The organism is Streptomyces arenae (genome assembly GCF_022343545.1).
Classification (GTDB): Bacteria; Actinomycetota; Actinomycetes; order Streptomycetales; family Streptomycetaceae; genus Streptomyces; species Streptomyces humi.
The window spans coordinates 1-57,671 of record NZ_JAKQYH010000036.1 but is presented as its reverse complement, the minus strand read 5'-3'; the positions used below and the strand labels follow the sequence as shown (position 1 = coordinate 57,671).

Below are 57,671 nucleotides of genomic sequence, written 5' to 3'. Positions count from 1 at the left end.
TGATCTTCATTGACTGCGTGCACGTGAGGGGGGCGACGGACAGGTGGCGAACCGGCCCGCCGTCTACGTCGCGCTCGCCATCACCGCGGACGTCACACGCGACATCCCCGGTCTGTGGGCCGGCGACGGCGGCGAGGGTGCCAAATTCTGGCTTCAGGCCCTGACCGAGATCAAGGAACCCAGGAGCCGAGGACGCGTGCATGGTCGTCCGCGACAAGACCGGTTCCCGGAGTTCCAGGAGGGGTGGCGCGCCAAGTATCCGGCGATGGTGCGGCTTTGGGAGAACGCCTGGGCCGTGCGGCGGGTCTCTGCGTCGGACTGCACCACCAACGCCATCGAGTCGGTCAACAGGGATCGGCAGCCCTCCGCGGCACTGGCGCAGTAGGAATCGCGTGGTCGCGCGCTCAGGGGGTAACGGATCTACCAGGAGATCCCGGAAGGGCCGTCGGCTGGAAGGGCTGCCACGTGGAACGCGCCGACTGGCTGCTCACCCCCGCTCAGCGGGGGAATCCCGCGTCGCGGGTGGACCGCCGTCATGCTGACGGTGCGGCGTGGTCCACGGGCAACGACGTCCGCCCCCTGGTACATGGGGCGGTGTACTTCGCCGAGCTGCTCGCGGCCGTGCGGGCGCAGCGGGCCGGCGACATATTGATGTTCACGGACTGGAGGGGTGACCCTGACGAGCTGCTGGATGGTGCGAACAGCGCTATCGGCGGCGTGTTGTGCGACGCCGCACGCCGGGGCGTCGTCGTGAAGGGGCTGGTGTGGCGCTCGCACCTGGACCGGTTCCAGTTCAGCGAACAGGAGAACTATCACCTGGGGGAGGAGATCGAGGAGGCGGGAGGGGAGTGCCTGCTCGACATGCGGGTGCGGCCGGGTGGCTCGCACCATCAAAAGTTCGTGGTGCTGCGCCACCCGGGTCGGCCCGAGCGGGACGTCGCCTTCGTCGGCGGGATCGATCTGTGCCACAGCCGTCGGGACGACGCCGTCCATCAAGGTGACCCGCAGGCGCAACGCCTCGCCGCTGCCTACGGTTCCCGTCCGCCCTGGCATGACGTCCAGCTGGCGGTGCGCGGGCCCGCCGTGGGCGATGTCGAGGCCACGTTCCGTGAGCGGTGGACGGACCCGGCTCCGCTCAGTCGAAGCCCGCGCAGCCGGCTGCGGGCGGCACTCCGAGACGAGGACACCCAGGCGGATCCGCTCCCGGTACAGCAACCCGACCCGGGCCCCCGCGGTTCCCATACGGTCCAGATCCTGCGCACCTACCCGAACCGCCTCAGGGGCTATCCCTTCGCCCCCGACGGTGAACGCAGCATCGCCCGCGCCTACATGAAGTCCCTGCGGCGGGCACGCCGGCTGATCTACCTAGAGGACCAGTACCTGTGGTCAGAGAGTGCCATCCAGCCGTTCGCTCAGGCTCTCGCAGATCATCCGGGCCTGCGGATGATCGCCGTCCTGCCGCCACTGCCGGACCAAGAAGGGCGGATCAGCACACCGATGAATCTGCTGGGCCGGATCCGCGCCCTGGAAGTCCTGCGACGGGGCGGCGGTGACCGGGTGGCCGTCTACAGCCTGGAGAATCACGCCGGGACGCCTGTGTACGTCCATGCCAAGGTCTGTGTCATCGACGATGTCTGGGCCTCGGTCGGTTCCGACAACGTCAACCGGCGCTCCTGGACCCACGATTCGGAGCTCAGCTGCGCTGTGCTCGACGAGACCCGTGACCCCCGTGAACCGATGGACCCCGGCGGCCTGGGTGACGGCGCCCGAGTCTTCGCGCGCGAGCTGCGGTTGTCGTTGAATCTCGAACACCTTGACCGTGACGGGGACGGGGAAGCGGCTGCACTCTGCGACCCGGGCTGCGCCTTCGCAGCCTACGCCGACTCGGCCGCCGCTCTGGATGCGTGGCACGACGGCGGCCGTCACGGTCCACGACCGTCGGGACGGCTGCGCACCTATCACCCGCCGCATCTGTCCCGCATCACACGGGCCCTGACCGACCCGCTCTACCGGGTCGTCGCCGATCCCGACGGTCGACCGCGCTCCCTGCGTCGGCAGGATGCCTACTGACAGCCACCCGGAGGTGGACCAGGCAAGACACGTCGCGCATACCCCGGTCCAGAACCCCTGGCGGAGGAACGGCGACTGTCCAACTGGCAGCCGTGGCAGAGGATGGTCTGCCGCAGCTAGAGCTGAAGCCGCATCCCAGGATCCGCCGCCGACTGGAAATGGTGCAGCGGCCTGCTGGCATCCCGCCGGCAACGGCGTTCCGGCTGCCCAGGCCTTCGAGGGCGTCTTCGGGCGTCGCCCGTGCAGCGGGACTCAGGACCGGGCAGCGTCTGGTCCGTACAGGCCTCCGTGTGGGACGCCGGCCTCGCCGTCGCCCGCGCCTACGCCGAGGCCCACGGCCACCTCCTCCCGCCCACCACCACCGTCTACGGCGGGGACGACTTTGCCCTCGGGGTATGGGTGAAGAACCAGGTGCAGCGGCCCGGAAGGCGGCGGCGAACGCTGAACGGCGCGCGGCCGGGGAAACGGGTATCTGCTCTGCACCGGAGAGCTGTGAGAGGCCCGTAGGGCCCCTCTCGCGGACCTGGATCCGGGCTGGTGCCCGGTATGGGAGATCAGCTGGCAGCGCGCCTACCGGCTCATCCTGGCCCACCTCAGGGCCGGAGGCAGCCTCCCGGCCGGACCGGGCGGACTCATCGTCCAGGGCGAGGACCTGGGCGGGTGGGCCGCCGCCCGCGCACCGCGTGGGACAATCTCACCCCCGCGCAGCAGTGGCTCCTGGAGTCGGCAGGAATCGAACCCGCAGACGACACCGCGCCGTCCCCGGGCGCGCCCCGCTCGCAGGACGCCCGACGGACCGCGAACCTCGCCGCCGCCCGCCAGTTCCACGCCCCGGGAAGGCCACCGCCACGTCCCCCGCCACCACGTCGAGACCACCCCAGGCAGCAACGGCCCCGGGGACCAGGCCGTGAAGCTCGGCGCCTGGCTCGACAACACCCGCCGCCGGGCCGCCGGACTGGGCGGCGGCCGGCGCAGCGCACTCGACGCCGTCGGCATGCGCTGGTAGGGGGCTCGAAGTGCCTGTTGCTCGGCTAGGCATCGGCGTGGCCGTGATGCGGGGCGCTGGTATTGCTCCGGCCATCGCGGGAAGGTGGAGATTCTGGATCTTTCGAGGAGGCTGACGTGGCGCGGGAGCGGGCGGTTCTGGGGGAAGTGCTGGCGGCGGCCGAGGCGGCGGCCCCGGTGGACTCCCTGGACGTGGTGGCGCACGACCTGCGCGAGCGGTTCGGCGCGCGGTACGTGTCCTTCCTTTTCCTGGACCTGATCGGCCAGCGCGTGGTGCGGGTGGCGGAGGACGCCACCACCCTGCACGGACACGGCACCGAGCGGATCGAGCTCACCGGCAGCCTCTACGACCAGGTCCTGCGCACCCAGAAACTGGTCCTCGCCCCGGACGACGCCGGCGGGCACGGGCACCGCGTGATCGCTCCCGTCACCAACCGGGGCGATGCCATCGGCTTTCTCGAACTCACCCTGCCCGAAGTCGTGGATGTCAGCGACGACACCCTGAGGGAGGTGGAGCAGGCAGCTCACGCTCTCGCCTACATCGTGGTCACCGACCGCCGCTTCACCGACCTCTACCACTGGGCCCAGCGCACCGCCCCCGTCAGCCTGGCCGCCGAGATCCAACGCCAGCTCCTGCCCACCGCCTCCTGCTGCGAGGCCGCCCAGTTCACCCTGGCCTGCGCCCTGGTGCCCGCCGAGAGCGTCGCCGGCGACACCTACGACTACGCTCTGGACCGCGAGACCCTGCACCTGTCCCTGACCGACGCCATGGGTCACGACCTCAACGCCGCGCTCATCGCCACCCTTCTCGTCAACGCCTCCCGGGGCGCCCGCCGCGGCGCACTGCCCTTGGCCGAGCAGGCCGACCGCGCCCACCGCTCCCTTCTCGGGCACAAGCCCGGGATCCTGGCCACCGGCCAGCTCCTGCGGATCGCCCTGGACGGAAGCCGGGCCCAGCTCGTCAACGCCGGCCACCCGCGCCCGCTGCGGCTGCGCGAGGGCACCGTCGAAGAAGTGCTCCTGCGCGCCGATCTGCCCTTCGGCGTCGCAGGGCAGAGCCGGTACCGGGTGCAGGACATCGACCTGCGCCCCGGTGACCGCCTCGTGTTCTACACCGACGGGATGCAGGAACGCCGCGCGCGGTCCGTCGACTTGCCCGCCCTCATGGCCGCCACCGCCGCCGAGCATCCGCGCGAGGTGGTGCGGGCCCTGGTCGCGGCCGTCACCGACGCCTGCGACAGCAAGCTCCAGGACGACGCCACCGTGATGTGCCTGGACTGGCACGGCCCCACCACCGAGGGACGCCAGGCCCACGCCGGAGCCAACATCTGAGACAGCCACGGATGAGCACCGGCCGACTGGCGGGCCCCGAGTTCGTCGGCCCCTGCACCCAGGCGCTTCAGCAGGTGTTCGAGGCGAGGCGTGAGGATCGCGAGCTGTCCGAGGCGCCGGAGCCGGAGCAGCCGGCGGGCCGGGTGTTCGGTCTGCTGGCCGCCCTGCAGGAGTGCGGAGGCACGGCGATGGCCTGGCGCGCCGAGGACACCGGCGCCCATGCGCAGGTCCACGAGATGCTCGCGAAGAAGAGGACGGCCAGGACCCCGGTGAAGAAGACGGCCGCCAAGAAGACCACCGCGAAGAAGACCGCGGTCGTGAAGAAGACGGCGGCCAAGGAGGCAACCGCCCGCAGGCCCCGGTGCGGCGCGTAGCCGCGGGCGGACGGCAGGGGCCGCAGAGATCGTGTGGTTCGCGAGGACGGGTTCTGGCTCAACTTCTGTGACCTGGCTGCTCTGAGTGACAGCTGGATTCCTTCGAGCTGTATGCGTGGGCACGGCAGTCGGGTCGATGGTTCGGTGCCGTGGAAGGAGTCGTGCTCCGTCTGAGGAATGACGGCATGGGGCAGGACCGCTGGGGCGGCGCCGGCCGCCCGTCTGCGCGGGCCACCGCCAGGGTGCGCCACGCTGCCCCGGGCGGAAGCATCGTGCAGAGGAAGGGTGCTCTGCGCTTGTGTGCGGGGATCACCCGTCACCGGTTGCTCGGAATCCGTTCGAGCTGGGGGAAACGCCCGTTCTGGCGTTCATCCGGAGCATTGTCATGTCGATCAAACGCATCCTGAACCACCCCGCTCTTACCCGGCCGGTCGCACATCCCACCGGCACCGGCACCGGCGCCGGCCCTGCCACCGGGAACACGGTGGCGACGGCCTCCACGACCGCCGCCGACTGCGGCTTGCTGCTGCTGAGGCTGACCTTCGGCCTGCTGATGGCCGCCCATGGTGCCCAGAAACTCTTCGGACTCTTCGGCGGTACCGGCCTGACCGAGACAGGCAAGGGGTTCGCGGCCTTGGGCTATCACCCGGGCAAGCTCTTCGCCGCCATCGGAGGGCTGTCCGAGTTCTTCGGCGGCCTCGGCCTGGCCGTGGGCCTGCTGACCCCGCTGGCGGCCGCCGCCCTGATCGGCGTCATGATCAACGCGATGGCCACGGTGTCCGGTGCCCACGGCCTGTGGGACACCGACGGCGGGGTGGAGTACAGCGTCTGCATCACCGTCGTCGCCCTCTGCGTAGCCGCCATCGGTCCTGGCCGGCTGGCCGTCGACCGCTTCTTCCGCTGGGGCACGGGCGGCTGGCCGCAGGCGGCCTTCGCCCTCGGTCTCGGCGGCGTTGGCGCCGCGATCACGCTGAGTCTTTGAACGGGGACTCCACCCGCGCGCCCTCGATGTCCTGGACGGGTACTCGTACGGCCTTGGGGGACGCCGGGGAGAAACGCGTGATCTCAGCGGCTGCGAAGGGGAGTGGCCCCGCAATACCGGTCGTCGACCTACGGGAGCCCAGTGCCGGGTTCCCGGTGGCCGGGCCCGCATCGTGATGCGGGTGGGCGAGACCCTTGGCCCTTTGCCGACGACGTATAGGTGTCGGCGGGGTCGAAGCCGCCGCCATCCTCTCCTCGCGCGGTTGTCCTCGAAGCCCCCGCCGACGCGGGAAGGCTGACCGAGACGTGATCCATTTCCTGTTGCTGATCGTGTGCGCGGTGGCGGTCTACCTCGGTGACGAGGAGGAACTGGAGCCGCTGAAGTTCCAGCCCGGGGCCGCCTCGCCCGCCATCTGGACGGTGGCCGCCCAGACCCTGGCCACCCTCGCGGTGATCTTCTTCGCCTCGCAGCTGTTCGTGAAGCAGCTGGACGCCATCGGCCCGGTGATCGGCCTGTCCGCGTCGGTCACCGCGCTGCTGCTGTCCCCGATCGCGACCGAGCTGCCGGAGATCATGAACGCGGTGATCTGGGTCCGTCAGGGCAAGACCAAACTGGCCCTGGCGAACATCTCCGGCTCCATGATGATCCAGGCCACCGTCCCCTCCGGCCTGGGCCTTCTGTTCACCAGCTGGCACTTCAACGCCGCCCTGCTGTGGTCCGGGCTGGTCACCATCGCCGCGGTCGTCTACCTGCTGCTGACCATGCGCGCCCACAAGCTGACTCCCGCGCGCCTGGCCCTCGCGGCCGGCTTCTACGTGTTCTTCGGCCTCGGACTGATTCCCGTCCTCGCCTGACCGAGTTCCACCGCTGCTGTCGCCGGGGCCCGGGCGGCAGTACCACCACCACGCCGCCGTGCCCTTCGCGGCGCGGCGGCCGGGCCACACCCCGGGGAGCGACACAGGCACACTCGGCCAGCGAAGGAAGCCCTCAACCATGACAGGACACGCAACGCGGACCCGGACAGCGAAACTCCCCGGACGAACCGTTCGGGCGCCGACGACGCCCCCGGCGTCGTATCGGCCGGTGGATCGCGCTCGGCGTCTCGGTCCTGGTGCTCGGCACGGCCGCCGTCGGCAACTCTCGACCGACGGAGCCACGGCTGCCGTCACCTTGACCGTCGGCCCCGGCCTGCCGGCCATCACCGGCTGAGCCGCAGCACACCACGGCCCAGGAGCAGCGCACATGACCACCAAGGACACCCGACAGCCCCTAGTTCTAGGCCAGTGCTCGGCGGAGAGATCATCATGGGGAAATGACTGAGAACCGATCCTTTGTGGCACCGACTGTGGTGCGGCTCGCTCAGTACACGAAGGCGGACCAGGAGGAGATCCTTGGCAACAGCGATGATCCCTTCGGTGTCGCCTGGACCGGTCTGACCTGGCTGCCGAAACGAGAGCACTTCGGCATCCGGCACGACGGCCGCCTGGTGGCACACGCCGGCCTGCTGCGAACGCCTGTTGCGATCGGCGACGCCGAGACAGAGGTGGTGGGCGTCGGCGGGGTGGCCGTCTCACCCGGCATGCAAGGTCAGGGCCTCGCTCGCCTGGTGGTCGCAGCTGCCCTGGCGCATGCCAGGACGATGGGTCCTCAACACGCACTCCTCTTCTGCCGGCCTCCCCTCGTGTCGCTCTACCAGCGCCTCGGATGGCACCCGCTCGACAAGGACGTACTCGTCGAACAACCCGAAGGTCGCCTCGTGACCATGCCGCTGCGGACCATGGTGACGCCCCTGCGCGACGATGCCCGGTGGCCCTCAGGGCCAGTACGGCTGTCCTCACTCCCTATGTGACGGGCCCCCTTAGCAAAAGCCGCGCAGCACGGCGACACAGGGTTCACCCATCTCGCACCGGTGTCAGTTCGCACCAACATTTTCCGGCTCTGTGATGGCCAAGCGCTGCCCAAACGCGGTGACAAACGGTGTCAGCTCTCGGTTGCGAAGCCAGGCGCTTTGCCACCGGAACTGCCCAGTGTGCTGCCCATTCCCTTTTCTGCAACGACGCAAGGACAAGCAGCGCATCACGGAACGCCGTCAGGCCTGGCGACGCGGGCAGAACCGCCTCGCCGGAACTTCAATAGCAGTGCCGCCTGACGGCCTCATCCTTCTTCCTCGCAGCCTCCTCCACGGTGCCTCCCCAGCATGCCGATTCGGTGCGCTCGCGGTGCGCGCTGACGGCGAGTGAAATAAGATCACTGTAACATAGAGTAATCAGGTCGATACTTTGTGTCCATCTGTGCTGTCATTCCACTCATCTCTGTCTGGAGGATTCATGGGATCCACCGAGGAACTCGGCACGAAGGGGGGCAAGGGGGTCAAGGGGGTCGACGTGTCGACGCTGACGTCCGAGGCCAGCTTCCGCAAAATGGCTTCACAGGGCGTCAAGTTCGCGATCGTGCGCGGATACAAGTCGACCGGTGAGGTCGATCCCCATGTGGAGGCCACCGTCGCCAACGCGTGGGCCGCAGGCATGAAACACGTCGACGTATACGCTTTCCCCCGCTTCTCCAAGGGCGACGGCGCAGGGCAGGTGAAAGCGCTCGTCCAGGCTCTGAAGAAGACCCGGTACGGCATGGTGTGGCTCGATGTCGAGGGCCCCGGCGCCCACTGGGGCAGCAGCCAGTCGGCCAACGCCGCGTTCTTTGCCGACTGGGTCCATGGAGCGAAGGGCCTGGGCGTGAACCTCGGCATCTACACCTCCAAGAGCCAGTGGCACCCGATCATGGGGAGCTACACGGGCGGAAGCTCCTTCCCCCTGTGGTACACGCACTATGACGGCAAGCAGAGCTTCAGTGACTTCTCGCCCTTTGGCGGCTGGACCAAGCCGAACATCAAGCAGTACGCCGGAGACGTCGAACTCGGCGGTGCGAGCGTTGACTTGAACTGGTACCCCTCCTGACCCCCGCGCGGGGCCGGCGGCCGCGGCACGCACACTCTCGGCCGCTCTCGGGACCACCACCCGCGCTCCGGCGGGCCGTACGCCGCCGCGGACGCGGCCCTCGTCGACGCCTCGTCCGTCTCGTCATCGTCCACCACGCCCGGTCGCGCCGGGCCGTCGGCCTCTCCTCCACTTCCCGGCCCCCGAGGTGGTCGTCATGGACTTGGAGACGGGCGGTTCCACCCCCGTCCTGAGGTAGGGGGCCTTCGGTCAGGGCCCCGGGACGCACACGCGCCCCTGGGCCCAGGGCCCAGGGCCTCAGGCTAGTCGAGGGGTGTCGGTCTGCCCGGTGGTGGTGTCGCGGGCGGTGCTGCCCCCGTACGCGGCGGCGACCTTCGCGAGGAGGGCCGGGTCGTCGGTGCGCAGCAGGACGGCTCCGCTGCTCGCGGTCAGCTCCAGGGCCCCGGTGCCGGCTGCGATGACCTCGCCCGTGCCGCCGTTCTTCACGATGCGGCCGGGTGGCACTGGCCGACGGTCTCGCCGGTCGAGCGGACCGAGGAGTGGAACACCGTCTTCCCGAGACCGTCCTCAGTGCCTGTTTCACATTTCTGCGGGTCAAGCAATGGTTGGTGCTGGCGGTGGCATCAGCACTCTGCTGAGCGGTCAGGGGCCGCCAGGGGTGACGGCTCGCTTGGGCCGGGGCCGTCGGCTGTGGTGGGGCGCGGGGCCAGCAGCGCAGTGCCCGCCGAAATGGCGACGCAGAGGGCAGCGAGGTCTGCGGTGATACCGATGCCCGCCTGCTGGCGGAGGGCTGCGCCCCCGAGCATTCCTGTCGGGCTGGCGGGTGTGGGAGGTCGGGGCGGGGGACGTGACGGGTGGCTGGTGCCGTTGCGGCGGGAGCGGCATCTGGCGCGGTCGCCGGTGTATCCCGCCGTCGCCGCGGCGGTCGCCGCCGCCGAGGCCGCCGCGCCGGCTGACCATGTGCTGCAACGGGGGCGAGGCCGCTCGGCCCCTCACGCAGTCCCCTCCCCGCGACCGTCGATTCGATACAGATCGAATAGTTCGACGCTCGCTCGCAGGGCTGACTGGCTGCACAGCGGCCCGAACTATCGGGTCGACGACCTGAGTCCGGCCGCCTGACGGACCCTCTTCCACGTGGGAAATCACCGCATGACCCGTACATTGCGTCGCGCAGGCCTCGTGGCCGCGCTCTGCCTGATCGCCAGCACGACTGCCGCCGCCTCAGCGTCCCCTCAAGCGGATCCGTCCGAACCTTCCGCGATCTGCGCACAGGCGGGTGTCTCGACTACAACACCGTCGACGGAGTGCGGGCCTACTACTCCAGCAGCACTGTGACGTTTTCCCTGTTCAGGGGCGGTTTGGATGAGTGTAGTGGGCTGATTGCCGGCCCGTGTTCTCTTTCCCCGGCCGCCCCTCGATCGTGTGCAGCCGCCGCTGACAGTTGCAGCGGCCCGGACAGCCTCCCGGCGTGATCGACGAGCCGGATGCGTGACTACATCCGCGGACTACTGGGCCGGGTCGGCCGCAAGAACGGCTGGCAGCTGGCCGCATACGCCGGACACCGCACACCCGACCGCCTCCAGCGGCTCCTCAACGGCGCCCGCTGGGACGCCGACGAGCTCCGGGACGACCTCCAGCACTACGTAGCCGAACGGCTCGCCGAGCCCGACGGGATCCTCATCCTCGACGACACCGGATTCCTCAAGAAGGGCACCACCTCGGCCGGCGTGCAGCGCCAGTACTCCGGCACCACCGGCCGCACCGAGAATTGCCAGATCGGCGTGTTCGCCGCCTACGCCACCACACGCGGACGCGCCCTGGTGGACCGCGAGTTGTATCTGCCCAGGTCCTGGACCGACGACCGCGAACGCTGCCGCGCCGCCCACATCCCCGAGCAGCGGACCTTCGCTACCAAACCCGACCTGGCCAAGGCCATGGTGCTGCGGGCTATCGCCTGGCCGCTGCCGATCGCCTGGGTGACCGTGGACGCCGCCTACGGCTGCGCCGCATGCGGGAGGAGACCGGCCTGGGCTACGTCCTCGCCGTCCCCCAGTTCCAGCAGGTGCCGCACTTCGGACGCATCGATCACCTCTTCTCCCAGGCCCCCGACGAAGCATGGGAGCGACCCTCTCCCCACCGGTCCCGAACCGGCCTTCGCCGGCCACCTGCTGGGCAAGCGGCCTCCCCAAGTCCCCTGGGAGGCGCGCTGGCTGCGCCGGCCCGACTTCCGGCTGCCCGCGGACGACCGCGAGACCCGGCGAGTCCTGCGCGAGGCGTGGGAGCGGTCCGCCACCGAACGCGTCGAGCTCGCCTGCGGCGGGGGCCGGGGAAGGACGGGTACGGCGCTGGCCTGCCTGGCGGTCCTGGACGGCGTCCCCACGGAGAACGCGGTGGCGTACGTGCACCGGCACTACGACAGCCGCGCCGTCGAGACGCCCTGGCAGAGGCGGTACGTACGCCGCTTCGGCCCCGAGGACCGCTGAGGGCCGCCCGCCCGATTCGCGGCAGGGGGACCGGCGCGTTTCCCTGGAAGTGTCAGACCCGGCACTTCGGCAAGAGGAGGCGTCATGGACATCCCTCCAGAACTCGTCGAGGCGAAGAGAGCCGTGGAATTCGGCCTGCTCGCCCTGCCCGGGGTGAACGCGGTGGGACTCGGCATGCGCGAGGAGAACGGCGAGCTGTTCGACGAGCTTTCCGTCGTCATCTACGTCGAGGACATGACGCAGGTGCCGGACGGCCTTCCGGAACGGATCGGCGATGTGGGCGTGTGCATCGTCGAGAGGTCGGTCGAGCCCTGCGGCTTCCCCGACGTCGCCCGCTATCCCGACGTGCGGGGCGGCATCGCGATCAGGAAACCGCACGTGGGGACGGGGACGCTCGGTGCGGTGGTGGTGGACGCGCAGAGCCTGGAGCGGCTCGGCTTGAGCTGCTTCCACGTCACCAGGGACGCCCACGAGGCGTTCCCGCTCTCGATCTGGCAGCCCGACAACCCGCCGATCGCCGTAGGAGTCAGCATCGTCAAGGACGACAATCTCGGTGAGGTGGAGCGGGTCGACTTCCCGCAGACGGCCCCCTTGCCGTTCTCCCCGATACTGGCCGGGATGTCCGACGCGGCCCTGATCCACCTCGACGTGGCCGCCGCGGCCGGACGACTCCCGTCCCCGGCGATCGCCGACCAGGGCCCGGGACAGCCCAACCTGGTCGGGGCGGTCACCGCGACGGCGGACCTGAACGCGCCCGGCTGGCTGCCGCACCGCATACGGAAACGCGGATTCGTCACGGGCCCTACCAACGGACTGGCCTACCACCGCTTCCTGACCGTCAACTGGGAGCCGGGCGGCCCCAACGCCTTTCTGATCGACCAGGTCGCGGTACTGGGTGACGGCGTCTTCTGCGATCAGGGCGACTCCGGATCCCTGGTCCTGGAGGAGACGGGGCCGACAGCGGTGGGCCTGCTCTGGGGCCGCAACAAACAGAGTGCGTTCGCGCCGGCCGGAAAAACGGGCTACTTCACCGAAATCCGCACCGTCCAGGCACAGTTGGGGTTCTCGACGGTGTGGCCTTAGGCCACGCCCAGTGCCGCATCAGGCAGTGCTCGCCGTGCCGGGTGGTCTGCGATGATGGGCTCCACGGACGAGGAAATCATTCCCACTCTAATCCGGTGGGGGAGGGCGGCCGCGCGGCCGGTGCGTACGCCTGGTGGGGCGTCGGCGGGGCCGTTGTGCGTATGGCCCCTACGGGAAGAGGAAGTTGACGAGAGTGGTGTCGACGAGCTGGGACACCGGCTTGAGCTGAGCGGACGTGGTGCCCACGCGGTTCTGGAAGACCGCGACGAAGCGTCTGCCGGTGGACCTTTCGTCGATGATCGCCGCTTCCGAGCACACGACCGCTCCCGTGTTCAGCGGCCCCTGCCCGACCTTCGAGAACACCATGTCGAAGTTCACCGTGGTGTCCTGGTCGAGCATGGAATGACGATTCAGCACCGCCTGCCGCAGCAGGTCCAGCATGGCTTCGTCGCTGTCCCCGTCGACAAGCGGGGTGTTCTGCGCACCGGCCAGACTCCGGCCGCCCAGAAAGGTGAACAGACGCGCCATCTGCCGGGCGGACGTCGCCTGCGCCACGGGCCCGGTGTCGTTGACGCACGGAATGCGCCGGGGCGTGAATCCGTTGGCGAAGTCGCCGCACAGCCACATGCCGTCGGCCGTTTCCGGGCTGCCGGTGGCGCTGTCATCGAAGAACCCCGCCGAGGCCGCGGCCTTGGTGAGATAGCCGAAGCCCAGCCCGTGGATCACCGTGCCGGCGGAAGTGTTGCTGCCATTGGCGATCGCGTCCGACAGCTTGTCGGAGAACGCAGGAGTGAATTCCACGAAGGAATCCGCTCGCACGTCGAAGACGTCGTCCCAGCGCGGAAGCAGGGTGTTTCCCATGTCCACCCCACGGAGCTGGGCAACCCGCTGCGCGTCGATGAGCGGATCGAACGTGTCGCGCAGCATGGTGATGACGTCGGCCGGAGGCGGTCGCGCGTCGAAGGAATCCACCAGTTCGTTCGCGGCGCGCAGCAGTTCGTGTGCCGCCCACATGGCGGTGGCCTTCAGCAGGCTCGCCGAGTAGTGGACCTCGAGTTCGAGCTGTCCGGTGAAGAAGTGCGGCTCCTGCTGGTTGAGGGCCACGACGACGACCGGCTCGCTGCCGAGCGCCTGCCCGGACGGGGTCTCCTTCGCGTCGTGGAACGCCTTGTCCAGACCGGCGTCCCGCTCCAGCAGGTCGTCCTTGAGATCCGGGAACAGCCCCATGGCCGCCTCCTCAGTGGTGGGGACCGTGCGACCCGCCGTGAGGCCCTCCGTGCGGGCCGTCGTGCGGGCCGTGCGGCCCGTCATGTGGCCCATTGTGAGGCCCGTGCGGGCCAGGGTGCGGGCCGTCGTGGTGCGCTGATTCCACATCCACCGTGTCCATGTACACGACGCTGCCCTGCATCCCCGACTCCGGATCCGCGGGATGGTAGGCGACCGTGACCGCCTCCTCGACGACCAGAAGCCTCCCGGCGGCCCCGCTGTCCGGCCCATCGCCTGGAAGGGGCAGCTGCCCCGTGTAGTCGGAGGCGGAGAGGGAGACGTCGTCGACGCGGTCGAGTGGGGACGCGCTGTCCTCCAGGGTGAACCAGGCAACGGCGTCGTCGTCGAGTTCCGGATCGCGCTCCTGGAGGAACGCCCTCGCCCTGGCGGGACGCACGCCTGTGTCGGCCCCGCCGGGCACGGTGTAGTTGGGACCGGACAGCTGGACGAGCAGGGGATCCGTGCCGGCCACGGTGAGGACGCGCTCGGGGAGGACCCTCAGGTTGTCCGTGAGCACGATCTGCGGCAGAAGGTCACCAGGCAGGGAGTCGGGCAAGCGCGTCAACGCCGGCCGGACGAACGGGAAGTAGGCGCCCCCGGTGTCGAGATCGATGTCGCAGAACCAGCGGCCGGCATCCCGGTCGAACCGCGGCTCGTAGCCGACGGCCGTGACTGTGAAGCCGGCGGTGAAGTCCGAGGGCTCTGGCAGGGGGAGGCCCGCCGCGGCCGTCGCGGCGCTGGGGAAGGCGGACGCCGTCGGCGCGCTGACGGTCGCCGAGACGCGGATGGGGTCGCGGCCCATCACGCTGATGAAGGGGTACGAGGACTCCGGCGCGCCGCTCCCCTCGTCGCGGACCAGCACCCCGAGCAACTCGCCCTCGCCGGAGAAGAACCACGGCCGCTCCAGATAGACCCGCAGGCCGCCGGGCCGACGGCGGGTGAGCGTGCCGGGCAGGGAACCGGACGCGTCGAAGGACGTGGTCGGCACGACGTCGATCACCTTGGGCGCCGCCGGCTTGGCGCTGCTACGTGCTGCGGCGGAAGCCCGAAGAGCAGCACCGCCGGTTCGTCCGCGTTCTCGCGCACCAGCCGGGAGCCGTCGCGCTCAAGGTTGATCACCGAAACATGCAGCAGGAGCATGTCCTCGACCCGCAGAATGGTGAACGCATCGGCAGTCATCGCGGCACCGCCTTCTGTCGGCCGTCCGTTCTCCTCAGTGTGGCAAACGGGTGAGGTGTATGCACCTTTTGTCGACTTCGGGGCGGGCTCGGTCCGTGCGGTGCACCCGGGCTCGGTGCGGTCGTTCGCCGGTGAACGACCTTAACGGGCCGTCTTCAAAGGTGGCTTTTGAGCTGCCGACGCGAAGTCGGTGGCTCGTTTCTACCTGTTGTCCCGCGCTCTCCCGCCGGCCCACGGGTAGAGCTGGCGAAGCAGCGGCTCGGCATGCGCCTCCAGCACCAGCTGGGCAAACGGAGCGGCAAGCGGCGATTCTTCTGGTCGGCGAGGTTCGCCGACCGTGGTGAGGATTTTGTGCCAGGCTGCTTCAACAGCATTGGTCATGCCGTGATTGTGCGAGCACTGCTGCCCGTGGGCCGTCACCGGCCGACCGAGGGTGGATGACCGGCAGGTCATCAACGGGATGATCTGCAAGATACGCACCGGCCTGCTGTGGCGTGATCTGCCCGACCGTTACGGACCATGGCAAACGGTCTACACACGCTTCCGTCGCTACGCGTTGAGCGGTGTTTTCGCCCAGGCTCTCCAGCAGATACAGCCAAGGCTGATTCGGCCGGCGACATCGACTGGCTCGTCCAGATCGATTCCACCATCGTGCGAGCTCATCAGCATGCCGCTGCCACCGGCCGATAAGGGGGACGCGTCAGCAGGACGAACCGGATGATCACGCCCTCGGTCGTTCCCGTGGAGGTCTGACCACCAAGATCCACCTCGCCTGCGACGGCCGCGGCAGGACACTGGCTCTCCTGGTCACTGCCGGCCAACGCCATGACGGTATCTGCGCGCAACCGCTGCTGGAGTGCATCCGCGTCCCACGCTCTCGCGCCTTCCGCGCCTACCTGCGCAGACGCGGGATCGGCCACACCATCACCGAGAAGGCCGACCAACAGCGCCACCGACACAACCGTGGCTGCCAAGGCGGCCGGCCGCCGGCATTCGATCGACCGATCTACCGCCGACGCAACGTCGTCGAACGCTGCGTCAACCAGCTCAAAGGCTTCCGTGGTATCGCCACCAGATACGTCAAGACCGCCACCTCCTATGAAGTGGCGGTCAGTCTCGCGTCGTTCCTGCTCGGGGCGAGATCCGTTTGAAGACGGGCCTGGTGCTCGACGAAGGTACGGCGTGCGCAGCGCGAGTTCCCACAGGTGAAACCACGGGCCTTCAGCTGGAGGACGACGCTTCGGACACCGCTCGGCACATCTGTGGGAAACCGCAGGCGGAAACCGTGAACCCGGTTCGACCAAACTCCGCAGACCGGGCACACGGCGCCGTCCGCGATGCATTGCGCATCAACGCGCACCATCTCGATGCTCACGTCCACGATCGACGGGAACAACAACTCCCTCTGCCGGAGCACGACCTCTTCCACCCGAAGGGGCCTGGCTGCCACTCAGAGTGGCCGCGTCACAGAGTTGAGCCAAAGGCGCTTGCCGCGTATGAAGCCACCGTCCCGTGGCTCACCTCAGCACCAACAGCACCGCCAGAGCGACGAGGAGGGAGTCGATCCGGTCGAGGATGCCGCCGGAGCCGGGCAGCCACCGGCCGGCGTCCTTGGTGCCGGCTCCCCGCTTGACCATCGACTCCAGCAGGTCCCCGAACGGGCCGCCGACCGCCACGGCCACCGCCGTCTGCCACGTCAGGGAGGACAGCACGGCCAGTGTGAGGAGACCGGCCGCGGCCCCAGCCAGCGTGCCACTCCACCGCTTGGCGGGCGACAGCCGGGAGAGCCGGGGGCCGCCGATTCGGCGACCCGCCGCGTACGCGACGATGTCGGCGATCGACACGGCCACGAACAGGACGAGGCCGAGGGCGCCGGACGATACGAGGCCGGCCAGGGAGCCCAGCCACACGAGCCCCAGCAGGGCCGCCCCCAGGCGGCGGAGCCCGTGCTCCGCGTCGCCCGAGAGCAACGGCACCCCGGCGATGGCAAGCGCCCCGGCCGCCGCCACCCGGAGCACCTCCCCGGGGGCCAGCCAGACGGTGAGGGCGAGTCCGACGATCGCCGCGGCCAGCACTGCCCGGTCCACCGGACCCAGCAGGAGCAGTCCGCCGAACTCCGCCACGGCGACCACACCGACCACAGCCACGAGCACCGCGATCCCCGGTGGACCGAGCCAGAACGCGGCGGTCACCAGGGGCACTCCGAACGCCCACACGCACCAGCGGACCATCAGTTCACGGCGCCGGGTCGCCGCCACGGCGACGCCTCCGGCCGCCAGTGCCCCGCCGAGGTACGGTACGAGACCGGCGACCGTCGTCACCGGGAGGCCCGTCCCGGCGCGGCCGACACCACTGCGGCCGGCGTGCGCAGCGCGTCCAGGGCGCTCTGGCACGCCGCCACGATTCTCGCGTTCTCCGCCGTGTCGCGGACGGCGATCCGGACGGTCCGACCCTCGTAGGCCGGGGACATCGGCGACAGATCACGCAGGAACACGTCGTGCCGCCGGCACTCGCGCACCAGCCGCGCCGCGCTCGGTCCGTCCGGCGGCAGGGTCACCGTGAGGAAGTTCGCCACCCCCTCGTCGACCGAGGAGAACCCGTCCAACTCCTCGAGGTTGTACGCCAGTCTCCGGCGCAGCTCGTGGGTACAGGCCCAGCGCTCCGCGTAGTACGCGGGGTCGCGCAGCGCCGTCACGGCAGCCAGCTGGGCCGGCAGGCTCACGGGCCACGGCGGCGTCCAGCGCCGCAGATCCCCGGCCGTCTCCGGACCGGCCACCAGGTACGCGGCCCGCATCCCCGACAGCGCGTACATCTTCGACAGCGAGGTGCAGACCACGACCCGGGCGTCGACCGCGGCGAGCCCGACGAGCGAGTCCGCCGGATCGACATACCCCAGGTACGCTTCGTCGATCCACCACCGGGTCCGCACGGGCGAGGCTTCGATCACCGCGCGCAGCGCGTCGGCCGGGGCGTGGCGGCCGGTCGGGTTGTTCGGGTTGACCACCACCACGAGGTCGTACCGTCCGTCGCCGGTCGCGGCGGCGAGCCGGGCCGGGTCGAGCAGCCAGCCGTCCTCCCGGCGCAGCTGGAGCCGGTCGACCCGGCAGCCGATCACCCGCTCGGTGACATGGGCGTACTCCCCATAGCCGGGATCGAGCAGGAGCACCCGGCTCCCCGGCGTCAGCCACCGGCCGAACGCGCGGAAGATCAGGTCGGACGAGCCCGCCCCGACGACCAGCGACTTCACTGGGAGCCCGCGGACCGCGGCGATCTCCGCGAGCAGTCCCTCTGCGCCCGTCGGTGGCGAGGTCCGGGCCGCCCACCCCGGATCCTCCGAGAGGACCGCGCGGACGCCTGGGGACGGTGGGAACCAGGCGTCCAGCACATCCGCCGCGACCACCTCGTGACGGCGGGTCAGGGTCCGGAAGCCCGTGCCGATCGCCGAGAAGAACGCCCCGCCGTGCTCACAGCCGTCCGCACGCGGCGCGAAGGGCACGTCGAGTTGCCAGTCGAGGCCCGTCATCAGCCGCTCCAGGATCCGGCCGTGGCGCACCGCGACCGTCCTCGTCAGCTCGGCCACGGAGCCGCTGAGGACCTCGAACGAGACCGCGCCCGAGCGGACCGAGCGCCCCACTGGCCGCAGGCCGGCGGCGAGGTACATGTCGAGCAGTTCCGTGCGTCCCATCGCCACCACCCGGCGGCCGCCGCGCGCCGCGACCCAGCGCAGCGCCGCGTGCATGAGGAGTGGCGCGGCCGCGGTGGACCGCCAGTGTTCCTCGACGGTCAGGACGCGGATCTCGAACGGCGCCTCCTCGGTCAGGACCGGCAGCTCCTCGCGCGTCAGGTATTTGTCGAGGGAGTAGCGGCCGACCCACGGCGGGGTAAGGCTGACGAAGCCGATCCGTGTGTCGCCGCGCGCGGCCACGAGATAGATGTTGTCGCCGTCGAGTCCGTCACTCAGCCTTCCCGAGGGATCCACCGGATGCTGGCCGAGCTCCTCCGCGTACACGCGGTGGCGCAGTTCGTGGATCCAGTCGTGATCCCGAGGCGTGGCAGTGCGCAGCTGCAGGGCGTGGTTCATGCGTGTGTCCCCCTGAGACGGTCCGGCGTGCGCGCCCCAGCATGGAGGAGTCCAACAGACAGCACCTGAGTACGCGTACTCAGCCGGCCAGCGAAGGAGTTGGAAGCGGTCCAGGTCAGGGCCGAGTCCATGGGCAGGTGCCGAACCATCGGCGAGTTGAGCGGCGTGCCAAATCCGGCGTGGGGCCGGCACCCGCGACCTACTGGATGCTCCAGTGGTGCGGATGGTCGGGGTAACTGGGTCATCCGCCCCGCGCCGAAGCCCAGCTGGGCGGCCAGCCGCGAGAAGGGCTCGGCGAACGTCCGGCGCGGGCAGTCCGCCACTCCGCAGATGAAGCGCCGGACCGTCAACCGGATCACGAAGCCCAGTTCAGCAAGCGGAAGACCCTTCAGCCTGCGCTGATAGCGGTCGTGGACTCGGTCTGAGAAGCGACCACAGTCCGGACATGCCGCCCCACCGCGCGGCCGCGCGCTGCCACCTCGACCGTGCCGAAAGGTGACGGTCGACCCCACGGGCAGCATCGCCCCGGACGGCACCGTCACCCTCTCCGGTACCTACCGCTGTCTCGGCAACTCGCGCCCGGCGTACGTCAGTTCCTCCGTCTCCCAGGGCGACCCCTCGGTGCGGCACGGCATCGGCCGCACCTGGGCGGTCTGCGACGGCGTCGAGCACAGCTGGACCAACTCCGGCAAGCCGTCCCACGCGGTCACCCCCTGCGCCGCCCGGGTCGAGGCCACGGTGACGGAACTCTCCACCGGCTCCGCCCTCCCGCTGCCCCGCTTCCACGCGGTGCAGCAGCAGGACATCACCCTCACCGCGAGCTGACCCGCGGTCGGCGGCAGCGGTGCCGGACGCCTTCCGGCCCGTCCCCGAGCAGCGGCGGGCCGGAGGGAGGTGGGGGGCGGTCAGTGGACGGTGTTGGTGGCCCAGATCGCGGTCGAGCCGGAGTAGATCACCATGTTGCCGTCGCTCTGGAGCCGCAGGGTCGCGCCGTTGTGACCGTCGGTCCGGCTGGCCCAGACGGCGCGGTTGTCGGCGGTGTAGACGACGAGGTTGCCGTCCGCCTGGAACACGGCCTGGAAGTTCGAGCCGAAGGTCATCGTGGCCCAACGGGCTTTGTTGTTCTCGTCGTAGAGCACGAAGTTGCCGTCGGCCTGCATGCGCAGCCGGCCCTTCTTCGTGTTAATGGACTGGCCCACCCTCAGCACCCGGGTGGCCGTGACAAGGATGTCAGAGGGGTACGAGGGCGTGGACTTGGCGGTCGAACTCGTCCCGGACTTCGCCGTGGACGTGGACTTCTTCGGCTTCGCCACCGAGGCCGGCTTCTTCGACTTCTTGACCGCCGTCGGCTTGCTCACGGGCTGGGCGAGGGACGTCTTCGCCGGCGCCGCCTTGTGCGGGAGTGCCTTCGGCGAGGCTTTCAGGGGAGACGCGGACGGGGTCGACGAGGCATACGCCAGCGCCCCCTGCGTCGCGTCTCCGCCGCCGAGCACGGTGCCCGCCTGGTCCGCGACCACCCGGTCGTGGCTCTCCGGCGTTCGGTCCCGGCTCATCAGCAGCCCCGGTACGGCGATCAGCAGCGCGCCGAGCACCGCCGCACCGGCCAGCAGTGGCCGGCCGGGACGCCCCACCGACGCGGCGTGCGCGTCGGGGGAGGGCCCGTCGCCCTCGGGCACGCTCGCGGCCAGCACTCCTGCGGGCGCCTCAGCCTCGACATCCTGCCGCCCGGCCGCGGAACCCGCGCCGGCACCCGGTCCCGCCGGCTCCTCCGCCGCCCCGCTCCCGGCGAGCGCCGCGGCTTCCGCCCCGGCCCCGACCGCCGACCCGCCCGCCTTGCCTGTCGTGACACCGGCCGCCGCCGTGGCTGCCGCCGGGTCTGTGCCCGTGCTCGCTGCTGCGGCTGCCGCCGGGTTCGCGCCGGCGCTTGCCGCCGTGGCTGCAGGGTCCGTGCCTGCGCCTGCGCTTGCCGCCGTGGCTGCCAAATCTGTGCCCGCGCTCGCTGCCGTGGCTGCCTCAGCGCCCGCGCCTACTGCCTTGCCCGCCGGACCGGTTGACCCCGTCGCCATGCCCGCTTCCGCACCCGCGCCCGCCGGACGGGTCAGTTCCGCCGCGACCGTCTCCGCCGACACGGTTCCCTGGGGAGCGGTGGTCCCTGAAGGGGTTTCCGGGGAACCGGCATTCGCCGAGGGGGACTTGGGCGTCTTACTCGCCGTGCTGTTCGCCGTCGTGTCCGTCTCCGCGGTGTCCGCCGAGGGTGTCGTCGGTGCAGGTGTCGTCGGGTCCGCCGCCGCTTCGCCGGCCGGGGTGCCCGCCACCGAGTTCTCTGCCGCCGTGTTCCGCGCGGCCGATCCGGTCCGGTCTGTCATCCGCCCTGTCCGCCCTGTTCGCCCAGCAGTTCGTCGTACGTCTGTCCCCGCAATCCTATTCACCTCTCTTCACGCGCATGTACCAACGACGGTTCCTTTCACCGGAGTTAACAATCACCTCGCTTACCCCCGCCGCTGGTAAGCCTGTTGCGCGACAGCCCATAATGCGTCGTACGGCACGGTTGTGCCGCACCGCGCACCCCGGCCGGACGTCCCGCGTACCGGACCGGAGTGGGAACGCGCGTGCGGGGACGGCATGATGGGGTTGCCGCAACCGACAGGTGCCGACACGAGGAGGTCAGCTGAGTGCGCCAGGTACTGACGGTCTGTCCGGAGGGCACCGGGGACGCCCGGACGATCGGAGAGGCCCTGGCCAGGGCGCGCGGAGGCGCGGTGCTGAGTGTGCGCCCGGGAACGTACGAGGAGAACCTCGTCGTCACCACCCGGGTCACCATCGTCGCCGAACAGGCGCGCGGCACCGTCCGGTTGGCACCGCGCAAGGGCATCGTGATCTCGCTGCGCGTGGACGCGGTGATGCTGACCGACCTCGTGGTGCAGGGCCAGGACGAGGAACAGCCCGCCGTCGACGCCTCGCACGGGCAGGTCGCGATGCAGGGCTGCGACCTCTCCGGCGCCTCGTGGACGACCGTTCTCGCCCGCAACTCCGGTTCGCTCGCGATGCGTGAGTGCCGGGTGTCCAACCGCACCGGCGCCGGTGTCGTGGTCACCTCGTCCACCGAGAGCTCGCTGGAGTCCTGCACCTTCGAACACTTCGGCACCAGCGGCGTGGTGATCAGCGACCGCGGCCGGGCTACCCTGCGCGGCTGCACCGTGCGCGACGCGCGCGGCAACGGCGTGCTCGCCAACGGCGACGCCCAGGGCTCCGTAGAAGACTGCGACCTGGCGTCGACGGACAAGCCGTCGCTGGCACTTGAGGAGCGGAGCGCGGTGCGGGTGCTGCGGACCGTGATCCGCGACACCTCGATCGGTGTGCATGTGACCAGCGCCGCCCGCTGCGAGCTGGAGGAGGTGCGGGTCACCGGCAGCAGCGGCCCCGGCATCATCGTCTCGCACGGCTCCGACCCGGTGCTGCGCCGCTGCCGTACCGCCCGCAGCACGGGCAACGGCCTGCTGGTGACGGACCGTTCGCGCGGCACGTACGAGGACTGCTGGCTGACCGGCGCCCAGACGGCGGCGCTGCGGGTGGCCGGGGCGTCCTCGCCCACGCTGACCTCGCTGACCGTCCGCGACGGCGAGTCCGACGGCGTCCTCCTCGAAGAGGACTCAGCGGCCGAGCTGGAGCGCGTGGAGATCATCGACGTCAAGGGCACCGGTGTGGTGATCCGCGGCAACGCCAACCCGCTGGTGCGGCGCGCCCGGATCACCGGGGCCGGCGGCTGCGGTGTGTCGGTGCGCGACGGCGGACGCGGCCGGGTCGAGGACTGCACGGTGGAGACACCGGGCGGTTCCGGCGCGGAGATCGCGGCGGGCGGCAACGTCTATCTCGCCGGGTTCCGGGTCAACAACCCCGGCGGCGCCGGTCTGGAGATCGGCGGCGAGGGCACGGCGGCCATCCGCGACGGCGAGCTGGTCTCGGCTGCCGGCTGCGGTGTACTGGTGGACACCGGCGGCGAGTTGACGGCGAACCGGGTACGGACCGCTGCCGCCGCCGAGCACGGCTTCCTGGTCCGCGAGGGCGGCCGGGCCTCCCTGAACGGCTGCGAGGCCGCAGGCAACGACCGCGACGGCATCCGCGTGGAGTCCGAGGCGCCGGTGTCGGTCGTGGGCTGCACGGTCCGCGACAACAAGGGTGGCGGCCTCGTCCAGGCCAAGGCCGGCGGCCGGCTCGCGGTGGAGAACCTCATCAGCACCGGCAACGAGTCCCGCGACGCGTGGGGCTTCGGCGAGGCCGAGGGCACCGACCCGGCGGGCACCGTCCCGGCCTCGGAGGGACCCGGACGCCCCGACGGACCGATGGCCGCGCTGGAGAGCCTCATCGGCCTCGACAACGTCAAGGAACAGGTCCGCACCCTCGTCAACCTCACCCAGCTCGCCGCCCGCCGCGCCCAACTCGGCATGTCCGCCCCGCCGATGAGCCGCCACCTGGTCTTCGCGGGCCCGCCCGGTACCGGTAAGACGACCGTGGCCCGCCTCTACGGCACGATCCTCGCCGAACTGGGCGCCCTGCGCTCCGGCCACCTCGTCGAGGTCTCCCGCGCCGACCTCGTCGCCCAGGTCATCGGCGGTACGGCCATCAAGACCACCGAGGCTTTCGAACGGGCCCTGGGCGGAGTCCTGTTCGTCGACGAGGCCTACACCCTCACCTCCGACTCGCGCGGCTCCGGAGCCGACTTCGGGCGCGAGGCCGTGGACACGCTGCTGAAGCTGATGGAGGACCACCGCGAGGACGTGGTCGTCGTCGCGGCGGGCTACTCCGACGAGATGCGCAGCTTCCTCGGCTCCAACCCCGGTCTGGCGTCCCGCTTCTCCCGCACCGTCGAGTTCGAGAACTACTCGGTGCCGGAGCTGGTGGAGATCATGGAGAGCATGTGCGCGCGCCACCAGTACACGCTCGCCGACGAGACCCGCCACGCGCTCGCCGCGCACTTCGAGCGGATACCGAAGGACGCCGGTTTCGGCAACGGCCGTGCCGCGCGGCAGGTGTTCGAGGAGATGGTGGACCGGCAGGCGGTACGGCTGTCCGCGCTCACCGACGTCACCGAGCAGGACCTCTCCCTGCTGCTGCCGCAGGACATCAGCGAGGAGGCGGCCCGCACCGCCGCCGGCGGACCGAACGCGGTCGACCCCGGCGACGACGCGCTCAGCAGGCTGGACGCGCTGGTCGGACTCCACGCGGTAAAGCGGGACGTCACCGACCTCGTCAACCTGGTGTCGACCGCCAAGCAGCGCGAGGCCGCCGGACTCCCGGTGCCGCGCCTCAGCCACCACCTCGTCTTCACCGGCCCGCCCGGCACCGGCAAGACCACGGTCGCCCGGCTCTACGGCGAACTCCTCGCGTCCCTGGGCGTGTTGCCGCGCGGCCAGCTCGTCGAGGTGTCCCGTGCCGATCTGGTCGGCCGCTATGTGGGCCACACCGCGCGGTTGACCCGTGAGGTCTTCGAACGGGCCCTGGGCGGTGTGCTGTTCATTGACGAGGCGTACACCCTCACGCCGCGTGAGGCGTCCGGCTCCGACTTCGGCCGGGAGGCCGTGGACACCCTGCTGAAGCTGATGGAGGACCACCGCGACAAGGTGGTCGTCATCGTCGCCGGCTACACCCAGGAGATGGAGACGTTCCTCGCCTCCAACCCCGGTCTGTCCTCCCGCTTCTCGCGCCGCGTCGAGTTCGCCGACTACTCCTCCGACGAGCTGGTCACGATCGTCCGCGAGCACGCCGTGCAGCTCGGCTACGAGTGCGCGGCCGGACTCGGCCCGGTCCTGCGGCAGTACTTCGACTCGCTGCCCCGCGACCGGTCGTTCGGCAACGCGCGCACCGCCCGTCAGATCCTGGAGCGGATGATGACCCGACAGGCGGGCCGGCTCAGCAGGCTGGCCGTCCCCAGCCTCGACGACCTGCGGCTGCTGCTTCCCGAGGACCTCGCCGATCCGGCGGGTGCCTCCTCCACCTCCAGCGGGGCGGCCCGGGCATGACGACGACACACGGCAGGGCCCTCGCCGCCGGACTGGCCCTGCTGGTGACGGCCGCCGCGAGCGCCGTCGGCGCCGGGACCGCCACCGCGGCCGACGGCTCCACGGTCCGACTCCCGGTCCTCGCCTCGAAGCTGGACGCCGACGCGGCCTGTACGGCGGGCTCGGACCGGCGGGCTACCGACATACCGTGGGAGCAGGTCTCCCTCCAGCTCGGCCGGACCTGGCAGTTCGCCTCCGGTGCCGGGGTGACCGTGGGCGTGGTCGACACCGGCGTCTCGTCCTCGGCACCCACGCTCAAGGGGCGGGTCACGGCCGTCGGTGACGCCGGGACCGACTGCGTGGGACACGGCACCTTCGTGGCCGGGCTGATCGGCGCGGCCGTAGCCGACGGTGTGCGGTTCGCCGGGGTGGCGCAGCAGGCGCGGATCCTCGCGGTGCGGGGCAGCGACGCGCGGGGGTCGGTGACCGCGGACAAGGTCGCCGACGGCATCCGGGCCGCCGTGGACGGCGGGGCGAAGGTCGTCACCGTGTCGGCGGCGTTCGGCAGCGACTCCGGCGCGCTGCGTTCGGCGGTCGCGTACGCCGCGAAGAAGGACGTCCTGGTGGTCGCCGCCGCCGTACCCGACACCCCGGCCTCGGCCACGTCGGCGACCGACAGTCCGCCCGCCCGCGCCTACTACCCGGCCTCGGACAAGGGTGTGCTCTCCGTCCTCGACGTGGACGTCGACGGCAAGCGTCCGACGGGCGCGTACACGACCGACGGCGCCGCCGTCGCCGCGCCCGGTGACGGGGTCGTCGGCATCGGCCCGGCGAAGAAGGGCCACTACATCGGCTCCGGGGCGTCCCTGGCCGCCGGTTTCGTGGCCGGTACGGCGGCCCTGGTCCGCTCCGTCCACCCCGACCTGACGGCGGCCCAGACCGCGACCCTTCTGCGCACCTCGGCCTACCCGGCGGACGTCCCGCGCCTCGACCCGTACGCGGCCGTCACCTCGATCCTGGCCGGTACGGCCGCGTCGTCCCGGGGCGACGACTCCGCCACCCCGGTCCACCTGCCCGCCGACAAGGCGGCCGGTCCCCTCCGCCGCGCCCTGTGGCCCGCGTCGGCGGGTCTCGCGGTCGTCATCGCGGTGGTGTGGCTGGGCCTGGTCATTCCCCGGGGGCGGCGCCTGGGCTGGCGTCCGTCGCGCGCGGCCGCGGAGGCCGGCCCGGTGGAGTCGGTGGGTACCGCCGGGACCGAGGGCGCCGGGAGCCCGGTGCCGGCGGGCACGGGGGCACCGGGGGCCTCGCAGAGCTGACGGCAGACATCACCCGGCGGGAAACGGAACGGCCCCGGGCGGCGAACAGTCGCCCGGGGCCGTTCCGTTCATCGCCCGTCCCTCACTCCTCGGCCCCCGGCGCCGCCAGCGCCGTCTGGATGAGGGACGGCTTGCGGCGGACGATGTGGAGGGCCCGGCCCGGCGGGAGGACCCGGGGCTTCACGTTGCCGAAGACGTAGCCCTCGGACGGGGAGCAGGACATCAGGACGCCCGGGGTGTTGACCTCGTCCAGGCGCCGCAGGAGCTGGTCGTTGAGACCACGGCCGGCCCCCGTGGCCGAGCGGGCCACCACCACGTGGAGGCCCAACTCGTGGCCCAGGGCGAGGTGTTCGAAGAGCGGGGCGAAGGGGTGGTCCATGACCGTGCCGCCGCCGACCATGTCGTAGTCGTCGACGAGGACGAACAGGCGCGGGCCCGTCCACCAGTCGGCCTGGCGCATCCGGGCCGGGGTGATCTCCTGGCCCGGGACACGGGTGCGGAGAGCCTTGGCCGAGCCGCCCACCAGTTGCTTCAGCGCCTCCAGGGCCACCGCGTGGCCGAGGCGGTACTCCTCGGGGACCGCGTCGACCAGGCCGCGGCGGTAGTCGACGACGAGGATGCGGGCCTCGGCGGGGGAGTAGCGGGCGACGACCGAGTCCGCGACCAGCCGCAGCAGGTTGGTCTTGCCGCTCTCCGTGTCGCCGACGGCGACCAGGTGCGGGGTGCGGGAGAAGTCGTGCCAGACCGTGCCGAGGGTCTCCTCGTCCTGGCCGAGCGCGATCCTGAGGCTGACGCCGTCGCCGAGTTCGGGCTCGGGGAGTTCGGCGGCGGGCAGCCGGTGCGGGAGCATCCGGACCTGTGGGGCGCGCGGCCCGTGCCAGGCGGAGGCGATCCGGTCGACCAGGTCGGCGACGCCTTCGCTGAGCGTCTCCGGGTCGGTGGAGCCGTCACCGCGCGGCAGCGCAGACAGGAAGTGCAGTTTCGTCTCCACGGTCAGACCGCGGCCCGGGATCTGCGGTACGGCGCTCGCCTTGCGGATGTCCACGACGGAGTCCATCGTGTCGCCGAGCCGGAGTTCGAGCCGGGTCGCGGACTGGTCGCGGACCGGGGCGGTGAGTTCCAGCCAGCGGGCGGTCGCGACGATCAGGTGGATGCCGTAGTTGAGACCACTGGTGGCGATCTGGTTGAACGTCGGGATGAACTGGTCGAAGTTCTGCCGGACCGCCGACCAGCCGTCGATCACCAGGAAGACGTCGCCGTGCGGTTCGTCGGGGAACTCCCCGGCGGCCCGGCGCCGCCGGTAGGTGGACATCGAGTCGATGCCGTTGTCGAGGAAGAACTGCTCGCGCTGGGTGAGGACGGCGGTGACCTCGGCGACCGTGCGGCTGATCCGCTCGGTGTCGAGGCGGGCCGCGACCCCGCCGACGTGCGGCAGACCGGTCAGCTGGGACAGCGTGCCGCCGCCGAAGTCCAGGCAGTAGAACTGGACTTCGCGCGGGGTGTGGGTGAGCGCGAGCGCCATGATGAGGCTGCGCAGGACCGTGGACTTGCCGCTCTGCGAACCGCCCGCGACGGCGACATGGCCGCCGGCCGCGGCGAGGTCCACCACGAGCGGGTCACGCCGCTGGTCGAAGGGCTTGTCGACGAGGCCGACCGGCACCCGCAGCTTCCCGGCACCGGCCCAGCGGGACGCCGTCAGGCCGCGGTCGGGGTCCTCGCTGAGACCGCCGAGCAGCACGTCCAGCGGGGACGCGGTGTCCAGCGGCGGCAGCCATACCCGGTGGGCGGGCGGCCCGGAGTCGCGCAGCCGGTCCAGCGCCACCGCCAGCAGGCTCTCGGCGTTCTCCTCCGCCTCGGGCTCCGGCGCGATCGCGGCCGGCGCGGGAGCGCGCGGCACGATGTACCCGGTCGACCAGGGCACCACCTGCGTGGCGACCCGGGCCTGCGCGACGGCGCCGCCGCGCCTGCGGTACGGGCCCGAGACATAGGCGGCGCGGAACCGGGTGAGCGCCTCGATACCGGACTTGAGGTAGCCGCTGCCGGGCTGCGAGGGCAGCTCGTAGGCGTCGGGGACACCGAGGACACCCCGGGACTCCATCGCGGAGAAGGTGCGCAGACCGATCCGGTACGAGAGATGCGACTCCAGCTGGTGCATCCTGCCCTCGTCCAGGCGCTGGGAGGCGAGCAGCAGATGCACGCCCAGCGACCGGCCGAGGCGGCCGATCATCACGAACAGCTCCATGAACTCCCGGTGCGAGGCGAGGAGTTCGCTGAACTCGTCGACGACGACGAACAGGCTGGGCAGCGGGGCGAGAGCGGCACCGCCGGCCCGCGCCCGCTCGTACTCCAGGGCCGAGGTGTAGTTGCCCGCCGACCTCAACAGCTCCTGGCGGCGGATCAGTTCACCGTGCAGCGCGTCCTGCATGCGCTCCACCAGGGCGGCCTCGTCGGCGAGGTTGGTGATGACGGCGGAGGTGTGCGGGAGTTCGTCGAGACCGAGGAAGGTCGCGCCGCCCTTGAAGTCCACCAGGACGAAGTTGAGTGTTTCGGAGGAGTTCGTGAGCGCGAGACCCAGGACCAGGGTGCGCAGCAGCTCCGACTTGCCGGAACCGGTCGCGCCGATCAGCATGCCGTGCGGGCCCATGCCGCCCTGCGCGGACTCCTTGATGTCCAGCTCGACCGGCCGCCCGTCGGCGCCGACGGCCACCGGGACGCGAAGCCGGGCCGAGCCGGTGTGCCGCCGCCAGATCGTGTCGGGGTCGAGCCGGTGCAGGTCGGCGATGCCCAGCAGGGTCGTCAACTCGGTGTCGCTGGAGAGCGGTTCGACCGCGTCGGAGGAGAGGCTCATCCGGTACGGCGCGATCAGCCGGGCCAGCGACTCGGCGGCGACGGGACCCACCCGGTCGGGGCGGCCGAGCACCGTGGACTGCTCCTTGCGGCTGCGGTCGGTACGCACCAGGGAGACCGCGTCCGGTGCGACGTCGAGACGCAGGGTGGAGCGGCCCGGACGCCAGGTGAGGCTGTCGGAGAGGTCGAGGACGACGGCGTTGCGGTAGCCGGGGCCGTCGAAGCGGTGGCCCGCCGGGACGCTCGCGCCGTCCACGACGACGACCACCAGCGGCTCGTCACGGCCGGGCACGGCGTCCGGGTCGAACGCGGGCCGCTCGGAGAACTCGCTTCCGAGCTGGTCCTCCAGGTCGGTGAAGGCGGAGGCCACCATACGCAACGGGCCGGCGCCGTCGGTCTCTTGGGGGTGCTGGTTGTGCGGCAGCCACTTCACCCACTCCCACTCGGCCCGTACCTCGTCACCGGCGCAGACCGCGATCCACAGCTCCTCCGGCGGGTGGAACAGGGCGAGTTGGGCCAGCGCGGCGCGCAGCATCCCGCGCGCCGCGTCGTGGTCGCCGTGCACCAACACCCGTGACCAAGAGCGCAGATACAGCGCGATCGGCTGGCCCGGCACAGTGCTGTAGGCGCGGATGAAGCGCCGCAGAGCGTGCGCGCACAGCGGCTCCAGGTCCTCGACCGGCTTGCTGGAGACCGGAGTCAGCCGCATCGCGAGCTGCTGGTCGCCGACGGCTATCCGCACCTCGCCGAAGTCCTCGTCCTTGACCCGGCGCTCCCACAGCCGCGTGGTGCGCACCATGGTGCGCAGCACCCGGGGATCGGGATGCCGCCAGGCCAGGGCGAGCTGCTGCTCCACCACCGCCCGCTGCACCGTACGGCGGCTCTGCGCCAAGTAGCGCAGATAGTCACGGCGTTCACCGCGCAGCCGCTGCTTGCGGTCGCCGGCCTTCCGCATGACCTGGCCCACCATCATCGCACCGGCGGCCATCACCATCATGCCGAGCGCGATGTACATGAAGATGCCGCTGGACTGGCCGCCCGACCGCAGGAACAGCATCATCATCGAGACCGACATCATGGCCATCGGCAGATACGTCCACACCGCGGACGTGTCCGGGACGGTCTCCATGAGGGTCGGCGGTTCCTGGAGGACCAACTCGCCGGTCGGCATGTCGGGTCCGCGACGGCGGGCAGGGCGACGGAACAGGACCACGCTCAACGCTTAGGGCTCCTAACGGACTTCGCGTACCGCGGCGGCACGTGGGGGCGTGCACCGGAACCGGCCTCGGCACTGGCACGGTGGAAGATGCTGTCAACACCGCTCGTGGGGACTCCCGTTGACACGCGTCTCGGGGAGTATCAGTAGTGTGCACCCCGTCAACTCCGTACGTCCATGTCACCCCCCGCTTCACAGGGACCTCGTTCCCCCCACCCCCGCACGCCGCGCCGCGTGCCCCCGTTTCGATGTCCAGGAGACGTGAGCCCCGGTATGACCGACACTTCCGTGACCGGACTGTGCCACCTGACGGTGCGTGCCCCGGCCCGCACCATCGACCTCGCCGTGCCGTCCGACGTGCCGGTCGCCGACCTGCTGCCCACGGTGCTGCGCTACGCGGGGGAGGAGGCCGAGGAGACCGGTCTCGATCACGACGGCTGGATCCTCCAGCGACTCGGCGGCCGGCCCCTCGACGAGGAGGCGACCCTCGCCTCCCTCGGGCTGACCGACGGCGAGGCGCTCCATCTCAGGCCGCGCACCGAGGCGTTGCCCGAGGTACGCATCGACGACCTGGTCGACGGCATCGCCGCGGTCACCCGGGACCGGCTGCACGGCTGGAGCCCCGAGGCGGCCCGCCGTCTGCTGCGCGGACTGCTCGCCGTGGCGGTCCTCACCGGCCTGGTCCTGCTGGCCCTGCCGGGCGCCCCGGCGTCACTGCGCGCGGCCACCGCCGTGGGAACCGGTCTGCTGCTGCTGGCCGGTGCCGCCTCCGCGAGCCGGGCCGTGGACGATCCGGCGACCGGTGTGATCCTGGGCCTGCTGGCGTCTCCGGCACTGGCGCTCGCGGGCTGGCTGGTGCCGGGCGGTGAGCTGAGCGGGCCGCAGGCCCACCAGGTGCTCGGGGCACGGCTGTTGGGGGCGGCGGCGGCCTGGGCGGGCGGCGCGGTCCTCGCCCTCGCGGCCTCCGCGGCCCGCACCCCGCTCTTCCTCGCCTCGGCGCTTGTGGCGTTGGCCACAGCGGTCGGCGGTGTCCTGATGACGGTCTTCGACGTACGCGTGGCGGCCGCCGCCGGTGTGGTCGCGGCGCTCACCGTGCTGCTCGGCGGTCTGGTGCCGTCGCTGTCGTTCAAGTTCGCCGGGATACGCATGCCCGCGCTGCCCACCAACGCCGAGCAGCTCCAGGAGGGCATCGAGCCCTACCGGGGCAACGATGTCGCCGTGCGCACCGAACTGGCCGGCGAGTGGATGACCGCCCTGTACGGAGCGACCGGCGTGCTCTCCTCGGCCTGCCTGGTGGCGCTGGCCCGCCGCCCGAGCCTGCCCGCGCTGCTGGTCGCGCTGGTCCTGTCGCTGCTGCTGCTCCTGCACGGCCGGGGCCTGGTGAACACCGCGCAGCGGCTGGTGCTGGTGCTGCCCGGCGCGTGGGGTCTGCTGCTGCTCTCGTTCGGCTGGGGGCTGCGGCTGTCCGGCACCGAACGGACGCTGCTGGTCGCGGGCCTGCTCGCGGTGGCGGCGGCGCTCACGGTCGCGGTGTGGACCGTACCGGGACGGCGTCTGGTCCCGTACTGGGGGCGCGCGGCGGAGATCCTGCACTCGCTGCTGGCGATCGCGCTGCTGCCGCTGACCCTGTGGCTGCTGGGCGTCTTCGGCACCCTCCGCGGCCTCTTCGGCTGACCGCCCGCCAGGGCCGACCCGACCAGAACCTGAACGACCGAGCAGGAGGAAAGCGTGCGGTCGAAGCGCGACCAGGTGCAAGCGCACACGTTCATGATGGGCCGCCTGACCTCGGGCATGCTGCTCGCCGACCCGGACGCCCCGGAGAGCCCGCTGGGCCGTACCACCCGGGGTGCCCTGGTCGGCGTGATCGTCGGCGTGCTGTTCAGCGCGGGTGCGCTGGTGTTCGGCCTGCTCAGGCCGGGCGGCAACGACGCCTGGCGCAGCGGCGACACCCTGATCGTCAACAAGGACACCGGCGCCCGCTACCTGTACGCCGACGGCAGGCTGCGCCCGGTGCGCAACTACGCCTCTGCGGTGCTGATCGGCGGCGCCGATCTGAAGACCACGTCGGTCGGCTCGAAGTCGCTGGCGGGCACCCCGGTCGGCCGCCCGGTCGGCATCACCGGCGCCCCCGACTCCGTACCGGGCGCGAGTGATCTGGAGACCTCGCCGTGGGAGGTCTGCTCGACGGGCTCCGGCGCGCAGACGACCCTCGTGCCGGGCGCCCCGGTCGAGACGGACTCGGTCGGCGCGAAGTCGGCGCTGGTCGTCAAGGGCCCTGACAAGCGCACCTACTTGGTGTGGCAGGGCAGCCGACTGGAGCTGGACGAGGACTCGGGCGCGGCGGAGTCCCTCGGCTACGCGCCGGTGACCCCCCGCCCGGTGTCCGCCGCCTTCCTGGACGCCCTGGTGACCGGCCCCGACCTCGCCACCCCGAAGGTCGACGGCCGTGGCACGGCAGGACCCGAACTCGGCGGTCGGGCCACCCGCATCGGCCAGGTGTTCCGCGTCGTGGCGGGCTCCGGCAACCAGGAGTACCTGCTCCAGAAGGACGGCCTGCACCCGGTCACGGACACCCAGTCCGCACTGCTGCTGGGCGACCCGGACACCCGCAAGAAGGCCTACGACGGCGGGGCTCCCAATGTCGTCACCATCGACGTGTCCGACCTGCGCGCCCACCAGGCACCGGGCTCGGCGGGCACCGACCCGTCGGTCGCCGGGCTGCCGGACACTCCGCCGAGCGCGCTGTCCCTGCCCGCAGGCGAGTCCGTGTGCGCGCAGGTCGACCCGGCCGACGGGCAGGTGCGGGTGACGTCGGTACGGGTCGCGGAGTCCGCGCTGTTCCCGGCGGCCCAGGCCGACCCGACGGCGCTGACCGCGGCCTGCGTGAACGTGGACCGGGTGGTGGCACGGCCCGGACACGGTGCGCTGGTACGGGCGTTGGGCGCGGCCGGGGGCACGGTCGGCGACACCACGTTCCTGATCGGCGACGACGGCGTGAAGTACCGCATCCCGGACGCGAACGCGCTGGCCGCCCTCGGTTACGACGGAGCCACGCCCGTGAAGGTGCCGTCCACGCTGCTGTCGATGCTGCCGACCGGCCCCGAACTCAGTGCCCAGGCGGCCTCGTCGGACTCGGGCACGGCACCCGGGGCGCCGGGCGGAGCGGCGGCGCAGTGCGGCACCGGGGCCGGCTCCGGGACCGGCGCGGGCCCCGGCGGAGCCATCGGCGCCAAGCTTCCCGCGATCGCCGGGGGCGCCCCGGGGGGCGGCAAGGGGAGCGCGTCCGGTGCCTCGAACTGACGAAATCACGCCGATGGAGATCGTGTTCACGCCAAACCTGATCCGGGTCAGAACCGGGGTCCGCGGAACAACGTGTTCCGGTCAAGTTGCTTACCTGTAAAAGGCGTTGAACGGAAGTGGTAGGCAACCTCAGATCTACCTCAGTTCGTTGCCAGCGCAACTTCCGTCAACCTAGGCTCACTTGTACTCGTACTGTAGATCGACTTATGAAAGGTGGGACGATGGCTGGAGATGGCCAGCAGTCAAGCGAAGGTTCGACCCGGAACGGAATCCAGGCCCTGGAGAGCGCCTTCAGCGGCATCGTGAAGATCCGTCAGGACGTCGACAGCACCCGTTCCACCCTGGGCAGCGGCTACCAGGGCAGCGACGGCGGCCAGTACGGCCAGCTCCTCGCGCAGTGGGACAGCCAATGCAACGTCATCCTCAAGAACCTCGAGGACGTCATCGACCGGCTGAACCAGAGCCTCGTGGAACACAACAAGACCCAGGGTTCCTCGAACGACTCCATCAACCAGGCGTACAACGCGGCGCAGTCGGCCTTCGACCAGCTCGCCGGCTGACCTCGCGGTCACGTCCGATCCCCACATCGCGCAAGACCCATCGCGCAAGACCCATCGCGTAAGAGAGGCAAGCTGTGGCAGACAACCTGTCCGACGGTGTCATCTACGTCAGCTACAACCACATGTCGAACGCCGCGGACGACATGGTGGCGCAGACCAAGGCGATCGCGCAGACGCTCTCCAACCTTGAGGCGGAGCTCAGCGAGCTCTCCAAGACCTGGTACGGCAACGACGCCGACACCTACCGCCAGAAGCAGGCGGCCTGGGACGGCGCCGTGCAGAACATGGAGACGCTGCTCACCTCGCACTCGCAGCTCCTCAACGAGATCTCGAACAGCTACAAGTACAGCGAGAACTCGCTGAGCCAGATGTGGTCCGAGGTCACCATCGGCCGCTGAGCCGGCCGGCTCCCGCCGCACCGGCCGGTCCCCTCGTGGTCGGTGCGGTCCAGGCTCCTTCCCGTTCCGTCGCCGCGCCGTACGCCAGGGTCGGCGCGTTCCGCCCGCGGAGGCACCCATGGCAGACCTGACCCACCTCGACTCGACCGCGCTGAAGAACTTCAAGAACACCGACGTCGCCGACTTCATCAGCGATCTGGTGGCCATCCGCAAGGACAACGCGGGTGTCCGGTCCCTGAAGAACCTCCTCGCGGAGACCGGTGAGGGCTCGGCCGCCGGCCTCGCCAAGATCCTCCGGATCGGCCTGATGAACGGCGGCGACAGCAAGGACCCGGTCGGCGGCGGCACGCTCGTGGAATCCCTCAAGACGCAGGCGAAGGCCCTGGACAAGATCCTCACCGGCCAGAAGACGCTCTTCGACGACATCGACAGCGCCCTGGACGAGACGATCACCACTCTGCTGAAGACCCAGGGCGACAGCCTCGAATCGATCGACGGCGAGAAGCTGCTCGACATCTTCGACACCGTCGACGGCGAGATGAGCGGCAGCGACTCCACGACCACCTGACCCGGCGCGCGCGCCCGGCCGGCTCCTCCTGAGCCGCAGGCCGGGCGCCGCGCTTCTCCCACCCCGTCCCCGCCCCCACATTCCCAGCAGGGGAGTTCCGCCCCATGGCCGAAAGCACCACCTCCGGGACCGCCAACTACGACCCGGACGACTACTTCGCACAGGCCGTCACCGACTTCACCGGCTACACGCTCCCGGCCCGGTCCACCCTGTTCGACAAGCTGAGCAGTTCGAGCAACGACGACTTCGGCAACCTCAAGCTGTTCCGGATGGACATCCAGGGCATCGACATGAGGTCGGTGACCGCGGCCGACTACTCGGCGATCGGCGGCTGGCAGGTCAACAAGGGCGAGGACTACGACCTGGCCTTCTACGACGCCGGCGGGGACGGCGCGCACAACAGCGTGAAGATGAAGAAGGCCCGCATCGTGATGATCGGCGTCACCGTCGACGAGAACGGCCGGGCCACGCTGTGGAGCGGCGGCGAGGTCACCGGCGGCGGCGCGTTCGAGGGCTCGTACTCGCATGTCCAGTGGGACTCGGGGCCGATGGCGCAGTACATCTCCGGCAGCAAGCTGGTCCTCGACCATCTGCTGGCGTCGCCGTACTCGACGCAGGGCTTCTCCTACAGCGGGCTGTCGGTCATCGACGACAACGCCGTCGACATGCTCTCCTTCGAGAACACCGGGCAGTCCTTCGACCGGGTGGTGCAGTTCTTCAAGGACCACTCGGACATCGTCGACAAGTGGATGACCTCGCTCGGCGAGGACCAGGCGTCCTGGAAGGGCAAGGCTGCCAGCCTCTTCTGGCATCTGCTGAAAGAGCTGAAGACCAACTACAACGGCTACGTCTCGCAGTTGGGCGGCAGCGACTACACACCGACCAACACCACCCTCGGCGGCTACGTCCCGAAGTCCAAGCTGAGCGACGCGCTGGCCGCCGCGCAGACGGCCCTGAAGGACGCGATCACCTCGCTGCAGGCCGCGTGGACCGACTGGGCGTCGGACGGCCAGCACGACCCGCACTACCACGTGAAGAAGATCCTCGACGAGATCAGTCAGTGGGTCATCAACAACAACATCAACCACGTGCTGTCGTCGCAGCACTCCACGTACAGCCAGTACGGCGGCGGCACCTACACCTCCTACTCGACCGACGCCAACTTCAAGCAGTCGGTGCCCGACTACGGCGACCTCACCCAGCACACGACCTGGCAGAAGGTCGCCGACGCGGCCGTCAAGAGCTGGTCCGACCACGCGGACGCCAAGCTCAAGCAGCCGTCCATCGACGCGCTCAGCGCGGTGAAGAACGCCTGGGCCGACGTCCAGGACGCCTTCGACCAAGAGGTCACGAACAAGAACAACGAGACGCTCTCCGAGGTCCTCCAGAAGGAGGAGAACGAGATCGCCGAGCAGGAGGCGAAGGAGAACAGCGACAACCTCAACAACAGCCTGAACAACCTCGGCGACAACCTCAACAACCTCGGCGACAACTTCAACAACCTCAACGACAACCTGAACGACAACCTCAACAACCTGGGGGACAACCTCAACAACCTCAACGACGGCCTGAACGACAACCTGAACAACCTCGGCGACAACTTCAACAACCTGAACGACAACCTGAACGACGACCTCAACAACATCGGTGACGGGCTCAACGACAGCCTCGGCAACCTGGACGACAACCTCAGCAACAGCCTGAACAACGTCGGCAACGGCCTCGACGACCTCAACAACCTCAACACCGACAACCTGCTGAACAACGACAGCACGAACGGCAACGACCCGACGCAGCTCGCCAACTCCCTCCTGAACGGCGGCGGCCTCAGCCCGAACTCGCTCCTGACGAACAACGACCCCACCAAGAACGGCTCGACCACGCTGAACTCCCCGACCGGAGGCGAGACCCAGCTCAACGGCGACGGCAGCCTCACCACGACGTTCCCGGACGGTTCGACCCAGACCATCGACCCCTCGACCGGCCTGGTGACCACCACGAACCCGGACGGCACCACCTCGGTCTCCCAGCTCAACCCGGGCACCACCATCACCAACCCGGACGGCTCGACGACCACGCTGAACAACGACGGCACGCTGACCACCAAGTTCCCGGACGGCACCAGCCAGACCCTCAACCCGGACACCGGCCAGGTCACCACCACCAACCCGGACGGCAGCGTCAGCACCGCGACGCTCAACCCGACCGACGGCTCCTTCACCACCCCGGACGGCTCGACGGCCCAGCTCAACGCCGACGGCTCGGTGACCACGAAGTTCCCGGACGGCTCCACCGAGACCCTCAACCCGGACACCGGCCAGATCTCGGTCACCGACCCCTCGGGCCACGTCACCACCTCGCACCTCGACCCCGGTGACACCTTCACCAACCCGGACGGCTCGACGACCACGCTGAACAACGACGGCACGCTGACCACCAAGTTCCCGGACGGCTCCAGCCAGACCCTGAACCCGGACACCGGCCAGCTCACCACCACCGACCCGTCGGGCCACACGACCACCACCGACATCGACGGCAGCCAGCTCCCCTCGTCCTCGATCGACACCAGCGGCCTCAACGGCAACGGCATCGACACCAGCGGCATCGACACGAGCGGCCTGAACAACAACGGCAGCAGCCTCGACACCAGTGGCCTGAACAACGGCGGCGGTCTCGACACCAGCAGCCTCAACGGCGGTGGTCTCAACACCACCGGCAGCGGCCTCGATTCGGGCCTGGACAGCGGCTACGACGACTACGACAGCACCCCCTACACCGGCGGCGCGCTCCGCTCCGACGCCCTAGACGGCACCGCGCTCAACGCCTCCACCGCGGCACAGTCGTCCAGCGGCACCCCGCTCAACCCGATGGGGATGGGAGGTATGGGAGGCATGGGCGGCGGCGGTATGGGAGGCGGCGGACAGGGCGGCGGCACCAGCGAACGCACCCGCGCCGTCCTCACCGACCCGTCCAACGGCACCACCCGGCGCGGCCGGGGCAACCGGGCGGCCTCCGTCGACGAGGACGAGGACGTCGTGTACACCCGGCCCACCACCTCCAGCGCCCCCTACCCGGTGGGCGGCCCCGGCAGCAACGGCGCCGGACAGAACGGCCGCTCCACCGAGAGCGGCGACCGCGCCCGCGAGGCCTGGCTCACCGAGGACGAGGACGTCTGGGGCACCGACGAGGGTGGCGCCCCGGCGGTGATCGGCCGATGACGGGACGCGTACGAACGGTGAACGGCGGCCCGCACCACGGCCGTCGAGGAGGCACGAAGTGAACAGCAGCGAGTCGATCGAGCAGCGGCTGGCCAAGGCCGTGGCCGAACTGGAGGCCACCGAGGCCGCCGTGGCCCGCGCGGAGGGCGAACTCGCCCACGCCGAGGCCACGGTGCGCTCCGCGGACCGCGCGGTCGAGGTGACCGTCTCCGCACAGGGCGACCTGCGCGCGCTGACCTTCCTCGACGACAAGTACCGCACCATGCCCGCCGGTCAGCTCGCCGCGAGCGTGCTGGAGGCGGTCCAGGAGGCCCGGGCGCGGATGGCCCGGCACGTCATGGCCACCTTCGAGCCCTTCACCAAGGCCAACCCCGAGGCACCCGAGATCACCGGCTTCGACATCGACTGGAACAAGATCTTCGGGCCCGGTGTACTGGAGGGCCCCAAGGGCGGCCGACGGCGCGGGGCCGGCCGGCTCCGCGACGAGATCAGCGAAGACCCCGAGGACTGAGGACACGATGGGAAACGCCTACTCCGCCAGCCCGGCCGCGCTCATCGCCGGCACCCGGCAGATCGAGCAGATCAGCAGGCTGGCCAACGAGATGATCAGCGAGTTCATCACCGACGTCTCGGCCACCTCCGGGTGGCCCGGACACGACGACAGCTACGCCAAGCAGATGCTGCCGCAGGAGAAGGAGCAGCGCGAGGGCACCATCACGACCGGCTCCGCCCTGTCCGAGGCGATCGTCGGCGTCGGTGACGGCACCCTCGCCAACCTCAAGAGCGTGGTCGGCACGCAGAACGGCGTCCTCGGCGCCATCCACGACTCCGACATCAACTCGGGCGACACCAACGGTGGTTCGCACGGTGGAAAGCACTGACGCAGCGGATCGCCCCTGATGACCATCCACGCGTCGCCCCAGCTGAACAACCTCCTGTTCGTGCTCATCGGCGAGAAGTTCCTCCAGGCCGACGAGGACATGGCCTTCGCCAACGGCAAGCCGTACGAACGGCTCGGCCGGCGTGTCCGTGATCTCTCGGACCTGATCGAGCAGACCGCCGGTGGGGTGGGGCGCGCGTTGCCGCCGCAGGTCGGGAACAACTATGTGCGGGCGATGCACATGTTCCTCGACAGCGGCGGCGTCAACTACCTGAAGGAATTCGCCGACCAGCTCGACGGCATCGGGCAGTCCCGCACCAAGTCCTCCATGGACATCATGGAGTCGAAGTGGCAGATCATCGCCGAACTGGTGCGGCTGCTCATCGAGTTGCTCGTCATCGCGGTGCTGTCCGCCTTCACCGGGGGCTCCGCCTCCAGCCAGGCCGCGGTGGCGAAGGCCCGCAGCCGGGTCGCCATTCTCACGCTGATGGAATGGCTGATGAAGAAGACGCATCTGATGCCCAGCGTCACCGAGGCGATCGAAGAGGCATTCACCACCTTCGCGGTACGGCTGGCCATGATGCTCGGCGCGCCCAAGGGCCGCCGCCCGAACGGGTTCGACTGGTCGCAGATCATCCAGGACGGTGTCTTCGGCGCGTTCACCGGACTGTTCCACGGCCTGCTGCACGACCTCGGCAAGAACCTGAAGAACAACTTCAAGAACATCTTCAACAACCACAACCCGTTCAAGGACATCAGCGGCAACGGGAAGAAGTTCGACAACCACAAGTTCGACAACCCGGAACTCAACACCAAGCCGAACCCGAAGCCGACCCCCACGCCCAACCCGAAGCCGACGCCGACACCGAACCCGAAGACCACGCCGACGCCTACCCCGCACATCACGCCGAAGCCGAACCCGACGCCCACCCCCAAGCCGAAGACCTTCGGCGACAAGGTGAAGCACGAAATCGGCGAGGACTTCGAGCACTTCCTCACCGAGGGCGGCGCGGAGACGCTCGGCGAGATCGCGACGGCGTCCATCTTCGGCTTCCCCATCGACCCCCTGAACACCTTCCTCGGCAGCGGCCTCAGCTCGATGAGCGAACGCCATCTCGGCCAGGGCGCGGGCGCGTTGGGCAACAAGTTCAACTTCAACACCCCGGCTCCGGTGAACACGCTGAGCACGGCGGACGTCCCGGACGACGCCGACTCGAACTCCGCCTCCCACACCGACTCCGGCCCCGGCTCCGGCTCCGGCAACGACTCCCCGACGAGCGGTCCGTCGTCGAACCCGTCCACCACGTCGGGGCCCGGCATCACCAACACCACATCCAACAGAAGCAGTTCCCCGTCGACGACCGGCAACCCCCCGCGCACCACCACGAACACCACGTCGACGGAATCCGACGACATCGACACGCACATCACCGCCCCGCACGTCGACGAGGTGAAGGTCGACGGCGGAGACCCCCAGACCAACATCCCGCACGGATCGACGAACCCGCCGACCACGACCCATACGCCGACGGGGACGCAGGGGCAAGGCCAAGGACAGGGCCAAGGGCAAGGGCAGCGTCAGGAGCAGGACCAGCCCGACCCGAACACCACAACCACCGACAACAGCAACGAGCCGCAGGGCGCCGGTCAGCAGAACGGCATCCCGCACACCAGCAGCTCGGGAACTCCGACGCCGGTGCGGACGGTTCAGCAGGGCGACACGTCGGACACCTCCGACACCCCGGACACTTCCGACACCCCGGACACTTCCGACACCTCCGACGCCCCGGACACTTCCGATAACCCCGACACCTCGGATACCGGGAACACCTCAACTCCGGCTACCTCGACAGACGTTCCGGTCGCGAACGGGTCCGACACCACCGTCGTACCGCCGAACAGCAACGTCGTACAGCCCACCACGAGCCCGACCACGACCACGAGCCCGACCACGACCGGTTCCGGTACTCCCACCCCGAGCAGTACGACCTCGGGCAACTCGGCGCCCGGCTCCGGTACGTCCTCGAACGCCGGGGGGAACCCGCGTACCACGCCATCGGGGGAGCGTCCGGAGAACACGACCTCCGACGGTACCGCCGCCACCGGAACGGACACCACCACCGGCACCGACCAGCCGACCCCGGTCACCACCACCAGCAACACCGCGCCGGTCACGACAAGCAGCACCCCCGCCCCCGAACCCATCGTCCTGACCCCCTCCCCGGCACCCAACTCCGTTCCAGAAGCGGGGAGTTACGAGGACGTCCGGTCCGGGGTCGAGCCCTCGGAGCGGAGTACCACCTGGGTCGACCCGGTGTCGCGGCCGGTCGGGCCGGACGGGACGCCCACGCAGTACGTCGTGCGGGCCGGGTTCGCCGTGCGGCAGTTCAGTCATGACGGTGGGCCCGTCACCGATGTGACCGTCACCTACCGGCTCACCGGAAGTCCGCAGCTCGGGTCGCAGGTCGACGGTGTGCACCAGCGGATGACGGACGGGATACAGCGGGTCTTCAACGCACCGGGGCACCGGCTGCGGGACAGAAGCCTGCTGCGGGTCAACGTCGTACCGGCCGCCCTCGGCGAGACCCCGCACCTCGACGTCACCCTCACCGACCCGGCGGACGGAGTCCCGACCACCCACCACTCGTGGCCGGCCGACATCCCCGAGGGCAAGCTCGTCCACGAAATCGGCCACCAGCTCGGTCTGCGCGACGAGAGCGGTCGCGACCCCGCCGCCCCGCACCGCGGCGGTACCGCGAGCCTGATGGGCGACCCCACCGGGCCCGTGCCCGAGACCGGCCCGAACGACGCGCCGTACGTGGTGGGCGGGTTGAGGCCCCATCACCTCGACGTGATCGGCGGGATCGTCAACACCACGCCGGTGACCCGGCGGGGCACCGGTCCCCGGGGGCCGCTCCGGGGTGCGCCGGGCGCGGACCCGCCCGCCCCCGTCACCACGACCACGCCCACCGTCGATCCGGCCGACACCGCACCGACCCCCGTGGTCACCACGTCCACGCCCCTCACGGTGTCCCAGGACACGGTCACGCCGGACGCCGATCCGGTGGACACCCACACGGAGCCGGAGCCGGAGCCGGAGCCGCAGCCGGAGACCGCCCCCGCGGTCGTGCCGGTGCCGGTGCCCGTCATCACCGTGACCTCCCCGGAGGGCGACGTCACCTCGGTCGAGGCACCGGCAGGCGGTGGCCGTCGTACCTCCTACCTCGGCGGCTACGGGCGACGGCACGACGGCCAGTGGGGCCTGGTGCACGTCGAGCCGTTCTCGCCGGACGTCGTCGACGGGTTGCACCGGCAGGTGCTCACCGCGCTCGGCAGGCCCGCGCCGGGCCCGGACGACCCCGTGCGCGCGCAGCTGCGGGACGTGCTGTCGGCGGAGCAGATGGCCATGAACATGCCGTATCTGCGCAGCCTCGGCGGCCACCGCGTCACCCTCGACGTCGACGGCGTCGAGCGGCGGGTGGACGTACGGCTCTCGCTCGACGAAGCGCGGCCATCCGCGCGCGGCGGGCTCAACACGAGCGATCCCGACAAGCACGTGGAGCGGCGCGGCTACGGCACCCGGGAGATCGTCTCGGCGCAGCCGTCCGGCACGTTCTCGACGTTCCCGGTGCCGTGGACCGGTTCGGTGCCGATCGGTGCGGCGGGCCCGGTCCGCGGGATCGACCTCGCGCTGTCCGGGACCTTCACCCACAACCAGGCGGACGGCTCGGCCACCGTCACCCAGGTCGTGCAGACCACCAGCGCCCAGCGCAGCAACGAAGCGTCCCGCGCGTACGACTTCACCGGCAACTGGCAGGTCCGGCTGGACGCGGACACCGCTCCGGTCCCCGTCACGCCCCCGGCGGACACGAGCGGCGCGGACCCGACGGACGCAGCGGACACGGCAGTCGCCACCGCGACGCCCGATCCCGCGCACGACTGGCGGCCGGCCGAGCCGCACGGGCCCGTCACCATCTGGTTCCCGCAGCACGTCGTGGACGCCGACGCCGATCCCCATCAGGAACTGCCCGAACCTGCCGACCTGGGCGACCTGCCGATCTACGGCGTGGACTCGGTGCTCCACCCGCGCCGGCTCTACGAAGGTGCCGCCGAGCACTTCGACGCCGACCTGGACGCCACCTCGTCGTCCCAACTCGCCGACTTCCTGGGCGAACCGGTGCTGCGCGGCACCCTGCCGATGCAGCGCGACGGCGGGCTGTACTCGCCGGTGCTCACCGACGCGCACGGCCGGGCCGTCGGCATCATGCGGCTGGACGCGCACGTCACGCCGACCACCCCGGTCGCCAAGAGCATCGACAAGAAGATCAACCTGGAGAGCCACCTCGTCAACACGGTCAAGAACGACCAGAACACCACGTTCAACAGCGGGCTCAACCTCTCCGGCAGCATCGGCCCGAACTTCACCGGCGACCCGCGGGCCGGCCACCCCGACGCCTCGCATCGCGTCGGCGGCACCTTCAACGGCAAGGGCACCGCGAGTCTCGCGGCGCAGAACGCGTTCGGCACGAGTTCCCTCGCGGGCACCATGCACGCGGTGCGCACCAACCGCAGCCATCTGCTGACCGAGGCCGACGTCACCTACACCCTCACCCTGATCCGGCCCGACGGCTCCGTCAGCACCTACGCGCCCGGGCCCTGGACCCACGGCCTCGACCTGCGGGTGCTCACCGCCGAGGACGCTCGGGGACACACCCCGACGGAGGACGAACTCCGCTCCCTGCCGCATGAGTTGGGGAACCTGGAGACCGTGGGGCAGTCCGCCGCGCCGCTCGGCGTCACGGGAACCGACCAGCTGTTCCAGGAGGCCGAGACCTGGCTGCGGGACCACGGCTTCCTGCCGCCGCCCGCCAGCGCCCCGCACCGGGGGCGGCTGCCCGACGAGACGCTGGTGCAGGCGCAGTTGAACAACCTGCGGCGGCTGCACGAGCTGCGCTCCCAGCTCGGGCTGCGCGCCGCGACCGACTCCATGGTCGACGGCGGCCACTCGCTGTTCCTGGAGGTCCCCGCGGTGACCGGGCGGCGCCGGGTGCGGCTGGAGCTGGGCGCACGGCGCGACCCGGACCGGCCGGTCACGCACACCACGGTGCTGCCCAACATCCAGGTCATGGGCCTGGCCCAGGCGGCGGGCGGCGGCAACGGCCGGCTCGGCAACACCTACGGCCTCGGTGCCGGGTTCGGCGGCGGAGTCACCGTGCCCACCCCTAACGGCGCGTGGACCCTGAACGGCACCGGCGACTACCAGTACGTCGGACAGGCCGGCCTCGGCCACACCACCGGCACCACCCTCGGCCACGACCAGTTCTTCATCGGCACCGGACAGGACACCCAGGTCTTCGACGTGCCGGCCCGCCTCACCCTCGACCTGTACGAGGGCCCGAGCACGGACCCGACGGTCCGCTTCGGCGAGGGGGAGGACACCGGGTCCCGCGCCGAGGGCGACCTGGAGCGCGGCCCGCAGCTCATCGGCCCGCGCGGTGTCGGAGGCACGATCCGGCTGGCCGTCCCGCACGAGCGGACCCTGGACGCCGAGGAGGCCGCGCCGGACGGTGACCCGTACACCGTGCGGGAGGTCGCGCCGCTGGACACCGAGCGGCTGACCATGACGGACCCGGCCACCGGCGGCCCGCACCCGGACGTGGTCCGCGTCCCGGACGACGCGCTGATCGACGTGATGCGCGGTTCGACGGCGCTCCAGGACGCCTTCCACCGCATCGTCACCGGCACCGGCGTCACCCCCGCCGTGGACGCGCCGTCGCCCCGTTCCTCGACCGACACCTCCACCGCCGATCCCGCCACCGACGGGGAGACGGGCCCTGTCACCGCCCCGGCCCCCAGCCCCGTCACGCCGACTCCCCGCCCCGGGCGGGTCTCCCGGCTGGTGGGCGGGGTCACCGGGTTCCTGAGCAGTTCGCTGGTCGGGAGTCCGGCCTCCGACCCCACCACCGTGAGCGCCGAGTCCCGTGCGGCGGCGCTCTCGCCCGGGTCGCTGGTCGGCCGGGGTCACCAGATCCTCGGCGGCACCTACGTCGTGGAGGGGCTGACGCTGCCCGGGCTCGGGGTCGACGGACAGCTCGCTATCGAGATCCAGGCCGTCGCCCACACGCCCCGGCTGACGCACAGCGTGAACCAGTACCTGGAGACCGGCATCTCCGCCGCCGACTCCGCGCAGCAGCTCAAGGGCCTTGGGAAGACACACCAGTTCGGCGTGGGCGGCTCGGCGGTCCAGAACAACCCGCCGGCCCCCGCCGCCCCGAGCCCGCAGCCCGCGGGAAGTCCGCAGCCCACCGCCGCCCCGGCCCCCGCACCGTCCCGCTTCAACCCCTCGGGGCGCTACCAGTACGACCGCAAGAGCGACAAGTCCGACACCCTGATCAGCGGCACCGGCACCAACCGGACGCCCACGCAGTCGGGTCTCCAGCACCGGGTCACCGCCGACGTCACCTACCTGATCACCGTGCGGTCCGGACACCGCAACGTCATCGCCAACTCCCTCGGGATCGGACCCGGGCAGACCGTCACGCTCGCCGTGGACGTGCCACGCGGACTCCAGTTCCTCATGACGGACAGTCAACTCCGGCGCGACGGGCGGTGGATGGGCGCCGTAGAGAACCGGCCGGACGACCCGCCGACCTCCGGTCTGGAGAGCCCGGCACTGCCCAGCCGCTATGTCCGCGACGGCACCCTCGGCCTGGCCGCGGTCACCTCGGTCACCGAACTCTCCGGCCCCGGCACGCGGCAGACGGCCGGCACCGACACCGGTGACGGCACCAGCACCGGTGACGGCACCAGCACCGTCTCTGTGCCCCCGCCGACCGAGCAACGCAACCGACTCCACGACGAGGTACAGGAGTTGGTCGAGCGGTACGCCCCCGGTGTCACCACCCCCGGCCACGCCTCCTTCCTCCCCGGTGTCGCCACGCTCATCGCCGATAACACCGGAGTCGCCGGGAAGCGGGCGCTGATCGGACGCGGCGGCGGACAGACCAGGTTCAGCTTCCGGCACCACCGGTTCGGCGGCGCGGCCCTCGTCGAGGTGACGTTCTCGGCCCGCCCCACGAGCACCCCCGCGAGCCGGGGTGCCGTACGCGGCATCGCGGTGGCGGGCGACAAGTCCGGTATCGAGCAATGGGGTTCGCACACCGCGGAGGGCCGTTCGCTGTCCTCCTCCGTGGGCCGTCAGCACCGGCTCACCGTGAACCCGACGGCCCGCTTCACCCGCCCCGACAGCGACGACCGCACCGACCGGCTCGGCCCCTCCGTCAATGTCGTCTCCGCGTCCAGCAAGGTCGACAAGTCAGGGCGCACCGGCGAGGACCGGTTCTGGCTGCGCACCGACAGCGCCGCCGACTTCGACGGCCTGGACTACGAGCTGGTCGCCACGGTCCGCTCCACCTACGTGGTCGACTGGCCGCCCAACGTCCTGGGCGCCCTGGTGCAGCGCGGGATCATCGCCTGGGACGACGCCGACGCGCCGACCCGCTCCTGGCTCAGCCGCACCCTCTCCGGCGAACTCGGCGGCCAAGTCCGGGTACCGGCGCTCGTCAGCCTGCGCTTCACCGGCAGCGAGACGAACCCGCCCGACATCCAGGCACCCCCGCCGCCCGCGCTGTCCCGGACGGACCCACGCCAACTCACTAGCGGCAACCCCTCGTTGGACGACGCCGACCTGTTCCACCCGACCGGCTCCACGCCGGTCTACGGCTTCGACGGCTGGAGCCAGCTCTACACGGCCCTTGACCAGGTCGCCCCCTCCACCGGAAGCAGCTGGCGCGCCCAGCCGGCCTCCACTTCCGACGAGAACGCGTCGGTACGGCTCGGCGAACTCATCCAGGCCGGCACGATCTCGCTCGACACACCCCGCCAGACCGGCGGGATGCTGCCCACGATGCCGGGCGCGTTCCCGCTGCAGAACGCGCCGGACCAACGGCCCACGCTCACCGTGTCGTTGTACCGGCCGAGACCGGTCACCGACGGCGGCGACGTGGCCATCGACCGGCTGCGCATCACCTCGGAGAACACCAGCACGGTCTCCGGCGCCGACACCACCACCGGGCTCGCGCTGCCGTTCGCCGCGAGCACCGATGACCCCGACCGCCACCTCCTCGGCGCGACCCCACCGGTCCTCCAACGGCCTGTCGACGCAAGCAACTTCGGCAGCACAGTCTCCGGCGGGCGCCGTGACTGGCTCAAGACCGGCAGCACCAGCCTGCCCGCCGACGGCCGCGGCACCCGCAGCTACGAAGTGCGGGCCGACGTCCATATCGAGGTCTCGGGACCCGAGGGCGTCCGCCACGTCACCGGCACCGCCACGATCCGCGTCGAGGAACGCGACGCCCTCGGCCACGGCATCACCGAGCCCCGCCCGGTGCCTCACGTCTACGACCTCCCCGCCCTGCTCACCCAGGGCACCGGTCTCACCCCCGAGCACTGGGCGGCGACCCCCCTCAGCGACGTACCGCACCTCTTGGCCGACGGCGTCCACCCCGACGACGACGGCTACCAGTTCTGGGTCGCCACCGGCCCCGACCCCGACGGCTCCCGTCTCGCCCTCGCCCTCTACGGCGCCTCACGCACCGCCCGTTCCCAGGGCCACCCTGTGGAACTCGTCACCCGCGGCCCGGAAGGCCTCCGCGTCTGGACCTTCGACCCGGACGGCACGCTGACGGGCCCGCCGACGGACCGGGGGAGTACCGACGACGTGACACCGGGGACCGGCGACGGCACGGCTCCCGGCACCGACTCCACCCCCTCCGGCTCCACCACCGGAGTCGCCGCCCTGGACCAGGCGTGGGCGGACTTCGAGCGGGTCGCCGCCGACTTCGACCGGGCCGAGTTCGACCACTCGGCGGCGCTCGTCGACGAAGCCCTCCAGCGCGGGCTGCGGATCGACGCGCAGGACTCCCTCGACCGGGCCGTCACCGCCCTGACGGACGCGGCGGCCGAGGCCCACCGCACCCACACGGCCGCGACCACCGCCGAACAGCGGGCGGACCAGGCCGAACAGCACCTCGGCGACCTCACCGGCCGTGAGAAGACCCTCGTCGGCGGGATCTCCGCGGGCCGCCGCAGGGTCGGCACCCTCACCGACGCGGTCGCCGACGGCCAGCGCGCCGAACTGAGCCTCACCTCCCAGGCCAAGACCGCCCGCCGCAACCTCGCCGACCTCTACGCCCGCGCGGCGGCGGCCCACACGACGAGGCCCCCCGGCGACACGGAGAACGCGCCGACACCGGGCCCGTCCGCCACGGACACCGGCACGCAGGACACGGCCGTAGGACCGCAAGCCGGGGACGACACCACCGGGCCTGCCCTCGCCCCCGCAGGGGACCCCGCCCTGACCCAGCAGATAGAGCAAGTCAATGCCCAGATCGTCCAGTTGGACGCCGACCTCGCCGACGTGCGGGCCGGTCTCCAGCGGGACAGCTCGGACCTCGACGAGGCCAGGAACGGCCTGGACCGCGACGAGGCGGACCTGCGGGAGGTGCGGTCGCAGCTGCCCGGCGCCGCAGCCACCGCGGGGACCACGCGTTCGGACGCCGACACGGCACGCGGGCACGCCGAGGACGCGGCCCTCGTCCACCAGGACGCCCGCGAGGCCCACGACCGGGCGGCACAGAGCCTCGCCGACATCGACACCGAGATCGACAACGCCCTCGGCCGACGGGACGACGCGGCGGCCCGCCGGGCGGCGGCGCAGACCGAACTGCCCGGAGTGACAGGGCCGGTGCTGGCCGCCGGCCCCTCCGCGCTGCCCACCTCCCGCACGACCCTGGCCTCCAGCAGCCCCCGCTGGCCGGGCACGGGCCTGCCCCGCACGGCGGGCCCCTCCACCGGCAACACCCCGGGCACCGACGCCGATGCCGCCTCCACCAGCGACGACGACACCGACACCACCACCCCGGGCGACGACTCCACGGACGACGGCGATTCGGTCCCGGACACCGAACTGACCACCCCCGACCCGACAGCGCCCGTCCCGCCGAAGGACCCCGCCCCGACCGGAGACGACGACGCCACCGGCGGCGACCAGGACGACCAGGACTCCGTCCCCCACCAGGACAGCGTGTTCGACGCCCTGGTCGGCAACGTCGGCAACAACTCGGGCCAGGGCAAGGGCAGTGCACCCGTAGCCACGCACACCGCCCCGGCGGACACGGACGCGGACACGGACGCGGTCCCCCTCACCCAGGACGGGACCAAGGCCGAGGCCAAGGGCAAGGCGAAGGCTCCGGCTCAGGACCACACCGACGGCACGTCGACCGACCCCGCGTCACCCAACTCCGCGACCCCGAACCACACGTCACCCCTCTCGACCGCACCCCGACCCGCCCCGTTCCAGATCCGCCCACCGCGCGGCCGTACGATCCGGACCCGCGGCGATGGCCGCTGCCTGCTCTACACGTTCCTCGGCACCGACCCGCAGCGCATCCGCGACCAGGTGCCCACCCTGCGCACCGAGGCCCCGGCGACCTACGCCTGGCTGGGACGGCCGGACCAAGTCCGCGCCGGAATGATCCAGTTCGCCCAGTGGAACGGCGTGAGCGGCCCGATGCCCCCCGCAGGCAACCATCTGCGGATCGCGGCCGACCTGCTCCGTGCCCACGCCGAGGACCGCCTGCTCACCGCCCGCAGCGGACGACCGCTGCCGCACGAGGTGGTCGGCCAGGTACGGCAGACCCTCGCGCCGTGGTTCGACGCGCGCACGGCGGCCATGGACCGGCCCGAACTCCTCGCCACTCTCGACGAGTACGGCATCACGGGAGTGACGGAACCGGACCAGCTGGACGACCTCAGCACGCGCTACGACCAGGCGCTGGCCCAGGACAACGTGACCGGCCCGGCGGAGCCCGGCGTCCGCGACATGTTCGGCTACCTCCGGGACACGAACCGTATCCCCACGTTCGACCAGCTCACCGACGCCCAGCTCCGCAGGCTGCTCGGGCACGGATACACAGACAGCGCCGCCCAGTTCACCGACGCCGAACTCGCCCACGCGCTCGACGCCGTCCAGAAGTGGTCTCAGTCGTGGGAGAGCAACCAGGGCGAGATGTTCCTGCCCCTGCTGGCGGACACCCTGGACGTGGCCGTGGAGGTGCTCCGGCCGAACCCGACGACCGGCCTCGGCACCGTCACCCGCGTCGGATCACCCACCGCCACCCGGGTGCTGGAGGTCCACTACACCGGCCTCAACCACTACAACGCCACCGACGCCGGCCCCCTCGATGACACCTCGCCGACCATCACCACGTCGAAGGCACCCCGGGGTCCCGGGGACGCCGAGAGTGTTCAGCCGGATGGCCGTCACCGTCCCGAGCCGGTGCGTGACGCGTCCGACGACCAGCCCGCAACGCACGTCAACAACCCGGCGCCGAAGTACAGTTGGCACGGCCTGCGCCCGCATGCGCGTCCCGCCGTGCACTCCGCCGAGCGGTTCGATCCGCACGCGGATCAGTCCAATCCGCCCCGCCCGGGCACGCTCAGCGGTGCGACCACCCTCATCCGCACCCAGGTTCGCCGTATCCAGGCGCCGAACGGCCAGTGGATACGCGACTACACGGTCAACCTGCCGGTCACGGCCAACGATCCTGCCCGCGCGCAGCAGTTGAACGACCGGATCACCCGTCTTCTGGACACGCACCTCAACGCCGGTCTGGCACTGCCCGCTTCAGGTGACCAGCTGCACATCAACCTGAACCTGGTCAGCGACCCTGCCCATCCCGAGGTGGTGACGCTCACCGACTCCGAGGAGCCGGGCCGGGCCGATCAACTCCACCTGGACGTCAACCACTCCGACGAGGATCTGCTGCACGAGGTCCTGCACTACCTCGGCCTGCCGGACGAGCAACGCGACAACGACTTCCTTCTGCGTAACCACGCCAACAGCACCACGGTCCGCACGACGGGGCTGATGGCGACCACCCAGGGCCCGGTCCACATCCCGCAGCGCTACCTCCGCATCATCGAGAGCGTCACGGCGTCCGGGCCCCAACTCCACGACCACACAGGCCAGGACCAGAGCACCATCCCGGCCCAGAACCCCGACACCACCCCCATCCCCACCGACATCGATCTCATCTGGCCCGCCTCCCACGCCCCGGCCGCCCTGCCTCCCACGCCGAGTGGCCTCCCGTCGTCCTACGTGAACTCCTACGGTTCGCTCCCGGACGGCACGGTGGGGCTGGTGTACGCGGAGCCGTTCTCGGACGAGGTGATCGATGGACTGCACGGGCAGGTCTACGAGGCGCTCGGGCTGGACCCCGACGATCCACCGGAGTCCGTGCGCGAGCAGGTGCAGGGGGCGTTGAGCCGAGAGAACCTCGCCCTGCAACTGCCCTATCTGCGCTCGAACGGCGGCTACCGGATCACCGTGACGGTCGACGGGCGCGATCACACCGTGGACGTACAGCTGACGCTGTCCGACGCCCGAACGTCCCTGCGGCAGGGGCGCTTTGACCAGCGGGACCCGGACAAGCACGTCGAGCGGCGCGGGTTCGGCACGCGGGAGAACTTCTCCGGGCAGCCGTCGGGGACGTATCGCACGGTCCAGGTGCCGTGGACCGGGTCGTGGCCGATCACCGCGCCGACGCCGGTGCGGGCGGTGGACGGTTCCGTGACCGTGTCCTTCACGCACAACCAGGCGAGTGACGCGACGACCGTCACGCAGGCCGTGCAGACGACGTCCGCGCAGCGCTCCAACGAGCCCTCCGATCCGGTTGAGTTCACCACCCGGTGGCGGGTGCGCGTCGACGCCCCCGCCGTCACCGCGCCGCCTGCCGCGCCCGCCACCGCCCCGGCTCCGGACACGTGGAGCCGGCCGGTGTCGCATGGGCCGACCACGATCTGGTTCCCCCGGCACCTCACCGTCGCCGACCCCGCGCCGGGCTCCCTGCCCGCGCCCGCCGCTCCGTCGGATCTGCCGCTCTACGGCGTCGACACGGTGATCGACCCGAGGGCGCTGTACGAGCACGTCCACCAGTCCTTCCACGCCGACCTCGATACCGTCGCCGCCGGGCAGGTCTCGGACTTCCTCTCCGAGCAGGTGCTGCGCGGCACGCTGCCGATGCAGATCGACGGCGGTATCTACTCGCCGGTGATCACGGACGCCGACGGCAACGCGGTCGGCATGCTGCACCTGGTCACCGTGCTGGGGACCAGCACCCCGCAACGGCAGAGCACCGCAGGGCAGATCAACCTGGAGAGCCACCTCGTCAACACCGCCAAGGTGGATCTCTCCTCGCGCTACACGAGCGGTATCGGCATCAGCGGCAACGCTGCCGCCGGCCTCACCGGTGACCATGCGCAGGGGCATCCGAACGCGTCGAGCGTGATCGGGGGCAGCGTCGGTCTGCGCGGGCAGACGCAGGCGACCGTCACCAACACGTACAGCGCGAGCAGTTCGGCCGGCACGATGCACGCGATCCGTACCAACCAGAGTCATCTGCTCGCCCCGACCGCCGTCACCTACCGCGCCACCCTGATCCGCCCGGACGGTACCGAGACGGCGGCGCCCCCGCTCACCCAGACCCGGGGCATGGACCTCCGGGTGCTCAGCAAGGCGGCCGCGACCGGTCGCCCGCCGGCCGCCACCGAGATGCGTGAACTCCCGGACTCCCTGGAGCGGTTGGACGGCATCGGATTGAGCGCGGCACCGCTCGACGTCACCGGCACGGACGGTCTGTTCAACGAGGCCGAGGCCTGGCTGCGGCGCGAGGGCTTCCTGCCGCCCGCCCCCGCGACCGGAGTCGGCGGGCGGCTGAAGCAGGCCGTGCGCAACCTTGAGCCCGAGCACCAGATCCGGCTGCACGCGCAGCTCAACAACCTCCGCCGACTGCGCGAGGCCCGCTCCCGCACTGGGCTGCGTGCCGCGACCGACTCGATGGTCGACGGCGGGCACGCCCTGCACTTCGAGGTGCCCAACAGCACCGACACCGGCGTCCGCAGGGTCCGGCTGCTGCTCACCGCCGAACGGGACACCGGGCAGGCCAGCACCCACCGTCTGGTGCTGCCGGGCATCCAGGTCATGGGTCTGGCGCAGATGGCGGGCAGCGACGCCGAGCAGCGCGGCGAGTCGTACGGTGGCGCGCTGGGGGCGCTGGGCAGTGTCAGCGGGCCGCTCGGCGGCTGGGGGTCCATCGGGTTCGGGGGCGACTACCAGTACGGCCAGCAGGTCACCCATGGCGATACCGTGGGCGGCGCCACCGGGCACGACCAGTTCTTCATCGCCACCGGCCAGGACAGCCACGCGTTCGACGTGCCGGTACGGTTCGCCCTGGACCTGTACGCGGACGACGGCGACCAGCCCAGCGAGCGGTTCGGACAGAACGTCAACCAGGCCGCCGCCCCGCCACCGGCCCCAACTGGGCCCGGCACAGCTCCTGTTGCTCCCACGCCGCCGGTCGCACCCACCGTCACCGGTTCGCTGCGGCTCGCGGTGCCGAACGGCCGTACCCACGCACCCGCGACGGCCCCCGCGCCGCCCGCGCGTGCCGACGGGGCCCCGCGCCCGACGAACGCGGTCGACCGGGCCCGGCTCGACGGAACTGACGCGACCGGCACTCCGCGTCCGGAGCTGGTGCGGATTCCCGATGACGCCCTGATCGACACCGTGCGCGGTTCCGCCGCCATCGAGTCGGTGTTCCGGCGGGCCGCGCGGGAGATCCGCAACCAGGCACAGCAGGCCGCGCCTCCCACCCCGGCCACCGGACCGATCCTTCCCGTCGCCGCGCCCGGCACGGCACCCGCCCCCGCCGCGCCGCAGCGCGCGAGCGTCTTCCCGCTCGCCGGGCACGGGCTGATGGACAACAGGACACGTGCCGCCGAGACCCGGCACGCGGCGATCACCCCGGGCAGCCTGGTCGCGCACGGCCACGAGATCTTCAAGAACTCCTATGTGGTGGAGGGCCTGAGCCTGCCGGGGACGTTCGCGGACGGCCAGTACTCCCTGGAGATCGAGGCCGTCGCCCACCGGCCCCGGCTGCTGGACACCACCCGGCAGTACCTGGAGACGGGCGTCTCCGCCACCGACACCGCCCAGCAGGCCAAGTCCCTGTCGAAGTCGCACCAGTTCGGCGGCACCGGCGCGGTCACCCAGAGCGCGACCACACCGGTGGCACCGAGCAACACCGCTACGGAGACGGGCGGTTCGGACTCCGCGGGGAAGAAGACGTCGAAGCCGAACAAGAACCAGGCCAACCCGGCCATACGACTCAACAAGGTGTCCCGCACCGACACCTCCGACACGCTCTCCGCCGGCACCGGTGTCAACCGCACCCCCACCGAGAGCGGTGATCTGCACCGGGTGGTCGCCGACGTCACCTACGTGGTCACCGTCCGGGCGGGTTCCCGCACGCTGTTCAACGGCGTCATGAACCCCGGCACGATCGCCCCGATCACCTTCTCGGTGGACGTCCCCGACGGCCTCCAGTTCCTCATGACGCAAGGCCAACTCAACCGCGACGCACGGTGGATGGGCTCGGTGACCGGTCTCACCCCGACACCCGTCCCGGGCCACGCCCCGCTCCCGGCCGCGTACGTCCGCAACCGGCAACTGGGCCTCGGCGGAGTCCTGTCCGTCATCGAGTACGAGCCTCCCGTGGCCGCCCCCGTGCCCGCGACCGGGCCCGCCACGGGGCAGGTCCCGCTGGGGCCGGTCAACCCGAGGGAGCGGCGCGGCCAGGTCCGGCGCGAACTGCTGAGGCTGGTCGAGACCGAGGCACCCGGAGTGTTCACCCCGGGACACGCCGGCCACCAGCCCGGTGTGCACAGCCGGATCGCCCAGCTCACCTCGACCGCGGGACTGCGCTCACTGCCGGGCCGCGGCCCGGACGGCACACCGCACCCGGCCACCACCCGTTTCCATTTCCGCCACCACGGCTACGGCGGCGAGCGACTGGTCGAGGTCACCCTGCGGGCGGTGCCGAGGCGGACCCAGAACCTGGCCGCCATCCGCGGTTCGTCCACGCCCGGCTCCGGCCTCGAACAGTGGCAGTCGCACACCGCGGCGGGCCGCACCACCACCCGTGCCTCGGTCCGGCAGACGCAGCTCCCGATCGCGCCGGCCGTCCGCTCCCTGCGTCCGAACCAAGGTCCCGACCCCCTGACGACAGACCGCTCGGCGCCCGGGTTCACCCCGCTGTCCGCGAGCAGCATCTCGGTCCGCCGGGCGACCACCGCCGACAACCGGTTCTGGCTGCGCACCGACAACGGCGCCGACTTCGACGGCCTGCGCTACGACTACGAGCTGTCGGTCCGCTCCGCGCTGGTCACCGACTGGCCGCCCAACGTCGTCGGCGGTCTCCTCCAGAACGGCGTCATCGCCTGGGCCGACGCGGACGGCGACATGCGCCAGTGGATCAACCGGATGCTGGAGGGCGGCAACTCGCGCACCGGCACCGTCCCGGTCAGCCTGGCGCTGCGGTTCACCGGCACCGAGACCGACGTGCCCGTACTGGCGGCCACGGTGACCGCCCCGTCCGCCGAGTCCGGCGCCGACCCGCGCAACACCGTGCTGCCCGGCCCCGCCCCCACGCCGTACCTCGCCGACGCGCAGATGTTCCACCCGGTCGGGCCCACCCCGGCGTTCCTCTTCGACGGCTGGGCACATCTGGAGTCGGCGCTGAACCAGGTGGCGCCGCCCGGCAGGTTCGGCTGGGGCGCGCAGATCACCTCCGTGTCGGTGGAGGGACAGGCCGTCCGGCTCGGCCAGTTGATCCAGGCCGGGCGGGTCTCCCTGGACCGTCCCCGGCTGGCCGCCGACCTCACCCGCACCATGCCCGGCAGCCGCCCCTTCGAGGGAGCGCCCGAGCAGGCCCCGTCGATCGCCGTGTCGCTGTACAACCCGCGCCGCTCCACCCACGCCGACGACGTCACCCTCGACCAGCTCCACAACACGACCGACACGGTGAGCACCGCCGCGGGCGCCGACCACTCCCTGGCGACCTCGTTCACGGAACTCCTCAGCGGCGACGACAACAACCGGCAGCTCGCCGGGATGAACGCCCCCATCGCGCAGCGGCAGACCCAGCCCTCCACCTTCGGCGGCACCACCACCGGCAGCCGCCGCGACTGGCTCAAGTCCGGCAGCACCTCCGCACCCGCCAACGGGGCGCGCGGGACACGGAGTTACGTCGTGGACGCCGACGCCCACCTCCTGGTCGAGGGACCGCAGGGCACCCGTCACGTCACCGGCACGGTCACCCTCCGCGTGGAGGAACGCGACCTCCTCGGGCACGGCCTGATTACCCCGGCCGAGGCCCCGCCGAACATCCACGACCTGCCCGCGCTCGTCCCCGACTGGGCCACCGCGGAACCGCACACGCTGCCCGAACGCCTCAACTCCGCGATACCGCCCGGCGATCACGGCGTCCAGGTCTGGGTCGCCCTCGGCGCCGACCCACACGGCATCCGACTCGGCCAGGCGCTCTACGCCGCCTCCCGCACGGCCGTGCTGGGCAACCGCCCGCTGGAACTGATGACCCGCGACCCGCAGGGCATCCGCCGCTGGGAGTTCGCCCCCGACGGCGCCCTCGTCACGGCCGACCCCGCCCTCACCACCGCCTGGAACGCCTTCGACACCGAGGCCGTACGGCTGCACGACGCCGCCGACGTTCTCGCTGACACCCCGCGCCTGCTGAACCTGCGCACCGCCGCCCGCCGGGAAGCCAACCAGGACTACACGGTCGCCGTCGAGGACCACCGGAAGGCGCGGCTCGCCCTCACGAACGCGACCGACGCCCACCGTGACGCCGTCGCCGAGGCCGCCGCCTCCGCCAAGGCGGCGGCCGACGCGGCGGCCCTGGTCGAGCAGCTGAAGCGGGACTTCGCGAAGGCGCGCCAGACCGTCACCACCCTGCCGCCGCAGATCGCGCAGCACGAACGGGACGAGACGCGGGCCCGCAGCGAACGCCAGACGGCCCTGGCCCGGCTCACCCAGACCGAGAACACCGTGCGCGCCGAACGCACGGCAGCCCAACAGGCGGCCCGTGGCGGGCAGCCGACCCCCGCACCGGCCCCCGCCGCACCCAACGCCGCCCGTACCAAGGACCCCGCGGCCGACGTCGCCGACGACCCCCGCGTGCGGGCCGTGGTCGACGAGATCACCACGCTCGACGACACGATCCAGCGCGCCACCGCCCAACTCGCCGCCGACCGGCCGAAGTTGACCCGCGCCCAGCACATCGTGAGCATCGCCCCCGAGCGCATCGGCCAGGCGGAGGAGGACCACGAGGAAGCCGTCGAGGAGGCGGAGCAGGACGCACGCGACGTGCAGACCGCGGCCAGGAACCTCCGGACCGCCACCGATGAGGAGGCCGGGGCCCAGGACGAGGTGGACAAGGCCCGGGCCGAAGTCGCCCGCCGCGACGCGCAGATCGTCGCCGCCGTCACCGCGCAGATCCGGGCCGCCGCCGAGCAGACGGCGGCCACCGAAGCGCTGGAGGACCTGTCCGCCGACATCCAGGACAGCGCCCCGACCCCCGAACAGTCCCTGCGCACCACCTTCGCCACCACCCCGCCCCGCTGGCCCACCCCCGACGGCCCGGCCG

The 57,671-nt window shown here is 71.2% G+C and carries 33 protein-coding genes and 3 pseudogenes (2 of these 36 only partly in view); 26 read left to right on the top strand and 10 right to left on the bottom strand.

Annotated elements, in window-relative coordinates:
- A protein-coding gene (locus MB828_RS15430) for a hypothetical protein (RefSeq protein WP_301648678.1) crosses the window boundary here: on the top strand, nt 1-3 show its 3' end. 297 nt of this gene lie to the left of the window's left edge; only the last 3 of its 300 coding nucleotides appear in the window; its start codon lies off the left edge, out of view; it ends in the stop codon at nt 1-3.
- Nucleotides 1-349: pseudogene (locus MB828_RS15425) on the top strand (transposase) (its annotated part extends 76 nt beyond the left edge of the window); the annotation flags it as partial. The gene MB828_RS15430 and the pseudogene MB828_RS15425, both read left to right, overlap by 79 nt.
- Nucleotides 350-465: 116 nt before the next feature.
- Nucleotides 466-2,070: a phospholipase D family protein gene (locus tag MB828_RS15420; RefSeq protein WP_301648652.1), complete on the top strand. Its 1,605-nt coding sequence runs from the start codon at nt 466-468 to the stop codon at nt 2,068-2,070.
- 240 nt (nt 2,071-2,310) lie between these two features.
- Complete coding sequence (locus MB828_RS46885; protein WP_430381387.1) at nt 2,311-2,577, top strand: helicase associated domain-containing protein; 267 nt, start codon at nt 2,311-2,313, stop codon at nt 2,575-2,577.
- 615 nt (nt 2,578-3,192) lie between these two features.
- Nucleotides 3,193-4,407 carry a PP2C family protein-serine/threonine phosphatase gene (locus MB828_RS15415; protein WP_301648651.1) on the top strand — a complete coding sequence of 405 codons (1,215 nt, stop codon included), beginning with the start codon at nt 3,193-3,195 and terminating at the stop codon, nt 4,405-4,407.
- Between the two features lie 11 nt (nt 4,408-4,418).
- Nucleotides 4,419-4,781 (top strand): hypothetical protein, encoded by a 363-nt coding sequence (locus MB828_RS15410; protein ID WP_301648650.1) that lies wholly within the window; start codon nt 4,419-4,421, stop codon nt 4,779-4,781.
- A gap of 385 nt (nt 4,782-5,166) precedes the next feature.
- Nucleotides 5,167-5,763, top strand: a complete 597-nt coding sequence (locus tag MB828_RS15405) for a DoxX family protein (protein WP_430381386.1) — start codon at nt 5,167-5,169, stop codon at nt 5,761-5,763.
- Nucleotides 5,764-6,068: 305 nt separating this feature from the next.
- Nucleotides 6,069-6,617: a sodium:calcium antiporter gene (locus tag MB828_RS15400; protein WP_301648649.1), complete on the top strand. Its 549-nt coding sequence runs from the start codon at nt 6,069-6,071 to the stop codon at nt 6,615-6,617.
- A gap of 458 nt (nt 6,618-7,075) precedes the next feature.
- Nucleotides 7,076-7,612, top strand: coding sequence for a GNAT family N-acetyltransferase (locus MB828_RS15395; RefSeq protein WP_301648648.1), 537 nt, complete (start codon nt 7,076-7,078; stop codon nt 7,610-7,612).
- Between the two features lie 478 nt (nt 7,613-8,090).
- Nucleotides 8,091-8,717 carry a glycoside hydrolase family 25 protein gene (locus MB828_RS15390; RefSeq protein WP_301648647.1) on the top strand — a complete coding sequence of 209 codons (627 nt, stop codon included), beginning with the start codon at nt 8,091-8,093 and terminating at the stop codon, nt 8,715-8,717.
- Between the two features lie 297 nt (nt 8,718-9,014).
- Here MB828_RS15390 and MB828_RS15385 read toward each other — a convergent pair whose 3' ends face one another.
- Nucleotides 9,015-9,221, bottom strand: a complete 207-nt coding sequence (locus MB828_RS15385) for a hypothetical protein (protein WP_301648646.1) — start codon at nt 9,219-9,221, stop codon at nt 9,015-9,017.
- 980 nt (nt 9,222-10,201) lie between these two features.
- Here MB828_RS15385 and MB828_RS15380 point away from each other — a divergent pair.
- The 3 genes and pseudogenes from MB828_RS15380 to MB828_RS15370 all read left to right on the top strand — a co-directional run.
- Nucleotides 10,202-10,777 (top strand): annotated as a pseudogene (locus MB828_RS15380) (IS701 family transposase); the annotation flags it as partial.
- Between the two features lie 24 nt (nt 10,778-10,801).
- A complete protein-coding gene (locus MB828_RS15375) occupies nt 10,802-11,200 on the top strand; it encodes a protein phosphatase (protein WP_301648675.1) in 399 nt (132 codons plus the stop codon).
- An 84-nt stretch (nt 11,201-11,284) separates the two neighbouring features.
- Nucleotides 11,285-12,283: a hypothetical protein gene (locus MB828_RS15370; protein ID WP_301648645.1), complete on the top strand. Its 999-nt coding sequence runs from the start codon at nt 11,285-11,287 to the stop codon at nt 12,281-12,283.
- 168 nt (nt 12,284-12,451) lie between these two features.
- On the opposite strand, the gene MB828_RS15365 is transcribed toward MB828_RS15370, so the two are convergent.
- From MB828_RS15365 to MB828_RS15350, 4 genes are all read right to left on the bottom strand, one after another.
- The gene (locus tag MB828_RS15365) at nt 12,452-13,594 is read right to left on the bottom strand and encodes a hypothetical protein (RefSeq protein ID WP_301648644.1); all 1,143 of its coding nucleotides are present in this window, start codon (nt 13,592-13,594) and stop codon (nt 12,452-12,454) included.
- Nucleotides 13,521-14,537 carry a hypothetical protein gene (locus tag MB828_RS15360; RefSeq protein ID WP_301648643.1) on the bottom strand — a complete coding sequence of 339 codons (1,017 nt, stop codon included), beginning with the start codon at nt 14,535-14,537 and terminating at the stop codon, nt 13,521-13,523. Before MB828_RS15360 ends, MB828_RS15365 begins: the two co-directional genes overlap by 74 nt.
- Nucleotides 14,538-14,545: 8 nt before the next feature.
- Complete coding sequence (locus tag MB828_RS15355; protein ID WP_301648642.1) at nt 14,546-14,728, bottom strand: hypothetical protein; 183 nt, start codon at nt 14,726-14,728, stop codon at nt 14,546-14,548.
- Between the two features lie 201 nt (nt 14,729-14,929).
- Nucleotides 14,930-15,109, bottom strand: a complete 180-nt coding sequence (locus MB828_RS15350) for a DUF6193 family natural product biosynthesis protein (RefSeq protein ID WP_301648641.1) — start codon at nt 15,107-15,109, stop codon at nt 14,930-14,932.
- A gap of 7 nt (nt 15,110-15,116) precedes the next feature.
- Between MB828_RS15350 and MB828_RS15340 the strand changes: the two are divergent.
- Nucleotides 15,117-15,879: pseudogene (locus MB828_RS15340) on the top strand (IS5 family transposase).
- A 366-nt stretch (nt 15,880-16,245) separates the two neighbouring features.
- On the opposite strand, the gene MB828_RS15335 reads toward MB828_RS15340, so the two are convergent.
- The 3 genes from MB828_RS15335 to MB828_RS15325 are packed head-to-tail and all read right to left on the bottom strand — an operon-like array spanning nt 16,246 to nt 19,330.
- Nucleotides 16,246-17,049 carry a phosphatidate cytidylyltransferase gene (locus MB828_RS15335; RefSeq protein ID WP_301648640.1) on the bottom strand — a complete coding sequence of 268 codons (804 nt, stop codon included), beginning with the start codon at nt 17,047-17,049 and terminating at the stop codon, nt 16,246-16,248.
- Nucleotides 17,046-18,809, bottom strand: a complete 1,764-nt coding sequence (locus MB828_RS15330) for a pyridoxal phosphate-dependent aminotransferase (RefSeq protein WP_301648639.1) — start codon at nt 18,807-18,809, stop codon at nt 17,046-17,048. Before MB828_RS15330 ends, MB828_RS15335 begins: the two co-directional genes overlap by 4 nt.
- Entirely contained in the window at nt 18,806-19,330 is a 525-nt protein-coding gene (locus MB828_RS15325; protein ID WP_301648638.1) for a transposase family protein, read from the bottom strand. The genes MB828_RS15330 and MB828_RS15325 overlap by 4 nt, the downstream gene beginning before the upstream one ends.
- Here MB828_RS15325 and MB828_RS15320 point away from each other — a divergent pair.
- Nucleotides 19,281-19,634: a DUF6299 family protein gene (locus tag MB828_RS15320; RefSeq protein ID WP_430381388.1), complete on the top strand. Its 354-nt coding sequence runs from the start codon at nt 19,281-19,283 to the stop codon at nt 19,632-19,634. The genes MB828_RS15325 and MB828_RS15320 overlap by 50 nt on opposite strands.
- An 80-nt stretch (nt 19,635-19,714) precedes the next feature.
- Here MB828_RS15320 and MB828_RS15315 read toward each other — a convergent pair whose 3' ends face one another.
- Entirely contained in the window at nt 19,715-20,485 is a 771-nt protein-coding gene (locus tag MB828_RS15315) for a hypothetical protein (RefSeq protein WP_301648637.1), read from the bottom strand.
- A 996-nt stretch (nt 20,486-21,481) separates the two neighbouring features.
- Between MB828_RS15315 and MB828_RS15310 the strand changes: the two genes are divergently transcribed.
- Both MB828_RS15310 and MB828_RS15305 read left to right on the top strand, forming a co-directional pair.
- The gene (locus MB828_RS15310; protein WP_301648636.1) at nt 21,482-24,826 is read left to right on the top strand and encodes a right-handed parallel beta-helix repeat-containing protein; all 3,345 of its coding nucleotides are present in this window, start codon (nt 21,482-21,484) and stop codon (nt 24,824-24,826) included.
- On the top strand, nt 24,823-26,121 hold the full coding sequence (locus MB828_RS15305) for a S8 family serine peptidase (RefSeq protein ID WP_301648635.1): 1,299 nt from the start codon (nt 24,823-24,825) through the stop codon (nt 26,119-26,121). Before MB828_RS15310 ends, MB828_RS15305 begins: the two co-directional genes overlap by 4 nt.
- Nucleotides 26,122-26,203: 82 nt before the next feature.
- On the opposite strand, the gene eccCa is transcribed toward MB828_RS15305, so the two are convergent.
- The gene (eccCa, locus tag MB828_RS15300; protein WP_301648634.1) at nt 26,204-30,139 is read right to left on the bottom strand and encodes a type VII secretion protein EccCa; all 3,936 of its coding nucleotides are present in this window, start codon (nt 30,137-30,139) and stop codon (nt 26,204-26,206) included.
- Between the two features lie 318 nt (nt 30,140-30,457).
- On the opposite strand from eccCa, the gene eccD reads away from it, so the two are divergent.
- From eccD to MB828_RS15255, 9 genes are all read left to right on the top strand, one after another.
- The gene (eccD, locus tag MB828_RS15295; RefSeq protein ID WP_301648633.1) at nt 30,458-31,858 is read left to right on the top strand and encodes a type VII secretion integral membrane protein EccD; all 1,401 of its coding nucleotides are present in this window, start codon (nt 30,458-30,460) and stop codon (nt 31,856-31,858) included.
- 54 nt (nt 31,859-31,912) lie between these two features.
- Nucleotides 31,913-33,484 carry a type VII secretion protein EccB gene (eccB, locus tag MB828_RS15290; protein WP_301648632.1) on the top strand — a complete coding sequence of 524 codons (1,572 nt, stop codon included), beginning with the start codon at nt 31,913-31,915 and terminating at the stop codon, nt 33,482-33,484.
- A gap of 221 nt (nt 33,485-33,705) precedes the next feature.
- On the top strand, nt 33,706-34,044 hold the full coding sequence (locus MB828_RS15285) for a hypothetical protein (RefSeq protein ID WP_133027747.1): 339 nt from the start codon (nt 33,706-33,708) through the stop codon (nt 34,042-34,044).
- Between the two features lie 74 nt (nt 34,045-34,118).
- Complete coding sequence (locus MB828_RS15280; protein ID WP_133027746.1) at nt 34,119-34,442, top strand: WXG100 family type VII secretion target; 324 nt, start codon at nt 34,119-34,121, stop codon at nt 34,440-34,442.
- 118 nt (nt 34,443-34,560) lie between these two features.
- Entirely contained in the window at nt 34,561-35,010 is a 450-nt protein-coding gene (locus tag MB828_RS15275) for a type VII secretion system-associated protein (RefSeq protein ID WP_133027744.1), read from the top strand.
- A gap of 104 nt (nt 35,011-35,114) precedes the next feature.
- Nucleotides 35,115-38,228, top strand: coding sequence for an AAWKG family protein (locus MB828_RS15270; protein ID WP_301648631.1), 3,114 nt, complete (start codon nt 35,115-35,117; stop codon nt 38,226-38,228).
- Nucleotides 38,229-38,286: 58 nt separating this feature from the next.
- Entirely contained in the window at nt 38,287-38,739 is a 453-nt protein-coding gene (locus tag MB828_RS15265) for a YbaB/EbfC family nucleoid-associated protein (protein WP_301648630.1), read from the top strand.
- A gap of 7 nt (nt 38,740-38,746) precedes the next feature.
- A complete protein-coding gene (locus MB828_RS15260; RefSeq protein ID WP_301648629.1) occupies nt 38,747-39,109 on the top strand; it encodes a hypothetical protein in 363 nt (120 codons plus the stop codon).
- Nucleotides 39,110-39,127: 18 nt separating this feature from the next.
- A partial coding sequence (locus MB828_RS15255; protein ID WP_301648628.1) for a hypothetical protein occupies nt 39,128-57,671 on the top strand: 18,544 nt, incomplete at its 3' end.

Bases quoted from the DNA above. Each gene is read 5' to 3' on its own strand.
- MB828_RS15395 (WP_301648648.1), top strand. From the start codon at position 7,076: ATGACTGAGAACCGATCCTTTGTGGCACCGACTGTGGTGCGGCTCGCT.
- MB828_RS15285 (WP_133027747.1), top strand. From the start codon at position 33,706: ATGGCTGGAGATGGCCAGCAGTCAAGCGAAGGTTCGACCCGGAACGGA.
- MB828_RS15275 (WP_133027744.1), top strand. From the start codon at position 34,561: ATGGCAGACCTGACCCACCTCGACTCGACCGCGCTGAAGAACTTCAAG.
- MB828_RS15330 (WP_301648639.1), bottom strand. From the start codon at position 18,809: ATGAACCACGCCCTGCAGCTGCGCACTGCCACGCCTCGGGATCACGAC.
- MB828_RS15305 (WP_301648635.1), top strand. From the start codon at position 24,823: ATGACGACGACACACGGCAGGGCCCTCGCCGCCGGACTGGCCCTGCTG.
- MB828_RS15370 (WP_301648645.1), top strand. From the start codon at position 11,285: ATGGACATCCCTCCAGAACTCGTCGAGGCGAAGAGAGCCGTGGAATTC.
- MB828_RS15365 (WP_301648644.1), bottom strand. From the start codon at position 13,594: ATGACGGGCCGCACGGCCCGCACGACGGCCCGCACGGAGGGCCTCACG.
- MB828_RS15325 (WP_301648638.1), bottom strand. From the start codon at position 19,330: ATGCTGCCCGTGGGGTCGACCGTCACCTTTCGGCACGGTCGAGGTGGC.
- MB828_RS15410 (WP_301648650.1), top strand. From the start codon at position 4,419: ATGAGCACCGGCCGACTGGCGGGCCCCGAGTTCGTCGGCCCCTGCACC.
- eccCa (WP_301648634.1), bottom strand. From the start codon at position 30,139: ATGCCGACCGGCGAGTTGGTCCTCCAGGAACCGCCGACCCTCATGGAG.
- MB828_RS15405 (WP_430381386.1), top strand. From the start codon at position 5,167: ATGTCGATCAAACGCATCCTGAACCACCCCGCTCTTACCCGGCCGGTC.
- MB828_RS15390 (WP_301648647.1), top strand. From the start codon at position 8,091: ATGGGATCCACCGAGGAACTCGGCACGAAGGGGGGCAAGGGGGTCAAG.
- MB828_RS15270 (WP_301648631.1), top strand. From the start codon at position 35,115: ATGGCCGAAAGCACCACCTCCGGGACCGCCAACTACGACCCGGACGAC.
- MB828_RS15260 (WP_301648629.1), top strand. From the start codon at position 38,747: ATGGGAAACGCCTACTCCGCCAGCCCGGCCGCGCTCATCGCCGGCACC.
- eccD (WP_301648633.1), top strand. From the start codon at position 30,458: ATGACCGACACTTCCGTGACCGGACTGTGCCACCTGACGGTGCGTGCC.
- MB828_RS15350 (WP_301648641.1), bottom strand. From the start codon at position 15,109: ATGACCAATGCTGTTGAAGCAGCCTGGCACAAAATCCTCACCACGGTC.
- MB828_RS15355 (WP_301648642.1), bottom strand. From the start codon at position 14,728: ATGACTGCCGATGCGTTCACCATTCTGCGGGTCGAGGACATGCTCCTG.